This window comes from Pseudomonas sp. BIGb0278 (assembly GCF_024809895.1).
Taxonomy (GTDB): Bacteria; Pseudomonadota; Gammaproteobacteria; order Pseudomonadales; family Pseudomonadaceae; genus Aquipseudomonas; species Aquipseudomonas shirazensis.
Map to the genome: position 1 here is coordinate 227,597 of NZ_JANUEL010000005.1, position 57,671 is coordinate 285,267.

45 protein-coding genes and 1 pseudogene (2 of these 46 running past the window's edge) are annotated in these 57,671 nt (G+C 62.7%); 26 read left to right on the forward strand and 20 right to left on the reverse strand.

Features of this window, described 5'->3' with window-relative positions; genetic code table 11:
* Positions 1-1,285, reverse strand: the 5' portion of a protein-coding gene (locus M2396_RS18160; RefSeq protein WP_101322474.1) for a methyl-accepting chemotaxis protein. The gene continues 341 nt to the left of window position 1, outside the view; only the first 1,285 of its 1,626 coding nucleotides appear in the window; its start codon is at positions 1,283-1,285; its stop codon lies beyond the left edge, outside the window.
* Positions 1,286-1,567: 282 nt separating this feature from the next.
* Here M2396_RS18160 and M2396_RS18165 point away from each other — a divergent pair, with 282 nt between their 5' ends.
* The 4 genes and pseudogenes from M2396_RS18165 (at position 1,568) to M2396_RS24405 (ending at position 4,194) form a co-directional block, all read left to right on the forward strand.
* A complete protein-coding gene (locus tag M2396_RS18165; RefSeq protein ID WP_259076829.1) occupies positions 1,568-1,798 on the forward strand; it encodes a hypothetical protein in 231 nt (76 codons plus the stop codon).
* Positions 1,795-2,097 (forward strand): cell division protein ZapA, encoded by a 303-nt coding sequence (locus tag M2396_RS18170; protein ID WP_101322472.1) that lies wholly within the window; start codon positions 1,795-1,797, stop codon positions 2,095-2,097. The genes M2396_RS18165 and M2396_RS18170 overlap by 4 nt, the downstream gene beginning before the upstream one ends.
* Positions 2,098-2,301: 204 nt before the next feature.
* Positions 2,302-3,330 (forward strand): annotated as a pseudogene (locus M2396_RS24400) (cache domain-containing protein); the annotation flags it as partial.
* Between the two features lie 135 nt (positions 3,331-3,465).
* Entirely contained in the window at positions 3,466-4,194 is a 729-nt protein-coding gene (locus tag M2396_RS24405) for a methyl-accepting chemotaxis protein (protein ID WP_409035109.1), read from the forward strand.
* A 155-nt stretch (positions 4,195-4,349) separates the two neighbouring features.
* On the opposite strand, the gene M2396_RS18180 is transcribed toward M2396_RS24405, so the two are convergent.
* Complete coding sequence (locus tag M2396_RS18180) at positions 4,350-5,399, reverse strand: low specificity L-threonine aldolase (RefSeq protein ID WP_220632686.1); 1,050 nt, start codon at positions 5,397-5,399, stop codon at positions 4,350-4,352.
* 293 nt (positions 5,400-5,692) lie between these two features.
* Here M2396_RS18180 and glyA point away from each other — a divergent pair, with 293 nt between their 5' ends.
* The 7 genes from glyA (at position 5,693) to fdhA (ending at position 14,650) form a co-directional block, all read left to right on the forward strand.
* A complete protein-coding gene (gene glyA / locus M2396_RS18185) occupies positions 5,693-6,946 on the forward strand; it encodes a serine hydroxymethyltransferase (RefSeq protein ID WP_188036804.1) in 1,254 nt (417 codons plus the stop codon).
* 15 nt (positions 6,947-6,961) lie between these two features.
* Positions 6,962-8,212 carry a sarcosine oxidase subunit beta family protein gene (locus tag M2396_RS18190; RefSeq protein ID WP_101322468.1) on the forward strand — a complete coding sequence of 417 codons (1,251 nt, stop codon included), beginning with the start codon at positions 6,962-6,964 and terminating at the stop codon, positions 8,210-8,212.
* Between the two features lie 15 nt (positions 8,213-8,227).
* On the forward strand, positions 8,228-8,563 hold the full coding sequence (locus M2396_RS18195; protein WP_101322467.1) for a sarcosine oxidase subunit delta: 336 nt from the start codon (positions 8,228-8,230) through the stop codon (positions 8,561-8,563).
* Positions 8,560-11,574, forward strand: coding sequence for a sarcosine oxidase subunit alpha (locus tag M2396_RS18200; RefSeq protein ID WP_220632685.1), 3,015 nt, complete (start codon positions 8,560-8,562; stop codon positions 11,572-11,574). The genes M2396_RS18195 and M2396_RS18200 overlap by 4 nt, the downstream gene beginning before the upstream one ends.
* 81 nt (positions 11,575-11,655) lie before the next feature.
* The gene (locus M2396_RS18205; RefSeq protein WP_220632684.1) at positions 11,656-12,288 is read left to right on the forward strand and encodes a sarcosine oxidase subunit gamma; all 633 of its coding nucleotides are present in this window, start codon (positions 11,656-11,658) and stop codon (positions 12,286-12,288) included.
* A gap of 10 nt (positions 12,289-12,298) precedes the next feature.
* A complete protein-coding gene (gene purU / locus M2396_RS18210) occupies positions 12,299-13,156 on the forward strand; it encodes a formyltetrahydrofolate deformylase (RefSeq protein WP_101322464.1) in 858 nt (285 codons plus the stop codon).
* Between the two features lie 294 nt (positions 13,157-13,450).
* Positions 13,451-14,650, forward strand: a complete 1,200-nt coding sequence (gene fdhA, locus M2396_RS18215; RefSeq protein WP_119137581.1) for a formaldehyde dehydrogenase, glutathione-independent — start codon at positions 13,451-13,453, stop codon at positions 14,648-14,650.
* 99 nt (positions 14,651-14,749) lie between these two features.
* Here the strand turns inward: fdhA and M2396_RS18220 are convergent, their stop codons facing one another.
* The gene (locus M2396_RS18220) at positions 14,750-14,938 is read right to left on the reverse strand and encodes a hypothetical protein (RefSeq protein ID WP_259076839.1); all 189 of its coding nucleotides are present in this window, start codon (positions 14,936-14,938) and stop codon (positions 14,750-14,752) included.
* A 67-nt stretch (positions 14,939-15,005) separates the two neighbouring features.
* Positions 15,006-15,923 carry an RHS repeat-associated core domain-containing protein gene (locus M2396_RS18225; protein ID WP_259076841.1) on the reverse strand — a complete coding sequence of 306 codons (918 nt, stop codon included), beginning with the start codon at positions 15,921-15,923 and terminating at the stop codon, positions 15,006-15,008.
* A 634-nt stretch (positions 15,924-16,557) separates the two neighbouring features.
* On the opposite strand from M2396_RS18225, the gene M2396_RS18230 reads away from it, so the two are divergent.
* Entirely contained in the window at positions 16,558-17,133 is a 576-nt protein-coding gene (locus M2396_RS18230) for a DUF2780 domain-containing protein (RefSeq protein ID WP_101322460.1), read from the forward strand.
* Here M2396_RS18230 and M2396_RS18235 read toward each other — a convergent pair whose 3' ends face one another.
* Together M2396_RS18235 and M2396_RS18240 are read right to left on the reverse strand one after the other, a co-directional pair.
* Complete coding sequence (locus tag M2396_RS18235; RefSeq protein WP_259076842.1) at positions 17,134-18,072, reverse strand: RHS repeat-associated core domain-containing protein; 939 nt, start codon at positions 18,070-18,072, stop codon at positions 17,134-17,136.
* Positions 18,073-18,272: 200 nt separating this feature from the next.
* A complete protein-coding gene (locus tag M2396_RS18240; protein ID WP_101322458.1) occupies positions 18,273-19,160 on the reverse strand; it encodes an acyltransferase in 888 nt (295 codons plus the stop codon).
* Between the two features lie 181 nt (positions 19,161-19,341).
* Between M2396_RS18240 and M2396_RS18245 the strand changes: the two genes are divergently transcribed.
* The 4 genes from M2396_RS18245 (at position 19,342) to creD (ending at position 23,654) form a co-directional block, all read left to right on the forward strand.
* The gene (locus M2396_RS18245) at positions 19,342-19,848 is read left to right on the forward strand and encodes an ATP-dependent zinc protease (RefSeq protein ID WP_220632682.1); all 507 of its coding nucleotides are present in this window, start codon (positions 19,342-19,344) and stop codon (positions 19,846-19,848) included.
* A gap of 109 nt (positions 19,849-19,957) precedes the next feature.
* Entirely contained in the window at positions 19,958-20,638 is a 681-nt protein-coding gene (gene creB / locus M2396_RS18250; RefSeq protein WP_259076845.1) for a two-component system response regulator CreB, read from the forward strand.
* The gene (gene creC / locus M2396_RS18255) at positions 20,638-22,071 is read left to right on the forward strand and encodes a two-component system sensor histidine kinase CreC (protein ID WP_181089461.1); all 1,434 of its coding nucleotides are present in this window, start codon (positions 20,638-20,640) and stop codon (positions 22,069-22,071) included. Before creB ends, creC begins: the two co-directional genes overlap by 1 nt.
* Positions 22,072-22,325: 254 nt before the next feature.
* Positions 22,326-23,654, forward strand: a complete 1,329-nt coding sequence (gene creD, locus M2396_RS18260) for a cell envelope integrity protein CreD (RefSeq protein ID WP_150572830.1) — start codon at positions 22,326-22,328, stop codon at positions 23,652-23,654.
* Positions 23,655-23,759: 105 nt separating this feature from the next.
* Here creD and M2396_RS18265 read toward each other — a convergent pair whose 3' ends face one another.
* From M2396_RS18265 to aceE, 5 genes are all read right to left on the reverse strand, one after another.
* On the reverse strand, positions 23,760-24,383 hold the full coding sequence (locus M2396_RS18265; RefSeq protein ID WP_259076850.1) for a glutathione S-transferase: 624 nt from the start codon (positions 24,381-24,383) through the stop codon (positions 23,760-23,762).
* A 9-nt stretch (positions 24,384-24,392) separates the two neighbouring features.
* Entirely contained in the window at positions 24,393-25,058 is a 666-nt protein-coding gene (gene msrA / locus M2396_RS18270; RefSeq protein ID WP_259076853.1) for a peptide-methionine (S)-S-oxide reductase MsrA, read from the reverse strand.
* 97 nt (positions 25,059-25,155) lie between these two features.
* Positions 25,156-27,849, reverse strand: a complete 2,694-nt coding sequence (locus tag M2396_RS18275) for a bifunctional diguanylate cyclase/phosphodiesterase (RefSeq protein ID WP_220632679.1) — start codon at positions 27,847-27,849, stop codon at positions 25,156-25,158.
* A gap of 252 nt (positions 27,850-28,101) precedes the next feature.
* Positions 28,102-29,742 carry a dihydrolipoyllysine-residue acetyltransferase gene (aceF, locus tag M2396_RS18280; protein WP_101322450.1) on the reverse strand — a complete coding sequence of 547 codons (1,641 nt, stop codon included), beginning with the start codon at positions 29,740-29,742 and terminating at the stop codon, positions 28,102-28,104.
* Positions 29,743-29,755: 13 nt separating this feature from the next.
* Positions 29,756-32,401: a pyruvate dehydrogenase (acetyl-transferring), homodimeric type gene (gene aceE / locus M2396_RS18285; RefSeq protein WP_101322449.1), complete on the reverse strand. Its 2,646-nt coding sequence runs from the start codon at positions 32,399-32,401 to the stop codon at positions 29,756-29,758.
* Between the two features lie 383 nt (positions 32,402-32,784).
* Between aceE and glnE the strand changes: the two genes are divergently transcribed.
* The 8 genes from glnE to M2396_RS18325 all read left to right on the forward strand — a co-directional run bounded on the left by glnE (position 32,785) and on the right by M2396_RS18325 (position 43,006).
* Complete coding sequence (gene glnE, locus M2396_RS18290) at positions 32,785-35,718, forward strand: bifunctional [glutamate--ammonia ligase]-adenylyl-L-tyrosine phosphorylase/[glutamate--ammonia-ligase] adenylyltransferase (RefSeq protein WP_259076859.1); 2,934 nt, start codon at positions 32,785-32,787, stop codon at positions 35,716-35,718.
* A gap of 327 nt (positions 35,719-36,045) precedes the next feature.
* Entirely contained in the window at positions 36,046-37,095 is a 1,050-nt protein-coding gene (gene waaF, locus M2396_RS18295) for a lipopolysaccharide heptosyltransferase II (RefSeq protein ID WP_188036797.1), read from the forward strand.
* Entirely contained in the window at positions 37,096-38,154 is a 1,059-nt protein-coding gene (gene waaC / locus M2396_RS18300; protein WP_150573398.1) for a lipopolysaccharide heptosyltransferase I, read from the forward strand.
* Positions 38,154-39,278 carry a glycosyltransferase family 4 protein gene (locus M2396_RS18305; RefSeq protein ID WP_150571140.1) on the forward strand — a complete coding sequence of 375 codons (1,125 nt, stop codon included), beginning with the start codon at positions 38,154-38,156 and terminating at the stop codon, positions 39,276-39,278. Before waaC ends, M2396_RS18305 begins: the two co-directional genes overlap by 1 nt.
* Positions 39,275-40,081: a lipopolysaccharide core heptose(I) kinase RfaP gene (gene rfaP, locus M2396_RS18310; protein WP_101322444.1), complete on the forward strand. Its 807-nt coding sequence runs from the start codon at positions 39,275-39,277 to the stop codon at positions 40,079-40,081. Before M2396_RS18305 ends, rfaP begins: the two co-directional genes overlap by 4 nt.
* Entirely contained in the window at positions 40,081-40,815 is a 735-nt protein-coding gene (locus M2396_RS18315; protein ID WP_259076862.1) for a lipopolysaccharide kinase InaA family protein, read from the forward strand. The genes rfaP and M2396_RS18315 overlap by 1 nt, the downstream gene beginning before the upstream one ends.
* Positions 40,812-41,564 carry a lipopolysaccharide kinase InaA family protein gene (locus M2396_RS18320; protein ID WP_181089452.1) on the forward strand — a complete coding sequence of 251 codons (753 nt, stop codon included), beginning with the start codon at positions 40,812-40,814 and terminating at the stop codon, positions 41,562-41,564. The genes M2396_RS18315 and M2396_RS18320 overlap by 4 nt, the downstream gene beginning before the upstream one ends.
* Positions 41,564-43,006: a lipopolysaccharide kinase InaA family protein gene (locus M2396_RS18325; RefSeq protein WP_188036795.1), complete on the forward strand. Its 1,443-nt coding sequence runs from the start codon at positions 41,564-41,566 to the stop codon at positions 43,004-43,006. The genes M2396_RS18320 and M2396_RS18325 overlap by 1 nt, the downstream gene beginning before the upstream one ends.
* Here the strand turns inward: M2396_RS18325 and M2396_RS18330 are convergent.
* From M2396_RS18330 to M2396_RS18365, 8 genes are all read right to left on the reverse strand, one after another.
* On the reverse strand, positions 42,979-45,789 hold the full coding sequence (locus M2396_RS18330) for a dermonecrotic toxin domain-containing protein (protein WP_259076866.1): 2,811 nt from the start codon (positions 45,787-45,789) through the stop codon (positions 42,979-42,981). The two genes, M2396_RS18325 and M2396_RS18330, sit on opposite strands and share 28 nt — an antisense overlap.
* A 71-nt stretch (positions 45,790-45,860) precedes the next feature.
* Positions 45,861-46,040 (reverse strand): hypothetical protein, encoded by a 180-nt coding sequence (locus tag M2396_RS18335; RefSeq protein ID WP_259076868.1) that lies wholly within the window; start codon positions 46,038-46,040, stop codon positions 45,861-45,863.
* On the reverse strand, positions 46,037-47,149 hold the full coding sequence (locus M2396_RS18340; RefSeq protein ID WP_188036794.1) for a PepSY domain-containing protein: 1,113 nt from the start codon (positions 47,147-47,149) through the stop codon (positions 46,037-46,039). Before M2396_RS18340 ends, M2396_RS18335 begins: the two co-directional genes overlap by 4 nt.
* Positions 47,150-47,264: 115 nt before the next feature.
* Positions 47,265-49,670, reverse strand: a complete 2,406-nt coding sequence (locus M2396_RS18345) for a TonB-dependent siderophore receptor (RefSeq protein ID WP_259076872.1) — start codon at positions 49,668-49,670, stop codon at positions 47,265-47,267.
* A 106-nt stretch (positions 49,671-49,776) separates the two neighbouring features.
* Positions 49,777-50,733: a FecR family protein gene (locus M2396_RS18350; protein WP_259076875.1), complete on the reverse strand. Its 957-nt coding sequence runs from the start codon at positions 50,731-50,733 to the stop codon at positions 49,777-49,779.
* Positions 50,730-51,248 carry an RNA polymerase sigma factor gene (locus M2396_RS18355; RefSeq protein ID WP_150571148.1) on the reverse strand — a complete coding sequence of 173 codons (519 nt, stop codon included), beginning with the start codon at positions 51,246-51,248 and terminating at the stop codon, positions 50,730-50,732. Before M2396_RS18355 ends, M2396_RS18350 begins: the two co-directional genes overlap by 4 nt.
* A 97-nt stretch (positions 51,249-51,345) precedes the next feature.
* Positions 51,346-52,059 carry a PolC-type DNA polymerase III gene (locus tag M2396_RS18360; protein WP_181108027.1) on the reverse strand — a complete coding sequence of 238 codons (714 nt, stop codon included), beginning with the start codon at positions 52,057-52,059 and terminating at the stop codon, positions 51,346-51,348.
* A complete protein-coding gene (locus M2396_RS18365) occupies positions 52,056-53,993 on the reverse strand; it encodes a putative nucleotidyltransferase substrate binding domain-containing protein (RefSeq protein WP_181089444.1) in 1,938 nt (645 codons plus the stop codon). Before M2396_RS18365 ends, M2396_RS18360 begins: the two co-directional genes overlap by 4 nt.
* 226 nt (positions 53,994-54,219) lie before the next feature.
* Here M2396_RS18365 and M2396_RS18370 point away from each other — a divergent pair, with 226 nt between their 5' ends.
* On the forward strand, positions 54,220-54,663 hold the full coding sequence (locus tag M2396_RS18370) for a response regulator (RefSeq protein ID WP_101322432.1): 444 nt from the start codon (positions 54,220-54,222) through the stop codon (positions 54,661-54,663).
* Positions 54,664-54,698: 35 nt separating this feature from the next.
* Here M2396_RS18370 and M2396_RS18375 read toward each other — a convergent pair whose 3' ends face one another.
* On the reverse strand, positions 54,699-56,876 hold the full coding sequence (locus tag M2396_RS18375; RefSeq protein WP_259076884.1) for a malate synthase G: 2,178 nt from the start codon (positions 56,874-56,876) through the stop codon (positions 54,699-54,701).
* Between the two features lie 448 nt (positions 56,877-57,324).
* Between M2396_RS18375 and M2396_RS18380 the strand changes: the two genes are divergently transcribed.
* Positions 57,325-57,671 carry the 5' portion of a glycine cleavage system protein R gene (locus tag M2396_RS18380; protein ID WP_101322430.1) on the forward strand. Its footprint extends 172 nt past the window's final position, so 347 of the gene's 519 nt are visible here — the first part of the coding sequence; its start codon is at positions 57,325-57,327; its stop codon lies off the right edge, out of view.

Below are 57,671 nucleotides of genomic sequence, written 5' to 3' on the forward strand. Positions count from 1 at the left end.
GCTCGATCTCGCTGGTCGACTGCTGGGTGCGATGCGCCAGTGCACGCACTTCGTCAGCCACCACGGCAAAACCACGCCCGGCCTCACCGGCCCGCGCTGCCTCGATGGCGGCGTTGAGGGCGAGCAGGTTGGTCTGGTCGGCCAGGCCGCGAATCACGTCGAGTACCTTGCCGATATCACGCGACTGTTCGGCCAGGTGAGTGATCAGCTTGGCAGTACCCTGCACGTCACCGCTCATGCGCTCGATGGCGCTGACGGTTTCCAGTACCAGGTCACGGCCATCGCTGGTCGAACGGCTGGCTTCAGCCGAAGCCTCCGAGGTGCTGACGGCATTGCGCGCCACTTCTTCGACCGCGCTGGTCATCTCGGTAACGGCAGTGGCGGCCTGTTCGATTTCGGCGTTCTGCTGCTGCAGGCCGCGCGCGCTCTCGTCGGTCACGCTGTTGAGCTCTTCGGCCGCCGAGGCCAGCTGGGTAGAGGAGCCGGCGATCAGGTGCAGGGTGTCGCGCAGCTTTTCCTGCATGCGGGCCATGGCTCGCTGCAGGCGCGCTGCTTCGTCGCTGCCTTCGGCGCGAATGGTGTGGGTGAGGTCGCCGTCGGCGACCTGTTCAGCTGCCTGCAAGGCTTCTTCGATCGGCTTGACGATGCTGCGGGTCAACAGCAATGCACAGATCAGGGTCAGCACGGTGGCGGCGATGAGCAGACCGATCACCAGGGTGAACGCCGTGCTGTACTGATTGGCGGCGGTGGCGTTGGCGTTGCGCGCCTGCTCGGTGTTCATTTCCAGCAGGGTGTTCATGACCTTGTTGATCTGCTCGGAGTTGGTCAGCAGGTCGCGGTTGAGCAGGTCGGCCAGTTCCTCGATGCGGTTGGCCTGACTCAGGTTGCGCATGCGGGTTTCCAGCTGGCGGTACTGGGTCAGCAACTGGCCGTACTGATCGAACGCGGCTTGTTCTTCGACGTCGACGATAAACGTCTGGTAACGGCTCTGGGCCTTGTCGATTTGCGCGTTGCGCTCGTCCAGCAGGCGCAGGGTGTCTTGCTGAGCGGCCGGGTCACGATTGACCAGCAGACGATAGGACAGCGTACGCAAGCGCAGGCTCAACGCGGTCAGTTCATCGAGGGTTTTGATGCTCGGCACGTTGATGCTTTCGATGGCGACACCCGCCTGGCGAATCTTGCCCATCTGGACCAGCGAAAATACGCCAAGGCCAAGCATCAATGCGCCGATCAAGGCAAACCCGAGCAAGGCGCGCGGGGCGATATTCATATTGCGTAGGGACATGATTTGGACAATCCGGGCAAGGTAAGGTGGCGCGCAATCCTTGCGTCGAGATAAGACCTGTATGGCTATCGGTCATGACCGGCCAGTCTTGAGTTCGATGAGCAAAAGCCCGAGTTGGCCGCGACAAATCCTGACCGGCGGTTGACCCAGGCCGGAACAAGGTGGCCGATCCCCTGTCAATCTGGCCTGGCTGAAGCCTTTTGACCCGATATTTAATGGCGGGGGCGCGTGCTTTTCTTTATCGTGTGCGCCCTCTGCAACAACCCGAGATAGACATACCCCATGTTGGAAACTTCCCTGAATCAACTCGAGCAGCTGGTCAACGACCTGATGCAGAAAAACACCCAGCTGAGCGAGCAGAACGCTGCCATCGCCCAGGAACTGGCCCAGGCCAAGGAAGACAACGACAGCCTGCAGCTGTCGCTGATGGAACAGGAAGAGAAACACGGCGCCACTGCTGCGCGTATCCAGGCGCTGGTTGAGCGCGCCAGCGCAGGTGTCGTCAACGCATGAAACTGCAAGCGCAGCCGATCAATGTCGTGTCGATTCTGGGTATCGACTATTCGATCAAGGCCCCTGAAGGCCAGGAAGAGACCCTCTCGCAGGCTGTGCGGATGCTCAACACCGCCCTCAACGAAACCAAGCGCCAGTACCCGACCCTGATCGGTGACAAGCTGCTGGTGCTGGCGGCGCTGAATCTGTGCTCGCGGCAGATCGAACTGCAAAAAGAGCATCAAGTGACGCTCGCCCGCACCCAGGCGCAGATCGATGCCACGGTAGATGCCATCGCACGCACCATCGGCGAGCAGTAAAGCACCAGCCAACAGGCAAAATTCGAGCGGGGGGCAGCCATGCGGTGACGCGTGGCTGTTCCCCGTTTTGCGTTCAGCATTTGTCGATGATTGCTGGATTGAATGGATACGTAAGTGTATACAATCTCCCAAAACAAGAATCCTGGGGGAGGAAAACGTATGCGTATCTGGCGGCGAAGTATCCAGTTGCAGTTGATCGCAGGCATGGGCACGGCCCTGTTGGTGAGCATCCTGGTGGTGGTTGCGATCTATACCGTGGCGGTCAATCGCCTGACCGAGCGCTATTTGCTCGACACCGCTCTGCCGGCCAGCGTCGAGGCCATTCGCAACGATATCGAGCGCATGCTTAGCCAGCCGCTGGTGGCGGCCGCCGATATTGCTGGCAATACCCTGCTGCGTGACTGGCTCGCTGCCGGTGAGAATCCCGCCGAGGCGGCGCGCTTCATCGAATACCTGGACGCTGCCAAGCAGCGCAACCATGCGTTTACCGCCTTGTTCGCCGCCACTGCGAGCGGCCACTACTACAACGAGAAAGGCCTGGATCGCACCCTTAGCCGGCAGAACCCCAAGGACCAGTGGTTCTATGGCTACATCGACAGTGGTGCCGAGCGGCTGATCAATATCGACGTGGATGGCGCCACCGGCGAGGTGGCGCTGTTCATCGACTATCGCATCGAAAAGGCCGGGCAGCTGGTCGGCATCGCCGGCATGGGCTTGCGCCTGACCGAGTTGTCCAAGCTGATCCACGACTTCAGCTTTGGCGAGCAGGGCAGGGTCATGCTGGTGCGCAACGACGGCCTCATCCAGGTCCACCCGGACAACCAATACAGCGCCAAACGCACGCTCGCCGAACAGGTCGGTGGCGACGCCGCCAAGCGTTTACTGGGGCAGGGCGCAGGCTTGCAGCGTAGCCAGTTCGAACGTGACGGCGAGCAGTATCTGGCCCTGAGCCTGCCGCTGCGTGATCTCAACTGGACGCTGGTGGCCGAAGTGCCACAGGCGCAGATCTACGCGCAGATGCGCCAGGCGGTATGGTTGACCAGCTTGATTGGTGGGGCAGTAGCCTTGCTCTCATTGCTGCTGGTGGTGCTGCTGGCGCGCGGGTTGGTGCGCCCGATCCGTCAGGTGACCACGGCGCTGGTGCAGATTGGTGGCGGCGCCGGCGACCTGAGCCATCGCCTGGATGATTCCCGCGAGGATGAACTGGGTGACCTGGCTCGCGGCTTCAACCGCTTTCTCGACAGCCAGAGGGCGCTGATCGCCGAGGTGCTGAGCACTACCGAGCGCCTGCACCGTTCGGTCGAACAGGTGACGCAGGTAGTCGGCAACACCGCCGACCGCTCGGAACGTCAGCAACAGATGACCGAGATGGTCGCCACCGCCGTGCACCAGATGGGCCTGACTGTGCAGGACGTTGCGCAAAACGCAGGACATGCGGCGTACGCCTCGCAGTCGGCGCGTGACGAAGCGGTGCAGGCGCGCCAGCAGGTGCAGCAGTCGGTACAGGGTATCCATGGCATGTCCGGTGAAATCAGCCGGGCCGCCGAGGCGGTGGGCCAGTTGGCGCAGGAAGTGGCCTCGATCGATGAGGTGCTGGCGGTGATTCGCAGCGTTTCCGAGCAGACCAACCTGCTCGCCCTCAATGCGGCCATCGAGGCGGCCCGCGCCGGTGAAATGGGCCGCGGCTTTGCCGTGGTCGCCGATGAAGTGCGCACCCTGGCCCGGCGCACGCAGCTGTCTACCGATCAGGTGCAGCAGATGATTCAGCGCCTCAAGCAGGGCGCCGGCGTGGCTGTGACGTCAATGCAGGCAGGCCAGCTGGCCACCGGTAGCGGGGTTGAAGCAAGCCAGCGCACCGGCGCCTCGCTGGGGGCGATCACCGATCAGGTCGAGCGCATCAGTGACATGAACCAGCAGGTGGCCACCGCGACCGAGCAGCAGTCAGCGGTGACTGAAGAGATCAATCGCAACGTGCAGGGGATTTCCGACCTGGCCCGGCAGACCGCCGCCGAGGTGCTTGGTTGTCGCGAGGAATGCCAGGCACTGCGCCGCTTGGCCGATGACCTGGCGCGGCAGATGGGTGGTTTCAGGCTGTAAAGGGCAGTCGCCGGCGGTTGCCGCGAGCCTGTAGGAGCGGCATTGTGTCGCGAAAGGCCAGCGAAGCTGGCCCGGCGATAGTGGCGGCGAAGCTGAGAATCTGGGGCCGCTGCGCGACCCTTTCGCGACATAAGGCCGCTCCTACAGGGATGGCTCTACAGAGGGGTGGCCGCCACAACTGCGCGGATATCCGCCGCCAGCTCACGCACGCGCGTGAGTTCCGTGTCCCACGAGCACATGAAGCGTGCGCCGCCGCTGCCAATGAAGGTGTAGAAGCGCCAGCCCTTGTTGCGCAGCGCCTCGAGCGCCGGCTCCGGCATTTGCAGAAACACCCCGTTGGCTTCCACCGGGAACATCAGCTTCACCTGAGGCAGGTCGCTGACCAGCGAGGCCAGCAACTGCGCGCAGTGGTTGGCGTGGTTGCCGTGGCGTAGCCAGGCGCCGTCTTCCAGCAGCCCCACCCAAGGCGCGGAGAGGAAGCGCATCTTCGATGCCAGCTGGCCGGCCTGCTTGCAGCGGTAGTCGAAGTCTTCGGCCAGCTCGCGGTTGAAGAACAGGATCGCCTCGCCCACGGCCATGCCGTTCTTGGTGCCGCCAAAGCACAGCACATCGACGCCGGCCTTCCAGGTCAGCTCGGCCGGCGAGCAGCCGAGGAACGAGCAGGCATTGGTGAAGCGCGCGCCATCCATATGCAGGTTGAGGCCCAGCTCCTTGCAGGTGGCGCTGATCGCCTTGAGCTCGTCGGGGCGGTACACGGTGCCGACTTCGGTGGCCTGGGTGAGGGTCACCACGCGTGGTTTCGGATAGTGGATGTCCTGGCGTTTGAGCGCCACTTCGCGGATCGACTCCGGCGTCAGCTTGCCGTTGACGCTGGCCGCGGTGAGCAGCTTGGAGCCGTTCGAGAAAAACTCCGGAGCGCCGCATTCGTCGGTCTCGACGTGGGCGGTCTCCGAGCAGATCACGCTGTGGTAGCTCTGGCACAAGGAGGCCAGGGCCAACGAGTTGGCTGCGGTGCCGTTGAAGGCGAAGAACACTTCGCAGTCGGTTTCGAAGATCTTGCGAAAGTACGCCGCCGCACGCTCGGTCCACTGATCATCGCCGTAGGCGCGCTCGTGGCCCTGATTGGCCTTGGCCATCGCCGCCCAGGCTTCGGGGCAGATGCCGGAATAGTTGTCGCTGGCGAATTGCTGGCTGTTATCTGTCATGACACGGTCCTGTGAACGACGCAGAGATGCACTCTAAACGATCATTTACCCGGTTGCCTATACAACCGTGCACGGCGCAATTGCCCGGCCCGCCGGCGGCTCAGGCACGCGGGCGCAGGCCGATGGCTGATTTTGGCAAGCATGCCCGCGCGCGACAGCCCACCGGCGAATGTCGTAAACGCGCCATTGCAAGGCGTGCGCAGGCATCTGACCCACCCGCCGCAGTCATACCATCGGCACAAAGGGGCACTGAACCCTACTGACAAAAAATGATCGCTGCCGGGAGACACATGATGTTCAGCAAGCAAGACCAGATCCAGGGTTACGACGACGCGCTGCTGGCGGCGATGAATGCCGAAGAACAACGTCAGGAAGATCATATCGAGCTGATCGCTTCGGAAAACTACACCAGCAAGCGCGTGATGCAGGCCCAGGGCAGCGGCCTCACCAACAAATACGCCGAAGGCTATCCGGGCAAGCGCTACTACGGTGGCTGCGAACACGTCGACAAGGTCGAGGCGCTGGCTATCGAGCGCGCCAAGCAGCTGTTCGGTGCCGATTACGCCAACGTCCAGCCGCACTCCGGTTCGTCGGCCAACAGCGCTGTATACCTGGCCTTGCTGCAAGCCGGTGACACCATTCTGGGCATGAGCCTGGCCCATGGTGGCCACCTGACCCACGGCGCCAAGGTCTCGTCCTCGGGCAAGCTGTACAACGCGGTGCAATACGGCATCGACACCGACACCGGCCTGATCGACTACGACGAAGTCGAGCGCCTGGCGGTCGAGCATCAGCCGAAGATGATCGTTGCTGGTTTCTCCGCGTACTCCAAGACCCTCGACTTCCCGCGCTTCCGCGCTATTGCCGACAAGGTGGGTGCGCTGCTGTTCGTCGACATGGCCCACGTTGCTGGCCTGGTTGCCGCTGGCCTGTACCCGAACCCGCTGCCGTATGCCGACGTGGTCACCACCACTACTCACAAGACCCTGCGCGGTCCACGTGGCGGCCTGATCCTGGCCAAGGCCAACCCGGACATCGAGAAAAAGCTCAACGCGGCGGTATTCCCCGGCGCCCAGGGCGGCCCGCTGATGCACGTCATCGCCGGCAAGGCAGTGTGCTTCAAGGAAGCGCAGGAGCCTGGCTTCAAGCAGTACCAGCAGCAGGTCATCGACAACGCCCAGGCCATGGCCGAAGTGTTCATCAAGCGCGGTTATGACGTGGTGTCCGGCGGTACCGACAACCACCTGTTCCTGGTCAGCCTGATCCGTCAGGGCCTGACCGGCAAGGACGCTGACGCAGCCCTGGGCCGCGCGCACATCACTGTCAACAAGAACGCCGTACCCAACGACCCGCAGTCGCCGTTCGTTACCTCGGGCCTGCGCATCGGCACCCCGGCGGTCACAACCCGCGGTTTCAAGGTGGCTCAGTGCGTGGCACTGGCCGGCTGGATCTGCGATGTCCTCGACAACCTGGGCGACGCCGACGTCGAAGCCGACGTTGCCAAGCAGGTCGCCGCACTGTGCGCCGACTTCCCGGTTTACCGCTGAGTGGAGTAACAGACAATGGAACGCTATTCGGGCTTCGGCCTTTTCAAACACTCCCTCAGCCACCACGAAAACTGGCAGCGCATGTGGCGCACGCCGACCCCGAAAAAGGTCTATGACGTGGTGATTGTAGGCGGCGGCGGGCATGGCCTGGCGACGGCTTACTACCTGGCCAAGGTGCACGGCATCACCAACGTTGCCGTGGTCGAAAAAGGCTGGCTGGGCGGCGGCAACACCGCGCGCAACACCACCATCGTGCGCTCCAACTACCTGTGGGACGAGTCGGCCAAGCTCTACGAGCACGCCATGAAACTGTGGGAAGGCCTGTCGCAGGACATCAACTACAACGTGATGTTCTCCCAGCGCGGCGTCTACAACCTCTGCCACACCCTGCAGGACATCCGTGATTCGGAGCGTCGAGTCAGCGCCAACCGCCTCAACGGCGTCGACGGCGAGCTGCTCAATACCGACCAGGTCGCGGCCGAGATCCCGTACCTGGACTGCTCGAAGAACACCCGCTACCCGATCCTCGGTGCAACCGTTCAGCGCCGTGGTGGTGTGGCCCGTCACGATGCCGTGGCGTGGGGCTTTGCCCGCGCTGCCGACGCCCTCGGCGTCGACCTGATTCAACAGACCGAAGTGACCGGTTTCCGCAAGGAAAACGGCGCGGTGATCGGTGTCGAGACCAACAAGGGCTTCATCGGCGCCAAGCGCGTCGGCGTGGTCACTGCCGGTAACTCCGGGCACATGGCGCGCCTGGCTGGCTTCCGTCTGCCGCTCGAGTCGCACCCGCTGCAGGCGCTGGTTTCCGAGCCGATCAAGCCAATCATCGACAGCGTGATCATGTCCAACGCGGTACACGGCTACATCAGCCAGTCGGACAAAGGCGACCTGGTCATCGGCGCCGGTATCGACAGCTGGGTTGGCTACGGCCAGCGCGGTTCGTACCCGGTGATCGAGCACACCCTGCAGGCGATCGTCGAGATGTTCCCGATCCTCTCGCGGGTACGCATGAACCGCCAATGGGGCGGCATCGTCGACACCTGCCCGGACGCCTGCCCGATCATCTCCAAGACCCCGGTGAAGAACCTGTTCTTCAACTGCGGTTGGGGCACCGGCGGCTTCAAGGCCACCCCAGGCTCAGGCAACGTGTTTGCCGCAAGCCTGGCCAAAGGCGAAATGCACCCACTGGCTGCGCCATTCTCCATCGACCGCTTCTACAACGGTGCGCTGATCGATGAACACGGCGCTGCGGCCGTCGCCCACTAATCGGAGACAATCGTCATGTTGCATATTTTCTGTCCCCACTGCGGCGAGCTGCGCTCCGAAGAAGAGTTTCACGCCTCAGGCCAGGCCCATATTGCCCGCCCGCTCGATCCGGCGGCCTGCTCCGACGAGGAGTGGGGTACCTACATGTTCTTCCGCGACAACCCGCGTGGCATTCACCACGAACTGTGGGATCACGTCGCCGGTTGCCGCCAGTATTTCAACGTCACCCGCGACACCGTGACCTACGAAATTCTGGAAACCTACAAGATCGGCGAAAAGCCGCAGATCACTGCCGCCAGCAAGGCTAGCGCCGCGCCGTCGACCGTCAAAGGCCTGGGGGAAAAAGTATGAGCCAGAGTTATCGCCTTGCCAGCGGCGGCCGTGTCAACCGCGGCAAAGTCCTCAATTTCAGCTTCAACGGCAAGACCTATCAGGGTTACGAAGGTGACAGCCTGGCTGCCGCGTTGCTCGCCAACGGCGTCGATGTGGTCGGCCGCAGCTTCAAGTATTCGCGGCCTCGCGGGATCATTGCAGCCGGCACCGAAGAGCCGAATGCGATCCTGCAGATCGGTTCCAGCGAAGCCACCCAGATCCCCAACGTGCGCGCCACTCAGCAGCCGCTGTATGCCGGCCTGGTCGCGACCAGCACCAACGGCTGGCCGAACGTCAACAACGACGTGATGGGCATCCTTGGCAAGGTCGGTGGCAGCATGATGCCGCCGGGCTTCTACTACAAAACCTTCATGTACCCGAAATCGTTCTGGATGACTTACGAGAAGTACATCCGCAAAGCCGCCGGCCTCGGTCGTGCGCCGCTGCAGAACGATCCGGACAGCTACGACTACATGAACCACCACTGCGACGTGCTGATCGTCGGTGCTGGCCCTGCCGGCCTGGCCGCAGCGCTGGCCGCTGGCCGCAGCGGTGCGCGGGTGATCATCGCCGATGAGCAGGAAGAGTTCGGCGGCAGCCTGCTCGACAGTCGTGAGACTCTCGATGGCAAGCCTGCCACCGACTGGGTCGCGGCTACCGTGGCCGAGCTGCAAGGCATGGCCGAAGTGCTGGTACTGCCACGCGCTACCGTCAACGGCTACCACGACCATAACTTCCTGACCATCCACGAGCGCCTGACCGACCACCTAGGTGACCGCGCGCCGATTGGCCAGGTGCGTCATCGCGTCCACCGCGTGCGTGCCAAGCAAGTTGTGCTGGCGGCTGGCGCCCACGAGCGTCCGCTGGTGTACGGCAACAACGATGTGCCGGGCAACATGCTCGCCGGCGCTGTATCGACCTACGTGCGTCGCTACGGCGTGGCGCCTGGGCGCAAGCTGGTGCTGTCGACCAACAACGACCACGCCTATCGCGTTGCGCTGGACTGGCACGATGCCGGCCTGCAAGTGGTCGCGATCGCCGATGCACGCCACAACCCACGCGGTTCGCTGGTGGAAGAAGCACGCGCCAAGGGCATTCGCATCCTCACCTCCAGCGCTGTGGTTGAAGCGACTGGCAGCAAGCATGTGACCGGTGCGCGGGTTGCCGCCATTGACGCCCAGGCGTTCACCGTGACCAGCCCTGGCGAAACCCTGGCCTGCGACCTGATTGCGACCTCCGGCGGCTACAGCCCGATCGTCCACCTGGCCTCGCACCTTGGCGGGCGTCCGGTATGGCGTGAAGACATCCTCGGTTTCGTCCCGGGTGATGCGCCGCAAAAGCGCGTCTGTGTTGGCGGCATGAATGGCGTCTACCCGCTTGGTGATGTCCTGGCCGATGGTTTTGAAGGTGGCGTGCGCGCCGCTACCGAAGCCGGCTTCAAGGCCGTGGTCGGTACCCTGCCCAAAGCCGTCCAGCGCACCGAGGAGCCTACCCTGGCCTTGTTCCAGGTGCCGCATGACAAAGGCACTCGTGGGCCGAAGCAGTTCGTTGACCAGCAGAACGACGTCACCGCTGCCGGCATCGAGCTGGCGACCCGTGAAGGCTTTGAGTCGGTCGAACACGTCAAGCGCTACACCGCGCTGGGCTTTGGTACCGACCAGGGCAAGCTGGGCAACATCAACGGCCTGGCCATCGCCGCCCGTTCGCTGGGTATCAGCATTGCGCAGATGGGCACCACCATGTTCCGCCCCAACTACACGCCGGTTACCTTCGGTGCGGTAGCGGGTCGTCACTGTGGTCACCTGTTCGAGCCGGTACGCTTCACCGCACTGCATTCCTGGCACGTTAAAAACGGCGCCGAGTTCGAGGATGTCGGCCAGTGGAAACGTCCGTGGTATTTCCCAAAACCCGGTGAAGACATCCATGCCGCCGTTGAGCGTGAGTGCAAGGCCGTGCGCGACAGCGTCGGCCTGCTGGACGCCTCGACCCTGGGCAAGATCGACATTCAAGGCCCGGATGCGCGTGAGTTCCTCAACCGTATCTACACCAACGCCTGGACCAAGCTCGATGTGGGCAAGGCCCGTTATGGCCTGATGTGCAAGGAAGACGGCATGGTCTTCGACGACGGCGTGACCGCCTGCGTCGGCGACAACCACTTCATCATGACCACCACGACCGGCGGCGCAGCGCGCGTGCTGGGCTGGATGGAGCTGTACCTGCAGACCGAATGGCCGGAACTGAAGGTGTACTTCACCTCGGTCACCGACCACTGGGCAACCATGACCTTGTCTGGCCCCAACAGCCGCAAGCTGCTGGCCGAGATCAGCGACATCGACCTGGACAAGGACGCCTTCCCGTTCATGACCTGGAAGGAAGGCACCGTTGGCGGCGTGCCGGCGCGGGTGTTCCGCATCTCGTTCACCGGTGAGCTGTCGTACGAAGTCAACGTCCAGGCCAACTACGCCATGGGTGTGCTGGAGAAGATCGTTGCGGCTGGCAAACAGTACAACCTGACCCCGTATGGCACCGAGACCATGCACGTGCTGCGTGCCGAGAAGGGCTTCATCATCGTTGGCCAGGATACCGATGGCTCGATGAACGCCGACGACCTCAACATGAGCTGGTGTGTCGGACGCAACAAGCCGTACTCGTGGATCGGCCTGCGTGGCATGAACCGCGAGGACTGCCTGCGCGAAGACCGCAAGCAACTGGTCGGGCTCAAGCCGATCAACCCTAAACAGTGGCTGCCGGAAGGCGCTCAGCTGGTGTTCGATCCGAAGCAGCCGATCCCGATGGACATGGTCGGTCACGTCACCTCCAGCTATGCCTCCAACTCCCTCGGCTATTCGTTCGCCATGGGTGTGGTCAAGGGTGGTCTCAAGCGCATGGGTGAGCGGGTGTATTCGCCGCAGGCCGATGGCAGCGTGATCGAAGCAGAGATTGTGTCTTCGGTGTTCTTCGATCCGAAGGGTGAGCGGCAGAACGTCTGACGCCAGACCGATGCTCAACTCTCGTGGCCGCGGCCGAGCGCCGCTGCCACGCCTGAACACAAGAATTCAAGGCAGGTAACAATGAGCGCTATCAACGTCTTCCAGCAAAACCCCGGCGCCGAGGCCAAGGCCCAGACGCCGCTGCATCATGCAGACCTCGCCAGCCTGGTGGGCAAGGGCCGCAACAACGCAGGCGTGACCCTGCGCGAGAAAAAACTGCTTGGTCATCTGACCTTGCGTGGCGACGGCCATGATCCGGCCTTTGCCAGCGGTGTACACAAGGCCCTCGGCCTGGAGCTGCCGGTAGCCCTGACCGTGGTCGCGAAGGGCGAGACCTCGCTGCAGTGGGTTGGCCCGGATGAGTGGCTGCTGATCGTCCCGGGCGGGCAGGAGTTTGTGGTCGAGCAGCAACTGCGCGACGCCCTCGCGGGCTTGCACATTCAGGTGGTCAATGTCAGCGGCGGGCAGACCCTGCTCGAGTTGCAGGGCGCCAACGTGCGCGACGTGCTGATGAAATCCACCAGCTATGATGTACATCCAAACAACTTCCCGGTGGGCAAAGCGGTCGGCACGGTGTTCGCCAAGTCGCAGCTGGTGATCCGCCGCACCGGTGAAGATACCTGGGAACTGGTGATTCGCCGCAGCTTCGCCGATTACTGGTGGATGTGGCTGCAGGACGCCTCGGCTGAATACGGCCTGAGCATCGAAGCCTAAGGAGAGACACATGAGTCGGGCACCGGATACCTGGATTCTCACCGCCGACTGCCCGAGCATGCTCGGCACGGTCGATGTGGTGACGCGGTTTCTCTACGAGCAGCGTTGCTATGTCACCGAGCACCACTCCTTCGATGATCGGCTGTCGGGGCGCTTCTTCATTCGCGTCGAGTTCCGCCAGCCAGATGATTTCGATGAGGCGGGTTTTCGTGATGGCCTGGCCGAGCGCAGCGATGCGTTTGGCATGACCTTCGAGCTGACCGCGCCCAATCACCGCCCCAAGGTGGTGATCATGGTGTCCAAGGCCGATCACTGCCTGAACGACCTGTTGTACCGTCAGCGCATTGGTCAGCTAGCGATGGACGTGGTCGCGGTGATCTCTAATCACCCCGATCTCGAGCCATTGGCTCATTGGCACAAGATCCCGTATTACCACTTCGCCCTCGACCCCAAGGACAAGCCTGCGCAAGAGCGCAAGGTGCTGCAGGTGATCGAGGAGAGTGGTGCCGAGCTGGTGATTCTTGCGCGCTACATGCAGGTGCTGTCGCCTGAACTGTGCCGTCGCCTGGATGGCTGGGCGATCAACATTCATCACTCGTTGCTGCCTGGGTTCAAGGGTGCCAAGCCGTATCACCAGGCTTACAACAAGGGTGTGAAGATGGTCGGTGCCACGGCGCACTACATCAACAACGACCTGGATGAAGGGCCGATCATTGCCCAGGGGGTCGAAGTGGTCGATCACAGTCACTATCCCGAAGACCTGATTGCCAAGGGGCGTGATATCGAAGGCCTGACCTTGGCGCGGGCGGTGGGGTATCACATTGAACGGCGGGTGTTTCTCAACGCCAATCGGACGGTGGTGCTCTGAGATCGTCGGGGCCGCCTTGCGGCCCTCTCGCGACACTAGGCCGCTCCTACAAAGACCGCGTAGTTTGGGCCGACGCGGTCCTTGTAGGAGCGGCCTTGTGTCGCGAAAGGGGCGCAAAGCGCCCCCGGCTATCTCCAGACCCACCTGACGCCTGCGGGCAAGCCACTGTCGTTTCCAGTCACGGCATTTCCCCGCCACAAGCCCACAATTCCCCCATTCCAGTAACACATGCCGCCCATGGATGGCGGCGCTTCAACCAACGCTGCATAAGTACAAATCAAGCGAGGTAAGAGCATGTCTGGTAACCGTGGAGTGGTGTATCTCGGCGGCGGTAAAGTCGAGGTGCGGAACATCGACTACCCCAAAATGCAGGACCCACGCGGCAAGAAGATCGAGCACGGTGTGATCCTCAAGGTGGTCTCCACCAATATCTGCGGCTCCGACCAGCACATGGTTCGTGGCCGTACCACCGCCCAGGTCGGGCTGGTGCTGGGCCACGAGATCACCGGTGAAATCATCGAGATGGGCCGTGACGTCGAGCGGATGAAAATCGGCGACCTGGTCTCGGTACCGTTCAACGTTGCCTGCGGCCGCTGCCGCTCGTGCAAAGAGATGCACACCGGCGTCTGCCTCACCGTCAACCCGGCCCGCGCCGGTGGCGCCTACGGCTATGTCGACATGGGTGACTGGACCGGCGGCCAGGCCGAATACGTGCTGGTGCCCTACGCCGACTTCAACCTGCTGAAACTGCCGGATCGCGACAAGGCCATGGAGAAGATCCGTGACCTGACGTGCCTGTCCGATATTCTGCCTACCGGCTACCACGGCGCCGTGACCGCCGGCGTTGGCCCTGGCAGTACCGTGTATGTCGCCGGTGCCGGCCCGGTCGGGCTGGCTGCCGCCGCGTCGGCCCGGTTGCTGGGCGCCGCCTGCGTGATCGTCGGCGACCTCAACCCGGCCCGCCTGGCGCACGCCAAGTCGCAAGGCTTCGAGGTGGTCGACCTGTCCAAGGACACCCCGCTGCACGAGCAGATCGTCGACATCCTCGGCGAGCCGGAAGTGGATTGCGCCGTTGACGCGGTCGGCTTCGAGGCGCGCGGCCATGGCCACGAGGGCGCCAAGCATGAAGCGCCGGCCACCGTGCTGAACTCGCTGATGCAGGTCACCCGCGTTGCCGGCAACATCGGTATCCCCGGGCTGTACGTGACCGAAGACCCGGGCGCGGTGGATGCCGCGGCCAAGATCGGCGCGCTGAGCATCCGCTTTGGCCTGGGCTGGGCGAAATCGCACAGCTTCCACACCGGCCAGACCCCGACCATGAAGTACAACCGCCAGCTGATGCAGGCGATCATGTGGGACCGGATCAATATTGCTGAAGTGGTGGGCGTGCAGGTGATCAGCCTGGATCAGGCGCCGGAAGGCTATGGCGAGTTTGATGCTGGGGTGCCGAAGAAGTTTGTGATTGATCCGCATAAGACGTTTAGTGCGGCGTGATGTGACATCGAGAAAAAAGCCCCTTTTCAGGGGCTTTTTTTAGGGGAGGTCGGGATGATTGGCAGGGTGAATGTCAGGATTTGTTCTGATGCTCGATCCCTAGACCGCAGGTGACCTGTCGGCTAGCGCGTTGGCTGCTAAAAGCTCCGTACCTTGTGTGGCCTCTGAATGCCGCTCGGCAAGCGGCATATCAGCGCCGCGCAGGATTGTGCGGGTTTGGGTGCCTTGTTTGACGGAGGCGAGGGTGCCGCCTTGATAATAGTATAAGTTGCTGTTTTTGATCTTCATCGTTTGTCCTCGCAAACCCCAGTATTCATCCGCTGATAGATGCTGTGCAGCCGTAATGATAATAGGATTAAGTCTGTCTTAGCTCTGCAATGGCCGCAATTATCTTATCCCTATCGGCAGTAAAGTCTCTTGATTTCACGTTGTAATAGGCTTCCTTGTCGTAGGCCAAATTTGCCTTGCTTGTATAGAAGCGCCACATGTCAGAGCCGTTGACGTATTGGTTGGCACTGGCTTGGTAAATTGTGTATTCACTGTTGGCTTTATCAGCTTTTACGTGCTGGCGTTCAATGTAGCTGTCGTACTTCTTGACGCGAGCTTCTAATTTACTTAAAAGGGGTGCGGTCGCTGTGATTCTTATCTCTCTCTGTTTGGGGTAATCTCTGAGAGTCTCATCGTAACTGGGTAGCGTCTCGCCGGGCACGGCATATTTCTTTTTTTTCGCCTTTGAGTAGCTGGGTAATCCTCCCGTAGCCGCGTTTTTTACATGTTTGGGTAGTTTGGGTGCGAACAAGCGACCGAACAGTCGGAAGTGTCCAGACGGGTCGGTGAAGTTTACAGGGTCTGCACCGCAGTAAGCGTAGCTGTTGAGGCCCCCCTTGCCAAACGGACTGAGGCTGTCTGGCGATAAGAAGCGCATGAGGCGAGGATTATGTGAACGATAACCATTGCCTAGGATATAAAGCTCTGCCGGATCAATGCGCTCACCATTGAATCCCAGGAGTGACAGGGTTGAGGGCTGTGATGCGGAGTGCCCATAGGCGGTGTAAGGGAGGCTCTCCAGTTGCTGGTCAGTTTTTACCTGGAGCACTGATCCATTGCCATCGGTAGTCAGGAACCTCACGGGTTCGCTGTCACAGTTTAATTGCTCTGCCAAGGCTGTATCGAGGCTACGGAATACGCTGTGATTTTGCGTGCCTTGTTTTACGGTGGCGAGTTTGTCGTCCTGATGAAAGTACAGGCGGTCGCCCGCATTGGTTTTGGTCATTAGTGCATGCTCATGTGAGTTGCCTGCGATCTTGGTGCAGGGGGAGTTTGCTCCAGTGTCGGGCGAGTGAATGAGCGGGCACAACTGGCAAAAGTACTAGTTCTGTTTGGCGTGCTTTCTGAATTCCCGCTTTAGAATGCAAAGCTTCCTGCGCACGGTTGGTAGTCATACATGGCCTGAGGAAATGCCCTGTGGGAACTCGGTTAATTAGATGGCTGTTTATGGCAGTGGTACGCAGGAGTCAGTGCGGCCTGCCAGGGTTGCCTTGTGACTTGGTTTTCCGCCCAGCGTGCAGCTGCCACCCCGATGTGGACGGGTCGGCTGCCCTGAGCAAGTGGGGTTCAGCGAATCGGATTGTGTCCCTCAGATTGCTGGGGCCGCCGCGCGGCCCTTTCGCGACACAAGGCCGCTCCTACAAGTACGGCGCTGCCTTGAGCCTTGCGCTGTATCTGTAGGAGCGGCCTTGTGTCGCGAAAGGGCTGCGCAGCAGCCCCGGCAATCTGCCGTCAAGCTGGAAGCCCGAAAACCACCCCCGCTGGATGAAAACGGCCCGATACCCGGCCCGGAACAAACCTCCAAACCCCCAGTCGAATGCCTCGTTTCCCAGGCCATTCCGGCCGACGAGGTCCCCCCGATGAAAGCGTTCACCCTGGCAACCCTGATGACCCTGGCCGCAACGCCAGCGTTCGCCTTCAACTTCAGCGACGCCGCCAATGCCGTGTCCGCCGCGCAAAGCCAGCAGTCACAAGGCAAAGTGCAGGCACCCGCCGAATCGGCCAATCTGCTCAACACCCTGGGCAGCGAATTGAACATCACCCCCGAACAGGCCGTGGGCGGCGCCGGGGCAATGCTCGGCCTGGCGCGCAACAACCTCAGCAGCGACGACTACGGCCAGTTGACCAAGGCCGTGCCCGGCCTGGACCTGCTCTCCGGCGCCAACGCCCTCGGTGGCCTCAGTGGCCTGGGCGAATTGCTCGGCAAGAACAGCGACAAACAATCGGCCCTGAGCAACGCGCTGGGCAACAACGTCGAAGACCGCAGCGATCTGGACAGCGCCTTCAAGGCCCTGGGCATGGATACCGGCATGATCGGCCAGTTCGCCCCGCTGATTCTCCAGTACCTCGGTCAACAAGGCATCGCCGGTTCGCTACTGCAGAACCTGGGTAGCCTGTGGACCACTCCGGCGCCTGCAACAACCCCTTCGGTTTGATCAGGTTCTAAGGCGTTCGGCGGCGTCGCGAAGCTCGAATAGCCGTTGGCGCCTGTTGCCGATTTGCTCGCCGATGCTTCTCAGTTTTGCTGATATCAGTTTGCCTGGCGGGCGTCTGGCTTGGGGCGAACTCCCGGAGTAATTCAAAGCCCCTACATAGTGGTGCTCCAGTTTTTCAAGCTCAGCGTAGATATTCCCTGACGCTCTCGAGAGCGCCATCCTTTGTTTGAAGATGGACTGGGCCGTTGGTGCTGCCACCAAGGCGGTCGGGGTATCCGTTTTCACATCACTGCGACCCGGCGTGTCAGCGATGCGTACTGACTTTTTCGGTCGGTCAGCGCGCTTCTCTTTTATCAATATGGAGCGCAGGGGTTCTATCGATGCGTCTTTGCCGGGCAGTTTCTTGACCGGTTGCGGGGTGGAACGTTTTGCGGAAGCCAAGCCCATTTCTTTTATCCGGGCTTGCAGAAGCTCTGCTAACGACCCTTGCTGATGCCCTGTCGGGTCTGAATAGTTGACGGGGTCGCCCGCACAGTAGCCATAAGCATTGATGCCACCTTCCTCGAACGGACTCAGACTGTCAGGTGCGAGGAAGCGCATCAGTACCGGGCTATAAGCGCGATACCCCTGGCCCAGCAGGTAGTTGCCGGTCAGTGGCTCGGGAGGTTCACCCGCGAACCCAAGTCGCGGCGCCGCAGGCTGTGACCGAGCGTCATGGCCATAGGCGGTATAGATGCAAGTGGCTGCGCCAAGGCCGCCGTGCGTCTTCAACACGGACTTCTGGCTGTCCGTTATCAACAGCTGAATGTCCATGCCCGAGTGGCTGTCGCGCCGCTCAGCCAGCGGCTGACCGGCCCCCTGCAGTAGCTTCCAGTTCTGGTTGCCGGTGATCTCGAGATTGATCTGTCCGCTTTGGTAGAAGTTAAGGCGTTTGTTCACGGGGCTGGCCTCGCAGGCGCTGAGTCTTTGATCAGCTCAGTTTCCCGGCCTGCGAGATGTTGCATAACTGGCAGAAGTGTTAGGGCGCTTCCTACGTTCCTGTCCGTCTACGGCTGATGGACATTGATCCCCTCCCACAAGCGCACATCCTGTGGGAGCGGGCTTGCCCCGCGAAGAGGCCGGCTCAGCCGCTGCAAGCCTCAGCGCATCTCGGCGCGCAACTGCTCGATGCGCTGGTCCTTCTCGACCCACAGCTGGTTCACCCAGGCCTGCACGGTCTCGCGAAACACCGGGTCGTTCTCGTAATCGCCCGCCCACAACGCCGGGTCCAGCTCATGCACGCGAATGTCGATAATCACCCGGCTGATGCTGCCATTGAGCAGGGCCCAGAAGCCCGGCGCCTGGTCGCCCGGGTAGACGATGGTCACATCCAGCAGAGCGTCGAGCTGTTCGCCCAGCGCCGCCAGCACGAACGCCACGCCACCGGCCTTGGGCTTGAGCAAGTGCTTGTACGGCGACTGCTGTTCAAGGCGCTTGGCCTCGCTGAAGCGCGTGCCCTCAAGGTAGTTGACCACGGTCACCGGCTGGCGCTTGAACAGCTCGCAGGCGGCCTTGGTGATTTCCAGGTCCTTGCCCTTGAGCTCCGGGTGCTTGGCCAGAAACGCCTTGCTGTAGCGCTTCATGAACGGGTAGTCCAGGCCCCACCAGGCCAGGCCCAGCAGCGGCACCCAGATCAGTTCCTTCTTGAGGAAGAACTTGAAGAACGGCACCCGGCGGTTGAGGCTTTCGATCAGCGCCGGGATATCGACCCAGCTCTGGTGGTTGCTCACGCACAGGTAGGAGGTGTCCTGGCGCAGCTTGTCGACGCCGCGGATATCCCACTGGGTAGGGATGCACAGGGCGAAAATGACCTTGTCGATCTCCGACCAGGTCTCGGCCATCCACATCACGCCTGCAGACGCATAGTCACGGCCTCGGCCCGGCAGCACCAGCTTGAGCAGGGCGAAGACCATCAACGGGCAGATCATCACCACGGTGTTGAGCAATAGCAGAATGGTTGTGAGGATGCCGGTCAGCAGGCGACGCATAAGGAGACTCTTGTTGTGTGAAATAAGCGGTCGACAATGATAAGTGTGGTTATCGCCTACGCCAAACCTCCAATGGCCTACGACCGGGACAAATGTTTCACATTATGTTGGATAAGCTCTTGCGACGAACCTATCGCGCTTGTGCAGTCTAAGCACTGTCCCGTCTCAAGGAAGTTAGCCCGTGAAACCACTGCTTGCCCTGTTATCGCTGCTCGCCCTGCCGGTCATGGCCGCCGAGCCGACCCTGTATGGTCGCTACGAGTACATCAGCCTGCCGGAGATCGGCGGTGAAACGCTCAAGGCCAAGATGGACACCGGTGCGCTGACAGCCTCGTTGTCGGCCAAGGATATCGAGCGCTTTACCCGTGATGGCGAGGACTGGGTGCGCTTCAAGCTGGCAACCAAGGATGCCGATGGCAAGGTCTACGAGCACAAGGTTGCGCGCATCAGCAAGATCAAGAGCCGCGCCGACGAGGATGATGAGGAAGGCGACAGCGCAGAGGCGGCACGCCGGCCGGTGGTCGACCTGGAACTGTGCCTGGGCGGCGAGAAGCGCACCGTCGAGGTCAACCTGACCGACCGCAGCAGCTTCAACTACCCCTTGCTGATTGGCGCCAAGGCGTTGCGCGAGTTCAAGGCGGCGGTAAACCCCGCGCGCAGGTTTACCGCTGGCAAGCCTGAGTGCTGACGGAGCAGCTTCAAGCTGCGAGCCACAAGCTGCAAGAAACAGCGGATCGGTGTAAGTTCACGCGATCCGCTTCTAGTTGAAGCTTGCAGCTTGAGGCTTGTCGCCAAGAATGCCCCATATCCTCATCGTCGAAGATGAATCCTCCATCGCCGACACCCTGATCTACGCCCTGCAAGCCGACGGCCACAGCACCGAGTGGGTGACCCTGGGTAGCGCCGCCGTCGAGCGCCAGCGCCTGCAGCCGGCCGACCTGGTCATTCTCGACATCGGCCTGCCCGACATCAGTGGCTTTGAAACCTGCCGCCAGCTGCGCCGCTTCAGCGAAGTGCCGGTGATGTTTCTCAGCGCCCGCGACGCCGAGATCGATCGGGTGCTGGGCCTGGAGATCGGTGCCGACGATTACGTGGTCAAACCGTTCAGCCCCCGCGAAGTGGCCGCGCGGGTGCGGGCGATACTCAAGCGCATGGCGCCGCGCAGCGAAACGCCCGCTGTGGCGACGCTGTTTCAGGTCGACACGCTGCGCATGCAGATCGTTTACCGCAGTGTCAGCCTGGCCCTGACCCGTCACGAGTTTCGCCTGCTGCAGTGCTTGCTTGAGCAGCCGCAGCGGGTGTTCAGCCGCGAGCAGTTGCTCGACGCGCTGGGGGTAGCGGCGGACGCTGGCTACGAGCGCACCATCGACAGCCATATCAAGAGCCTGCGCGCCAAGCTGCGCCAGGTCGCCGCTGACGCCGAGCCGATCCAGACCCATCGCGGCCTGGGCTACAGCTACAGCCCGGAACACGCCTGATGCGCCTGGGTATTCGGATCTTTCTGGTGTACTTCCTGTTTGTCGGGCTGGCTGGCTATTTTTTGCTCAATACCGTGCGTGAGCAGATTCGCCCGGTGGTGCGCCAGGCTTCCGAAGAAACCCTGGTCGACACCGCCAACCTGCTGGCGGAGATCCTCCACGACGACGTCAAGGCCGGGACCCTTGGCCAGAGCCGCTTGCCGCAGTTGCTTGAATCGTACGGTCAGCGCCGCCCCGGCGCGCAGATCTGGGGGCTGGCGAAGAATCAGGTCAGCCACCGCATCTACGTGACCGACGCCAATGGCATCGTCCTGCTCGACTCGGCCGGGGTCGATCTGGGCAAGGATTACTCACGCTGGAACGACGTCTACCTGACCCTGCACGGGCAATACGGTGCGCGCTCTTCACGCAGCGATCCGGATGACGAAAGCACCTCGGTGATGCACGTCGCGGCGCCGATCATGGATGCCGGCAAGATCATCGGCGTGGTCACCGTGGCCAAGCCCAACAGCTCGCTGCAGCCGTACATCGACCGCGCCGAGCGGCGCCTGCTCAATCTTGGGCTGGGCTTGATCATCCTCGGCCTGCTGGTCGGTGCGCTGTTGTCGTGGTGGCTGGCGCGCTCGCTGCGCAGGCTCACCCACTACGCCCAGGCGGTCAGCGAGGGTCAGCGCGCGGCGTTGCCGCATTACAAGGGCGGCGAGCTCGAGCAACTCGCCACCGCAGTCGAGCGGATGCGTACCGAGCTTGCCGGCAAGGCCTATGTCGAGCGCTATGTGCATACCCTGACCCACGAGCTGAAAAGCCCGCTGGCGGCGATTCGTGGCGCCTCCGAGCTGCTGCAGGGCGACATGCCCGCCGAGCAGCGGCTGCGTTTTGCCAGCAATATCGAACGTGAGAGCGGGCGCTTGCAGCAGATGATCGAACGCTTGCTGAATCTCGCCCAGGTCGAGCAGATGCAGGCTCTGGAGGATGAGCAGGAGGTGGCGCTGGCGGTGCTGGTCGACGAGTTGCTGCTGGCCCACGCAGCGCGTATCGACAGCGCTGGCTTGCAAGTGCGCCAGCGCGTGCCAGCGGCGGTGCGGTTGCGTTGTGATCCGTACCTGATGCGCCAGGCGTTGGCCAACCTGCTCGAGAATGCACTGGACTTCACCCCGGCGGGTGGGACTTTGCTGTTCGAGCTGGAGCAGGGCGGCGAGCGGGTCGCGTTGAGCCTGTTCAACCAGGGTGAGGCAATTCCGCAATACGCGATAGGGCGCGTCAGCGAGCGCTTCTATTCGCTGCCGCGACCAGGCAGTGGGCGCAAGAGCAGCGGTCTGGGGCTGAATTTTGTCGCCGAGGTGATGCAGCTGCATGGTGGCGAGTTGGCGGTGGATAACGTCGAAGGCGGCGTGCGGGTGAGGTTGTGGCTGCCGCTGCGGCGCGTCTGTTGAATTGCTGGGGCCGCTTCGCGACCCTCTCGCGACACAAGGCCGCTCCTACAGGATCCGCGTGAACCTGACATGACGCGGCCCCTGTAGGAGCGGCCTTGTGTCGCGAAAGGCCAGCGTAGCTGGCCCGGCGGTGTCGGCGGTGAAGCTGGTAACTGCAACTCACCACAGTATCTCCACGCAATCTCCACATTGGCTCCCTGCTGGCTCCACAGGTGCGGCACAGACTGTGCCCATCGCCAACGGAGCCTCCACCCATGAACAAGACCCTGAGTTTCAAGCTCGGCATGATCGCCTTGCTGATGTTGCTGCTGTTGATACCGCTGCTGATGATCGGTGGCCTGATCGAGGACCGGCAGAACCTGCGCGACAATGTGCTGGCCGACATCGCCCAGAGCTCAAGCTTCGATCAGCTGATCTCCGGCCCACTGCTGGTGGTGCCGTACCGCAAGTACGAGCGGCGCTGGATCGACAAGGACGGCCAGAGCGTACAGGAGACGGTCACCGTTAACGGCCAGTTGTACTTCCTGCCGGAGACGTTCGACGCTGACATCAACATCGATACCGAACTGCGCGCCCGCGGCATCTATCAGGCGCGGCTGTTCCACGCCAAGAGTCAGATAGCCGGGCGGTTCAAGCTGCCCGAGCGTTGGGGCATCGACAAGGACTATGAGGATTACCGTTTCGACAAGCCGTTCCTGGTGGTTGGCATCAGCGACATCCGCGGCATCGAGAGCAACCTGGAACTGCAGCTGGACGATCAACGCCTGCCTTTCGCTGCAGGTACTGGCCTGGACTGGATGCGTGGCGGTGTGCACGTGCCGTTGCCGCAGTTCGATGGCCACCAGGCGCGCGAGTTCACCTATGGCTTCGAGCTTGCCCTGCAAGGCACCGGGCAGCTGTACGTGCTGCCGATCGGGCGCAGCAGCAGTGTCGACATGCAGGCCAACTGGCCGCACCCAAGCTTTGTCGGCAGTTACTTGCCAAGCCGGCGCGAGATCAGCGGTGAGGGCTTCAAGGCCCATTGGCAGACCTCGTTCTTTGCCACCAACCTGGAAGATGCCCTGCGCCAGTGTGCGACGGTCGCCGACTGTAGTGAGTACAAGCAGCGCACCTTTGGCGTGAGCTTTGTCGACCCGGTCGACCAGTACCTCAAGAGCGAGCGGGCGATCAAATATGCGCTGCTGTTCATTGCTCTGACCTTTGCCGGATTCTTCCTCTTCGAGGTGCTGAAAAACCTCAGCGTGCACCCGGTGCAGTACGTGCTGGTTGGCGTGGCGTTGGCGTTCTTCTACCTGCTTTTGCTGTCACTGTCCGAGCACCTGGGCTTTGGCGCTGCCTATGGTTTGTCGGCGTCGGCTTGTGTGCTGCTGATCGGCTTCTACCTCAGCCACGTGCTGCGCAGTGTCTGGCGCGGGTTGGGCTTCGCTGGCGGGTTGGCGGTGCTCTACGCGATGTTGTTCGGGTTGCTCAGCGCCGAGGACTACGCGCTGTTGATGGGCTCGCTGCTGTGCTTTGGCTTGCTCGGCGTATTCATGGTCCTGACCCGGCGCCTGGACTGGTCGCGGGTGGGGAGGTCGGCATGAGGGAGGAACGTGAGCTGGGGCGCCGGCTGGCGCTGCAGATCGGCCTGCTGTTTGCGCCAGGCCAGCGCTGAAAGAGGGGCCGCATTGCGGCCCCTTTTGCCGTCGTCAGGCAGCTGGCGCAGTGGCGCGCAGCGAAGGCCGCTGCGACACTTCGGCGTACCAGGCCGCCAGGCCGGGCTGGCGCTCACGCCAGCCGAACTCAGGCTGGCGCAGGTCCAGATAACCCAGCGCGCAGGCGACGCCGATGGCGACCATGTCGAACCCGGAGATCAGCTCGGCCAGGTGCTCCTGCTCCAGGTTGGCCAGGCTGCGGCGGATCTTCTCGCTCTGCGCTTCGAGCCAGCCATCCCAGCGCCTGTCCTGCGGGCGCAGGAAGCTCTCGTAGCGGCTCGATACCGCCGCATCCATGATCGCATCGGCCTGCGCCGCCAGGGTCAGCCGGCGCCAGCGGGCCGAGCCCTCACGCGGGATCAGCGGGGTGCCGACGTGCTGGCTGTCGAGGTACTCGCAGATCACCCGGCTGTCATGCAGCACAGTGCCGTCTTCCAGGCGCAAGGCCGGGATCTTGCCGATCGGGTTGTCCTGATTGAGTTGCGCGTCGCCAGCCACCGGGCTGATATTCACTGCCTGCAACTGTACCCGCGGCAGTTGCCCGGTTTCGTGCAGCACCACCATGACCTTGCGCACGAACGGCGACAGCGGCGAGTGGAACAGGGTCATCGTGCTCATGGCCGGGCCTCAGTTGCCTTGCAGGCTGGGCGGCAGGCACACGCCGGTGCCAGCGATGCCGCAGTAGCCGTTGGGGTTCTTGGCCAGATATTGCTGGTGGTAGGCCTCGGCGAAGTACACCGTTGGCGCCTGCTCGATCTCGGTGGTGATCGGGCCAAAGCCGGCCTTGTCCAGCTCAGCCTGGTAGGCCGCTTTGCTCGCGTTGGCTTGCTCGAGCTGCTCGGGGCTGGTGCAGAAGATCGCCGAACGGTACTGGGTGCCGACGTCGTTGCCCTGGCGCATGCCCTGGGTCGGGTTGTGCAGCTCCCAGAACATCGCCAGCAGCTCCTGATAGCTGACCTTGTCCTTGTCGAACACGACCAGCACCACTTCGGTGTGGCCGGTCAGGCCCGAGCAGACTTCTTCGTAGGTTGGGTTCAGAGTGAAGCCGCCGGCATAGCCGACCACCGTGCTGACCACGCCTTCGCGCTGCCAGAAGCGGCGCTCGGCGCCCCAGAAGCAACCGAGGCCAAAGATGGCGAAATCGACGTTCTGGAAGAACGGCCCAAGCAGCGGCGTCTCGTTGAAGACGTAATGCATCTCGGGCAGGCTCATCGGCGTCTCGCGGCCAGGCAGGGCCTGTTCCGCAGTAGGCAGGACGTTTTTGTTCACCAGGATTTCCGAACGCAGGACCATGGCCGCTCCTCTGTATATTCAGTAGATGTAGGCAGGGGCCGTCAGCGCGCTGCTGCGGCCCGAATGACTTGTATAGTGCCCGAGACTGAGCGCGCTGTCAGGCCACTGGTCCGCGCGGGTAGCGCTTGAGGCGCTCAACCAGTTCGCGGCCGGGGATTGGCCGATCGAACAGGTAGCCCTGGCCGACGTCACAGCGATGGCGGCGCAGGAAGGCCAGCTGCGCAGGGGTCTCGATGCCCTCGGCGACTACCTTGAGCTTGAGGTTGTGGGCCATGGCCACCACCGCCGAGGTGATTTCCATGTCGTCCTGGTTGTCCGGGATTTCGTTGATGAAGCTGCGGTCGATCTTGATGATATCGATCGGGAATTTCTTCAGGTAGCTCAGCGACGAGTAGCCGGTACCAAAGTCGTCCATCGCCAGTGTCAGCCCCAATGTCTTCAGTTCGATCAGCTGGCGGTGGGTGTCTTCGGTTGCCTCAAGCAGCAAGCCTTCGGTCAGCTCCAGTTCCAGCAAGTGCGAAGGCAGGCCTTCTTCCTTGATGATCGAGCCGATCGAGCTGACCAGCTCCGGATCGGAAAACTGCTTGGGTGAAAGGTTGATGGCGACGTGCAGGTCACCCAGGCCAGCGGCGCTCAGTTCAAGGCTCATGCGGCACGACTGGCGCACCACCCACTTGCCGATGGGGATGATCAGGCCGGTTTCTTCGGCCACGCTGATGAACTGATCCGGGCGGATCATGCCGCGCTCCGGGTGGTTCCAGCGCAGCAACGCTTCCAGCCCGAGGAGGCGCCCGCTGCGCAGGCACAGCTTGGGCTGGTAGAACACCTCCAGCTCGTTCTGGGTCAGGGCGCGGCGCAGGTTGTTCTCGACGAACAGCTTGTAGCTGGCTTCGGCGTTGAGCACTTCGGTGAACACCTGCACCTGATGCTTGCCGTTGGCCTTGGCCTTGTGCAGGGCGAGGCCGGCGTTTTTCATCAGGGTCTGCGGGTCGCTGCCGTGCAGCGGCGCGCAGGCCAGGCCGACCGAGGCGGTGACGTTGATCAGCTGATTGTCGACGAACATCGGCTTGTCGAGGGTGCGCAGCAGTTGCAGGGCAATGCTCTGGCCGCCCTCCAGGCTGGTGTGGTCGAGCAGCACGGCAAATTCGTTACTGGCAAAGCGCGCAAGGATGCCGCCGACGGTCAGACTGTTGCGCAGGCGTCGGGCCAGGCTCACGAGCAGCTTGTCGCCGGTCTGGTGACCAAGGCTGTCGTTGATCCGCTTGAAGTTGTCGATGTCGACCAGCAGCAGGCACAGCGAACTGGCGCTGTCGCGGCTGAAGCGCTCATCGAGGTTGCGAATGAACGCCGGGCGGTTGCCCAGGTTGGTCAGGTTGTCGGTGTAGGCCAGGCGCTCGATGCGCTGCTGAGCCAGCTTGCTCTGGGTAACGTCTTCGTAGATGCCGATGTAGTGGGTCAACTCGCGGTTGTCGCCGTACACCTTGGAAATCGACAGCTGACCCCAGTAAGGTTCGAGGTTCTTGCGCCGGCTCTTGAATTCGCCCTGCCAGCTGTTGCCCATATCCAGGCTCGACGGCGAATCGAACAGCAGTTCGCTGAGGTTTTCCAGGGCCGGCAGCTCGGACAGGCGATGGCCCTGGACCTCATCGGTGCTGTACTGGGTGATCGCGGTGAAACTTGGGTTGACGTACTCGACCACGCCGTCGCGGTTGACCAGCAAAAAGGCGCTGGCGCTCTGCTCGACCGCGCGCTGGAACAGGTGCAACGCGCTGGCAGCGGTACGCCGGTTGTGGTTGGTGATGACCTGGGCGAACTGGTCGGCGAGCTCGCCTGCAAAAGCGATTTCATCCGACTGCCAGGCCCGCGGCATGCCGGTTTGCTCCAGGCACAGCACGCCGACTACCTGGCCGTCGACGCGGATACTGGCGTCGAGCATGGCGTTGTCGGAGGCCGGGAACAGGCTCTGCGCCATGTCGCGGGTGCGCGGGTCGTGGCTGGCGTTGTGCGCGTCGATGGCGCGGCTGGCATGCAGCGCTTCGATGTAGTCGGGGAACTGGCTGGCGTCGATCGGGGCCGGTAGGCGGTGCTCCTGGTCAAGCCGGTACCAAGCGGTAATCGGCTCCAGCTGCTGGTCATGCAGGTACCAGATGCTCGAGCAGTCGACGTTGTAGATTTCACAGGCGCTGCGGGTGATCAGCTCGGCGGCTTCGAGCAGCGAGTTGTCGGCGCTGTAGCGCTGCCGCGCCAGGCGCAGAATCAAGTCTTGCTGGGCTCGTACCCGCTCCAGATGCTCTAGCTGTTCCTGCTGCGCGCGCTGGTTCAGCTGCAGAGCGATCTGCAGGCGGTTGTTGCGGGTTTCCAGGTCGCTGGCGGTCATGTTGATGCTGTCTTCGGCGTGATCATCGAGCACTGTCAGGTACCCGCGCAGCAGCTGCCGGCCATGCTGCTTGTAGACTTCGCCGCACTCCAGCAAACGCAATGGCGCCGGGCCAACGTGCAGGGTGTAGCGCACCCGGTAATGACCACGGCGCGACAGCTGCAGCTGGATCTCGTCATGCAGGCGATAGCGTGCTTCGGGCTCCATCAGGCTGGCATACGGCGAGCTGACCAACGCGCACAGCTCAGCGGCAGGCAAGCCGAATTGGCGGTCGCAGTTGGGGTCCAGGTAGAGCATCGCCCAGTTGGCTTCGTTGAGCCTTTCGAAACGCAGCATGCCCAGCCGCGAGGGCACGGGTAGCTGGGTCACGACCTCGGCCGCCACTCGGGTCGCGGCATCGGGTTGGCTTTTCATCGAAGACTCGCTTGAAGAGGGTGACAGGGCCTGGCAGGCAGCGCATCTGGCAAGGTTGCATCATGTCCCGAAGGCTGGCAAGCGGCCATGTCGGGCTATTGGCAGTTTATCGGCAGGGGTGTGAGTTTCTGCAGCCGGTTGCAGTTTTGCGGGCAAAAAAAAGCCCCGCCAGAGGCGGGGTTGAGGTACGAGCGTGGCAGCTCGAAAGTAGTGACTGCTGCCCCGGCATGTGCCGGGGCAGCAGTTGCAGCATTACAGCAGGATGGTGCGGATATCACCCAGCAAGTCGCTCAGGCGCTTGGTGAAGCGCGCAGCAGCGGCGCCGTTGATCACACGGTGATCGTACGACAGCGACAGCGGCAGCATCAGCTTGGGCTGGAAGGCCTTGCCATCCCAGACTGGCTGGATGGTTGCCTTGGATACACCCAAGATCGCCACTTCCGGCGCGTTGACGATCGGCGTGAAGCCAGTGCCGCCAATGTGACCGAGGCTGGAGATGGTGAAGCAGGCGCCCTGCATCTCGTCGGCCGAAAGCTTTTTGGTACGGGCTTTTTCAGCCAGTGCCGCAGCTTCGCCAGCCAGTTGCAGCAGGCTCTTCTGGTCGACGTTCTTGATGACCGGGACCAGCAGACCATCCGGGGTGTCGACGGCGAAACCGACGTTGACGTACTTCTTGCGGATGATTGCCTTGCCGCTTGGTGCCAGCGAACTGTTGAAGTCCGGCAGCTCCTTGAGCAGGTGGGCGCAGGCCTTGAGCAGCAGCGGCAGTACGGTCAGCTTGACGCCGGCCTTTTCCGCTACGGCTTTTTGCGCGACACGGAAGGCTTCCAGCTCGGTGATGTCAGCCGAATCGAACTGAGTCACGTGCGGCACGTTGAGCCAGCTGCGGTGCAGGTTGGCAGCGCCGACTTGCATCAGGCGGGTCATGGCCACTTCTTCGACTTCACCGAACTTGCTGAAGTCGACCACCGGGATCGGCGGGATACCAGCACCACCGGTTGCACCGGCGGCGGCCGGCGCTTCCTTGGCCTTCTGCATCATCGCCTTGACGTAGACCTGCACGTCTTCCTTGAGGATGCGACCGTGCGGGCCAGTAGCCGAAACAGCGCCCAGCTCGACACCGAATTCACGGGCCAGCTGACGTACCGCAGGGCCGGCATGGACCTTGGCGTTGCTGGCAGCAGCCGGGGCAGCAGCCTGGGCCGGTGCAGCAGCTGGAGCCGGTGCGGCGGCAGGTGCGGCAGCCGGAGCAGCCTCAGCCTTGGCCGGTGCGGCAGCCGCCTGGGCAGGGGCCGCAGCAGGTGCGGCGCCAGCGATCTTCAACTTGAGGATCAGGTCACCGGTGCCGACTTCGTCGTCCAGCTTGGCGATCACTTCTTCAACCACGCCAGCGGCAGGCGAAGGGATCTCCATGGAGGCCTTGTCGGACTCCAGGGTGATCAGCGACTGGTCAGCTTCGACGGTGTCGCCGGCCTTGACCAGTACTTCGATGATCTTGGCCTTGCCCGACGAGCCGATGTCCGGCACGTGGATGTCCTGCACGGTGGCAGCAGCAGGAGCTGCGGCCGGCGCAGGAGCAGCCTCGGCGGCTGGCGCAGGCGCGGCAGCCGGTTGTTCGGCGGCAGGCGCAGCAGCGGCCGGAGCCTCGGACGCCGCAGCGCCCTCGGCTTCCAGAACCAGCAGTTCGTCGCCTTCTTTCAGGCGATCGCCCAGCTTGACCTTGAGCTCTTTGACGATGCCGGCTTTAGGCGCCGGAATCTCCATGGAGGCCTTGTCGGACTCCAGGGTCAGCAGGCTCTGGTCAGCCTCGATGCGGTCGCCAACCTTGACGAACAGCTCGATGATTTCACCTTCACCGCTGCCGATGTCAGGTACGCGAATGAGTTCGCTCACTTAAAAATACTCCTCAGCAGTCCAGTGGGTTGCGCTTGTCCGGGTCGATGCCGAACTTGACGATGGCATCAGCTACCACCTTCGGTTCGATCTCGCCACGGTCAGCCAAGGCTTCCAGGGCAGCCAGCACCACGAAGTGACGGTCAACTTCGAAGAAGTGACGCAGCTTCTTGCGGCTGTCGCTGCGACCGAAACCATCGGTACCCAGGACTTTGAACTCTTTGCTCGGCACCCACTGACGGATCTGCTCGGCAAAGATCTTCATGTAGTCGGTCGATGCGATAACCGGGCCTTTGCGACCGGTCAGGCACTGCTCGACGTAAGTCTGCTGTGGCTTCTGGCCAGGCTTGAGGCGGTTGGCGCGTTCTACGGCGAGGCCGTCGCGACGCAGTTCGTTGAAGCTGGTAACGCTCCACACGTCGGCACCGACGTTGAACTCTTCGCGCAGGATCTTCGCTGCTTCACGGACTTCACGCAGGATGGTGCCGGAACCCATCAGCTGAACGTGGTGTGCCGCGTCGCGGGTGTCTTCTTCGAGCAGGTACATGCCCTTGACGATACCTTCCTCGACACCGGCCGGAATTGCCGGCTGCTGGTAGGATTCGTTCATCACGGTGATGTAGTAGAAGATGTCCTGTTGCTCTTCGGTCATCTTCTTCATGCCGTCCTGAATGATCACCGCCAGCTCATAGCCGTAGGTTGGATCGTAGGTGCGGCAGTTCGGGATGGTCCCGGCCAGCAGGTGGCTATGACCGTCTTCGTGCTGCAGGCCTTCACCGTTGAGGGTGGTACGGCCGGCGGTACCGCCGATCAGGAAGCCACGGGTGCGGCTGTCGCCAGCGGCCCAGGCCAGGTCACCGATACGCTGGAAGCCGAACATCGAGTAGAAGATGTAGAACGGCAGCATCGGCTGGTTGTGGTTCGAGTACGAAGTACCGGCAGCGATGAACGACGACATGGCGCCGGCTTCGTTGATGCCTTCTTCGAGAATCTGACCTTTCTTGTCTTCGCGGTAGAACATCACCTGGTCTTTGTCGACTGGCTCGTAGAGCTGGCCGACCGACGAGTAGATGCCCAGCTGGCGGAACATGCCTTCCATACCGAAGGTACGGGCTTCGTCCGGGATGATCGGAACGATGCGCTGGCCAATCTCTTTGTCCTTGACCAGCTGCGCGAGGATCCGCACGAAGGCCATGGTGGTGGAGATTTCACGGTCGCCCGAGCCGTCCAGGATAGCCTTGAGGGTTTCCAGGGGCGGGGTCGGGATGCTCATGCTCTTGGCGCGGCGCTGTGGTACGAAGCCACCCAGGGCGGAGCGACGCTCAGCCAGGTAACGGGCCTCGGCGCTGCCTTCTTCTGGTTTGAAGAACGGCAGGTTCTCCAGCTCGTCGTCCTTGACCGGGATGTCGAAACGATCACGGAAGTGACGCAGGCTGTCGACGTCGACCTTCTTGGTGTTGTGCGCGGTGTTCTTGGCTTCGCCAGCACCGGTACCGTAACCCTTGATGGTCTTGGCCAGGATGACGGTCGGCTGTTCCTTGTGGTTCACAGCCTGGTGGTACGCCGCGTAGACCTTGTACGGGTCGTGGCCGCCACGGTTGAGCTTCCAGATCTCGTCATCGGACAGGTCTTCGACCATGGCCTTGAGCTCTGGGGTGTTGAAGAAGTGCTGACGGACGTACGCGCCGTCCTTGGCCTTGTAGTTCTGGTACTCGCCGTCGATGACTTCGTCCATGCGACGTTGCAGGATACCGTCGACGTCCTTGGCCAGCAGTGGGTCCCAGAAACGGCCCCAGACCACTTTGTTGACGTTCCAGCCACCGCCACGGAACACGCCTTCGAGTTCCTGGATGATCTTGCCGTTACCGCGCACTGGGCCGTCGAGGCGCTGCAGGTTGCAGTTGATGACGAAGATCAGGTTGTCCAGCTTCTCGCGGCCAGCCAGGGAGATCGCGCCCAGGGATTCCGGCTCGTCGCACTCGCCGTCGCCCATGAAGCACCAGACCTTTTGCTTGCCGGCCGGGATGTAGCCGCGGGCTTCGAGGTACTTCATGAAGCGCGCCTGGTAGATCGCCTGGATCGGGCCCAGACCCATCGAAACGGTCGGGAACTGCCAGAAGTCAGGCATCAGCCATGGGTGCGGGTAGGACGACAGGCCTTTGCCATCGACTTCCTGACGGAAGTTGTTCATCTGCTCTTCGCTGATCCGGCCTTCCATGAAGGCACGGGCGTAGACGCCAGGCGAGGCGTGGCCCTGGAAGAAGATCAGGTCGCCGCCGTGTTCGTCGGTCGGGGCCTGGAAGAAGTAGTTGAAGCCGATGTCATACAGGGTGGCACTGGAGGCAAAGCTCGAGATGTGTCCGCCCAGGTCCGAATCCTTCAGGTTGGTGCGCATGACCATGGCCAGTGCGTTCCAACGCACCAACGAGCGAATGCGGCGTTCCATGAACAGGTCGCCAGGCATGCGTGCTTCGTGGGTGACAGGGATGGTGTTGCGGTATGGCGTGGTGATGGCATACGGCAGCTGGGAACCACTGCGGGTGGCCAGCTCGCCCATACGGGTCATCAGGTAATGAGCGCGGTCTTCGCCTTCTTTGTCGAGGACCGACTCCAGGGCATCCAGCCATTCCTGGGTTTCGATTGGATCGAGGTCTTGCATGGCTTGCTCCAGGGCGGAAAGGCAACCAGAATCGGCTGCCTGAGTTTGCGACTGGCCTTATGGGCAGACGTCGTGAATTCTTGGATTACCGGAGTGTGACCCGGCGCCGTGTAGTTTTACTACAAAAGCTTTCGCATTTCATGCTTTTACACGGTTGGGGTAGTAGTAATACTACAGAAATGCGACGTTTGGTCGCACCCTGGCTTGTGGGGAAAAACGTTCATGTTGGTTGGCGATGTAGCTGAGGCGGGTGGATCTTGATATTTAATGCCAATGATTCGTTGATTTCAGCTATTTACAACTTTTGTATGACACTTCAACCGCGGTCCCGCTTCCCCGTAGCCAATTACACCCCTCTCTTTGTTGCCGATCAAGGATAGCCCATGCGTCTGCCTTTGCCTCTCGATCTGCCCGCTGGCTTGCAACCACTGGTCGTCCGTAACCAACAGCTGCTGAACGAGGCGCTGAGCAGTCAGGACGACCCTGGCCTGTCTACGTTGAGCGCCGAGCATCGGCAGCAGTTCGAGCAGGTGGCTGCCGCCAGCGAGTTCATCTTCGATCAGGCTCAGCGCGAGCCGGGTATGTTGCTCGAGCTGCTGGCCAGCGGTGATCTGGAGCAGGCCTATGCGCCGGGCGAGATGACCGCGCGGATTGCCGCAGTGGCCCAGGCGGCGCAGAGCGAAGAAGAGCTGGCGCGCAACCTGCGCCGGGCCCGCAACCGTCAGCAGATGCGCATCATCTGGCGCGACATTACCCGCCAGGCGGCGCTGGGGGAAACCTGCCGCGACCTGTCAGATATGGCCGACGCCTGCATCGATCAGGCTTACCAATGGCTGTACCCGCGGCATTGCCAGCAGTTCGGCACGCCTATCGGCAACCGCAGTGGCGAGGCGCAGCACATGGTCGTACTGGGCATGGGCAAGCTGGGTGCGGTGGAGCTGAACCTGTCTTCGGACATCGACCTGATCTTCGCCTTTGCCGAGGGCGGCGAGACCGAGGGGGTCAAGCGCTCGCTGGACAACCAGGAGTTTTTCACCCGCCTCGGCCAGCGCCTGATCAAGGCACTCGATCCGGTCACCGTCGATGGCTTTGTGTTTCGCGTCGATATGCGCCTGCGTCCCTACGGCTCGGCCGGCGCGCTGGTGCTGTCGTTCAATGCACTGGAGCAGTACTACCAGGACCAGGGCCGCGACTGGGAACGCTACGCCATGATCAAGGCGCGTGTTGTGGCCGGTGATCAGGCTGCCGGCGCCCAGTTGCAGGAGATGCTGCGGCCGTTCGTGTACCGGCGCTACCTGGACTTCTCGGCAATCGAAGCGCTGCGCACCATGAAGCAGCTGATTCAGCAGGAAGTGCGGCGCAAGGGCATGGCCGACAACATCAAGCTGGGCGCGGGTGGCATTCGCGAGGTCGAGTTCATCGCCCAGGCTTTCCAGCTGATCCATGGTGGGCGCGACCTGAGCCTGCAGCAGCGGCCACTGCTGAAGGTGCTGGCCACCCTTGAAGGGCAGGGCTATTTGCCGCCTGCAGTGATTACCGAGCTGCGCGAAGGCTATGAATTCCTGCGTTATACCGAACACGCCATCCAGGCCATTGCCGACCGGCAGACGCAGATGTTGCCCGACAGCGACATCGATCGGGCGCGGGTTGCGTTCATCCTCGGCTTTGCCGACTGGGACAGCTTCCATGCCCAGTTGATGTACTGGCGCGGACGCATCGACTGGCACTTCCGCCAGGTCATCGCTGACCCGGATGAAGACGAGGCCGAGGGCGAACTGGTGGTGGGTGGCGAATGGTCGCCGCTGTGGGAGCAGGCCCAGGATGAAGAGGCCGCCTGCCGCCAGCTTGAAGAAGCCGGCTTCGGCCAGCCAGCCGATGCCTTGCGCCGCTTGACCGGGCTGCGCGCCAGCCCGCAGCTGCGTTCGATGCAGCGCCTGGGCCGCGAACGCCTGGATGCATTTATCCCGCGCCTGCTGGCTCAGGCCGTTGAACACGACAATCCCGACTTGGTATTGGAGCGGGTACTGCCGCTGGTCGAGGCGGTGGCGCGGCGCTCGGCGTACCTGGTGTTGCTGACCGAGAACCCAAGTGCCCTGCGCCGTCTGCTGACGCTGTGCGCAGCCAGCCCGTGGATCGCCGAACAGATTGCCCGCTATCCGCTGCTGCTCGATGAGCTGCTCAACGAGGGCCGTCTGTTCAGCCCACCGCTGGCGCCGGAATTGGCCAGCGAGCTACGCGAGCGGCTGACCCGCATCCCCGAAGACGACCTCGAGCAGCAGATGGAAGCCCTGCGCCACTTCAAGCTGGCGCACAGCCTGCGCGTGGCTGCCTCGGAAATCAGCGGCAACCTGCCATTGATGAAGGTCAGTGACTACCTGACCTGGCTGGCCGAGGCGATTCTTGACCAGGTGCTGGCCCTGGCCTGGCGCCAGACCGTGGCCCGTCACGGTCAGCCCAAACGCAGCGATGGCAGCCTGTGTGATCCAGGTTTCATCATCGTCGGTTACGGCAAGGTCGGCGGCATCGAGCTGGGCCACGGCTCTGATCTCGACCTGGTGTTTATCCATGACGGCGATCCGCAGGCTGAAACCGACGGCGCCAAGCCGATCGACAGCGCGCAGTTCTACACCCGTCTGGGCCAGCGCATCATTCACCTGCTGACCACCCAGACCAACTCCGGCCAGCTGTATGACGTCGACATGCGCCTGCGTCCCTCGGGCGCTGCCGGCTTGCTGGTCAGCTCGCTCGGTGCGTTCGAGCGTTACCAGCAAGGGGAAGCCTGGACCTGGGAGCATCAGGCGCTGGTACGGGCGCGGGTGCTGGTTGGCTGCAAGGACGTGGCGAGCGCGTTTGAAGCGGTGCGGGCGAGGGTGCTCGGCCAGCCACGTGATCTGGACAAACTGCGCGCCGAGGTCAGCGAGATGCGCGCCAAGATGCGCGGCAGCCTGGGCACCAAGCAGACTGCGGCAGGCACTGCGAGCAATGCCTTCGAGGCTGGCGTGCCGTTCGATATCAAACAAGATGCCGGCGGCATCGTCGATATCGAGTTCATGGTCCAGTACGCGGCGCTGGCCTGGTCGCACGCGCACCCGGCGCTGCTGCGCTGGACCGACAACATCCGCATCCTCGAAGAACTCGAACAGGCCGGGCTGGTGCCGGCCAGCGATGCAATATTGCTGCGAGAAGTGTACAAGGCGTTTCGCTCGGCCTCGCACCGCCAGGCCCTGCAAAAGCAGGCCGGGGTGATCGACGCCGCGCAGTTCGCCACTGAACGCGCCGAAGTGCGCCGGATCTGGGGTGAGTTGGGTTTGAGCTGAAATCGCTGGGGCCGCAGGGCGGCCCTTCGCGGCAGTCCGGCGTCCCGGTAAACCCACAGGGTTAGGCTGCGCCGCAAAAACTTGTGGGAGCGGGTTTACCCGCGAACGAAGGCAAAGCCTTCGCCGTACAAATAGGGGGTGCGACCGGCCTCTTCGCGGGTAAACCCGCTCCCACAGGGTTATGAGCGGCGTGCTGAGCTCGTGTTCTTTTGCGTTACAGGCGCTAAAAGCCTTGCTCCACCACCAGTGGTACACTGCACGCCACCTAGCCTGAATATAAAGAGGGGAGACCGTGCTGCACTTTCCCCCAGCGTTCCTGGACAAAGCATGAGAATACTGATCATTGGCCCCAGCTGGGTCGGCGACATGGTAATGGCGCAGACCTTGTTCCAGTGCCTGAAGCAGCAGCACCCTGAGTGTGAGATCGACGTGCTGGCGCCCGAATGGAGCCGGCCGCTGCTCGAACGCATGCCCGAAGTGCGCCAGGCCTTGAGCTTCCCGCTCGGCCACGGCGCGCTGGAGCTGGCCACGCGCCGGCGGATCGGCAAGTCGCTGGCGGGCCAGTACGACCAGGCGATCCTGTTGCCCAATTCGTTGAAGTCGGCGCTGGTGCCGTACTTTGCCAGCATCCCCAAACGCACCGGTTGGCGCGGCGAGATGCGCTACCTGTTGCTCAACGACGTGCGCAAGCTGGACAAGGCGCGTTACCCGCTGATGATCGAGCGCTTCATGGCCCTGGCCTATGCGCCCGGCGCCGAGCTGCCGCAGCCGTATCCGCGGCCAAGCCTGCAGATCGAGGCGCCGAGCCGCGACGCCGCGCTGGCCAAGTTCGGCCTGGCGCTGGACCGGCCGGTCCTGGCCTTGTGCCCGGGCGCCGAGTTTGGCGAGTCCAAGCGCTGGCCGGCCGAGCACTACGCCGAAGTCGCCGACGCCATGATCCGCCAGGGCTGGCAGGTCTGGCTGTTTGGCTCGAAGAAAGACCACCCGGTTGGCGAAGCCATCCGCGAGCGGTTGATCCCCGGCCTGCGCGAAGAGTCTTACAACCTTTCCGGCGAAACCTCGCTGGCCGAGGCCATCGACCTGATGTCCTGCGCCGATGCGGTGGTTTCCAACGACTCAGGGCTGATGCACGTCGCCGCGGCGCTTAACCGCCCGCTGGTGGCGGTGTACGGCTCGACCTCGCCGGGCTTCACCCCGCCCTTGGCCGAACAAGTCGAAGTGGTCCGCCTGGGCCTGGAATGCAGCCCGTGCTTCGACCGCACCTGCCGCTTTGGTCATTACAACTGCCTGCGTCTGCTTGAGCCGGGCAAGGTCATTGCCGCGCTGCATAATCTGGCTGGGCCGAACCGTATCGATGTTCTGGCTGAGGTCGACTGAGTGCGGGTTCTGATCATCAAGACGTCTTCGTTGGGAGACGTGATTCATACCTTGCCGGCGCTGACCGATGCCGCCCACGCCATCCCCGGCATCCGTTTCGACTGGGTGGTGGAAGAGGGTTTTGCCGAGATCCCGAGCTGGCACCCAGCGGTAGACCGGGTGATTCCGGTAGCGATACGGCGCTGGCGCAAGAACATCTGGCAGACCCTCAAGAGCGGTGAATGGAAAGCCTTCAAGCAGCGCCTGCGCGAGCGCCAGTATGACCTGGTGATCGACGCCCAGGGCCTGGTCAAATCGGCCTGGCTGACCCGTTATGTCAAGGCGCCGGTGGCTGGGCTAGATCGCTTCTCGGCGCGTGAAGGCCTGTCCAGCCGCTTCTATGACCGGCCGTTGTCGGTTGCGGTCGGCCAGCATGCGGTGGAGCGCCTGCGCCAGCTGTTTGCCCTGGCGCTGGCTTACGACCTGCCCGAAGGCATCGGCAACTACGGCCTGGACCTCGACCGTCTGCAATTGCCACCCACGGCGCCGTTCGTGGTGTTCCTGCATGGCACGACCTGGGCAACCAAGCATTGGCCAGAGGCCTACTGGCGCGAGTTGGCCGAACGCATGGGCCGGCGCAACCTGCAGGTCTGCCTGCCGTGGGGCAATCAGGCCGAAAAAGACCGTGCCGAGCGCATCGCCCAGGGCTTGAGTAATTGCCAGGTACTGCCCAAATTGAATCTGGTAGGGGTGGCTCGCGTGTTGGCCGCAGCCAAGGCCTGCGTGGCGGTGGATACCGGCCTGGGTCATCTGGCTGCAGCACTGGATGTACCGACCATTTCCCTGTTTGGACCCACCAACCCTGGTTTGACCGGCGCCTACGGACGTGTCCAGGTCCACCAGGCCAGCGACTTCCCTTGCGCGCCCTGCCTGCAAAAGAAGTGCACCTATAAACCGAGCGCCGAGGATCTGCGCCGGTTCGATATCAAACGCGAGTGGCCGCTGTGCTTCACTCGCCTGAATCCCGAGCATGTGGCGAGCCGCTTGAGCGCGTTGCTGCTGGCTGAGGATGTTCGTTAATGCAACTGGCTTTCGTACTGTACAAATACTTCCCGTTTGGCGGGCTGCAGCGTGACTTCATGCGCATTGCCCTGGAGTGCCAGCAGCGTGGTCATCAGATCCGCGTCTATACGCTGATCTGGGAGGGTGAGGTTCCGCCTGGCTTCGAAGTGCTGGTGGCGCCGGTCAAGGCGATCTTCAACCATCGCCGCAACGAGAAGCTCAGCGCCTGGATGGCCGCTGACCTGGCCAAGCGCCCGGTCGACCGCCTGATCGGCTTCAACAAGATGCCCGGACTGGACGTCTACTACGCTGCCGACGGCTGCTTCGAAGACAAGGCGCAGACCCTGCGCGGCAGCCTGTACCGGCGCTGGGGCCGTTACCGCCACTTCGCCGAATACGAGCGTGCGGTGTTCGCCAAGGATGCCCGCACCGAGATCCTGATGATCTCCGAAGTGCAGCAGCCGCTGTTCATCAAACACTACGGTACACCGGTGGAGCGTTTTCATCTGCTGCCACCAGGGATTTCCCAGGACCGTCGGGCACCAGCCAACGCCGCTGAAATCCGTGCGCAGTTCCGTCAGGAGTTCAAACTCACTGACGACGACCTGCTGCTGGTGCAGATCGGCTCCGGCTTCAAGACCAAGGGCGTCGACCGCAGCCTCAAGGCGCTGGCTGCGCTGCCGGCGGCGTTGCGCAAGCGCACCCGGCTGATGGTCATCGGCCAGGACGACCCCAAAGTGTTCCAGCTGCAAAGTGCCGGGCTGGGCCTGGGCGAGCAGGTGCAATTTCTCAAGGGGCGCAGCGATATCCCGCGCTTCCTGTTGGGTGCTGACCTGCTGATCCACCCGGCCTACAACGAAAACACCGGCACCGTGCTGCTCGAAGCGCTGGTCGCCGGCTTGCCGGTGCTGGTCTCGAAAGTCTGCGGTTATGCCCATTACATCGCCGAGGCCGACAGCGGCCTGGTGCTTGATGAGCCGTTCGCGCAGGAGCAGCTCGACCGCTACCTGCAACGCATGCTCGAAGACGGCGAGGCCCGTGCGGCCTGGTCGCGCAATGGCCTGGCGTTTGCCGACAGCGCCGACCTCTACAGCATGCCGCAGCATGCCGCCGATGTGATCCTCAACCAGGAGCGCGCATGAAGCTGATATTGGCGCAGCCGTTCCAACGGCTGTGGGCCGGGCGCGATGCCTTCGAGGCCGCCGAGCAACTGCAGGGCGAAGTGTTCCGCGAACTGGAAGGCCGGCGCACGCTGCGCACCGAGGTCGAGGGCGCAGGTTACTTCGTCAAGATTCACCGTGGCATCGGCTGGGGCGAGATCTTCAAGAACCTGTTCAGCGCCAAGCTGCCGGTACTCGGTGCCGGCCAGGAATGGCGCGCCATCCAGCGCCTGCATGAAGTCGGCGTGCCGACCATGACCGCAGTCGCCTACGGCGAGCGCGGCAGCAATCCGGCGCAGCAGCACTCGTTCATCATCACCGAAGAGCTGGCGCCGACCATCAGCCTGGAAGACTTCAGCATCGACTGGGTCAAGCAGCCGCCGCTGCCGCGCCTCAAACACGCGCTGATCGCCGAAGTGGCGAAGATGACCGGCGGCATGCACCGCGCCGGGGTCAACCACCGCGACTGCTACATCTGCCATTTCCTTCTGCATACTGATCGCCCGGTGAGTGCCGACGACTTCAAACTGTCGGTAATCGACCTGCACCGCGCCCAGACCCGCAGCAGCATCAGCCGCCGCTGGCGCGACAAGGACCTGGCCGCGCTGTACTTCTCGGCGCTGGATATCGGCCTGACCCGGCGCGACAAGCTGCGCTTCCTGCGCGGTTACTTCCAGCAGCCGCTGCGTCAGATCCTCACCGAGGAGGCGCGCCTGCTGGCCTGGCTCGAAGGCAAGGCGCAGAAACTGTACGCGCGCAAACAACGCTACGGGGATGCACTCTGATGGCGGGCTGGACGCTGCTGCCGGAGTATCAACACCTGGCAGCAGATTTCGGCAGCCTCGAGGCAGTGTTCGCCATCGACGGCGAGCGCCTGACCCGCGACCCGCTCAGCGAAGTGGTGCGGATCCAGCGCGACGGCGTGTACTACTACGTCAAACGCTATACCGGCGCCGGCAAGCACTTGCGCCGCTACCTGGGCCGGCCGCGGATCAAGGCCGAGTGGCAGAACCTCAAGCAGTTCGCCAAGTGGGGCATTCCCACCGCCGAAGTGATCGGCTGGGGCCTGGAGCGCAATGGCCTGGCCTTTGGCCGTGGGGCGATGGTCACCCGCGAGCTGCCGCGTACCGAAGACCTGTCCGAACTGGCCAAGCGCAATGATCCGCGCCTGGCCGACCGCGCTTGGGTCGACCACGTCAGCCGTCAGTTGGCCCGGCATACGCGGGTCATGCACGACAACCACTTCACCCATAACGATCTGAAGTGGCGCAACCTGCTGGTGGACGATCAGGGCACGCTATTCTTCATCGATTGCCCGACCGGCGATTTCTGGCGCGGCTTCATGCTCCGCCATCGAGTGATCAAGGACCTGGCCTGCCTGGACAAGGTCGCCAAGTATCACCTGTCGGCGACTCAGCGCCTGCGCTTCTACCTGCAGTACCGTGGGCACCAGCGGTTGAACGCGAGCGATAAACGGCGGGTACGCGAAGTGGTGCGCTTTTTCGAGGGAAGGGAATGACCGACTATCTGGCCAGCAGCGAGCTTGCCCTGCTGCAACGCCACGGCTTGAACGATTTCGAAGCGCTGTGGGCGCTGCAACTCGATGCGGTGGACGAACCCAATACCGGCCGTGGCGGCTGGAGCAGCGTGTTTCGCCTGGAGTTGGAGGGCAAGGGCTACTACCTCAAACGCCAGCTCAACTACTTCACTCGCACCCTGCATCGGCCCTTCGGTGAGCCGACATTTGCCCGCGAGTTTCGCAATATCACGCGCTACCAGAAGCTGAAGATCCCGGCCTTGCAGGCGGTGTTCTACGGTGAGCGCAAGGGTAACGGCGAGCACCGCGCGATGCTCATGACTCGCGCCCTGGATGAGTGGAACGACCTCGACAGCCTGCTGGCGCAGTGGCCGCAACTGGCCGCCGAAAAACGCCTGGGCATCCTCCAGGCCTGCGGCCAACTGGGGCGTACCTTGCACGCCGCCGGCCAGGTGCACGGTTGCTTCTATCCCAAGCACATCTTCCTGCGCGAGCGCCGCGAAGGCTGGCAGGCGCAACTGATCGACCTGGAAAAGACCCGGCCGCTGCTGCTTGGCATGCGCGACCGGCTGAAAGATCTGGAACCTTTGCTGCGCCGTGCCCGCGCCTGGAGCGAAGGCGATGTGCGCAGTCTGCTGGCGGCCTATCTGCAGCAACCGGCCGACAGCCCGCTGGTGACTACCTGGCTGCAGCGGCTGGTGCGCCGCCAGCATGAAAAAGAGGCCCGTTGATGCGTTTGTCTGAACTCAAGGCGGCTGGGCGCACGCCGAGCCTGCCGCTGAACATTACCTTGGCCGATGCTGCTGGCAGCGCTGAGCTGCAGTTGCTCAGCCTGCTGCGGGTGCTGCCTGGGCAACGCTACGTCGGTGCTGGTATTTGGCGCGGCAAGCCGGTGCTGGCCAAGCTGCTGGTCGGCAGCAATGCTGCACGGCATTTTCAGCGCGAGCTGGATGGCGTCAAGCTGATTGCCGCGCAAGGCTTGACCACTCCGCAACTGCTGGCTGACGGTCTGCAAGAGGGCGAGGGCGGCTGGCTGTTGTTCGAGTACCTGGAAAACGCCCAGAGCCTGGGCGCTGCCTGGGCTGAGGTCGAGGCGCTGGCGCCGCTGGCCGATGAGCAGCAACAGGTACTGGGAGAGGCGCTTGGGGCGGTTGCGCAGATGCACGCCAAGGGCTTGTGGCAGGCTGATCTGCATCTGGATAACCTGCTCCGCCACGGTGGCCAGCTGTACCTGATCGATGGTGCCGGGATCAAGGCCGAGACGCCGGGGCAAAACCTGTCGCGCCCGCGCGTGCTGGAAAACCTCGGCGTATTCTTCGCCCAGTTGCCCAAGCGCCTCGAGCCGTTCACCGAAGAGCTGCTGGTGCATTACCTGCTGGCCAACGGTGAGCACGCGCTGCCGCTGGAAGCCCTGCAAAAGCAGGTCGACAAGGTTCGCGCCTGGCGCCTCAAGGACTTCCTGGACAAGGCCGGTCGCGAGTGCACCCTGTTCAGCGTCGAACGCAGCCTGTCTGGCCTGCGTGCTATCGATCGTAGCGAAGTGGCAGCCATGCAGCCGGTGCTGGAGCAGGCCGATGCGCTGATCGACCAAGGCCACCTGTACAAGACCGGTGGCGCCGCAAGCGTTGCCCGGGTCGACGTTGGCGGCCGGCCGCTGGTGCTCAAGCGCTACAACATCAAGAACACCGTGCACTGGTTGAAGCGTTTCTGGCGCCCGAGCCGGGCCTGGCATTCGTGGATCGAAGGGCAGCGTCTGCGCTTTCTCGACATCGCCACGCCAAAGCCGCTGGCGGTGCTTGAACAACGGGTCATGGGCCTGCGCAGCCGTGCCTATCTGGTCACCGAATACGCCGATGGACCGGATCTGCTCGAGTGTTTTGCGCCCTTCGTCGCCAGTGGCGATGCGCCCGACGAGCAGTTGCAGGCCTTGCTGAGGTTGATGCAGCAGTTGATCCGCGAGCGCATCAGCCATGGCGATATGAAAGGCCATAATTTGTTCTGGCAGCACGGCCAATGGTCGTTGATCGACCTCGACGCCATGTGCCAGCACGCCACTCAACTCAGCTTCGCGGCTGCCTATGCCCGTGACCGGGCGCGCATGCTGCGAAACTGGCCGAGTGACAGCGCCTTGCACAAGCGGATTGATCAGCTGTTGCCGCGGCTCGCCGAATAGGCTTCGGGCAGCGCCAGCCAGTCGCTGCTGCGGCCCGACTGGCGCACCCGGATGCGCCATTCGTCCGCCTGCCAGCGCAGCACCGCCCAAGGCTTGACGCCTGTCTGCTCAGCCAGGGGAATCAGCAGGTGGTACTGGTCTGCCAGCAAATGCCTGCGCAAGCCCAGTTGCCCGCTGCGGGTCTGCAGGTACAGCTGCTGGCCATCAGCGTGCAAGCCCGCTGCGCTGCTCAAAGGGGTGCCGGCGCGGGCTGGCGTGAGCAGGCAGTCATGACACAACGCTGCCAGATCTGGCAGGCCGTCATACCAGAGCACAGGTGAATCGATCACCCACTCGCCGCTGCGCAGGCGTTTGATCGGCTGCTGTAGATAGGCATCCGGTTGCTCAGGGTCGATAACCCGCCAGCGTTCGCCATCGAAGCTGACTTTGTAATGACTGCCGTGGTTGTCCCTGACGAAGTACAACGACAAGCCCCCAAACGCTGAAACCTGCTCGTAGACACCGATGTCATGCACACCATCGATGCGATAGCGCAACGAGCTGGTGTCGACATTGACTTGGTAGCGGGCCGGCAATGGCAGTGGCGGTTGCTTGGGCAAGCCGCGCAGCGCTCGGCGCAGGACGCTGGTAGCGAAGAAGCTGCCGCCCGCATCCGTGGCATGGCTGATGGTGTTGTAGAGATGGCGCAACACGCCTTCCATATCGCCTCGCTGGTGTGCCTGGATGCCATCGCAGATGTCCAGGATCATTCGCCCGATCGATAACGCCATGAGGGGCTTGGCAGGCAGTACCAGGCTTATCAGGTCCAGCAACCGCCAGGACAGGTCGATGACTGACTGAACATTGACCTCGCGGGTCGTCCGGCTGCTGGTGTCGACTGCTGCAAGTTGGGCGCGGACCTCTGCCATATACAATGCGAAGAACAGATCGTCGTGAATGGCTGGCAGGCGTAGAGAACTGCCCAGGCCCCCTTTGAGCAACAGCCGTTGCAGCTCGCTCTCCTCGACCTGTGGTAGCCGAGCGGCCAGGTACTGGCGCAGCGCCGGTTTGTCGCGCAGGGTGCGCAGCAATTGCCGGGTGCTGGAAAACTCGCGCCAGTTGCGTCGGTCTGGCGCGTCTGGGGTGTACATGAGAAACGACGGCACACTGCCTTGTGCAGTGTTTATCAGTAGCACCCCCTGCACCGTATGGCCCTGGATCAGTAGCTGCCGCACCACGACCGTATGGCCATCTACCGGCGGGCGGAGCGCGTTGTGGGGTTGGTCCAGTACCGCCGTTGCCCAGCGGTAACCACGCTCGGCGCGATGTTCGGCGAAGTGCCCGGCATACCGGGCCTTGACCGCTTCGGCACGCATTCGGGCGCGGTTGATTCGAGTATGGGCCAGCAGGCGCCAGCGGCCCGTGCGCGAGTCGACCAGTTGGGTGTAGAGAAAATCTGCATAGCGCCCGCCGGCATTGAGGCTGCGCACCAGTGTCTTCACGTAGGCCGGCGTCAGCTCCGGGGGCAGCGTGCGTGCCTCGGTATGGCTGACACGGGCGGTCAACCAGTAGTCGTAATTGAACCAGGCGAGGTTGACCAAGGCCAGATCGTCCAGTGGCAAGCGCTCGGTGACCATCTCAATGGTTTCATTGCCGACCTGTTTGAGGCCTTGCCAGGTAATGAACAGGGATGGGTTGAACGGGTAGGGCTGCGGCCCGACCTGGCGGGCGCGCGTGATGCTCACCGTTATGTCCTGTGGTAGCAATTGCAGGCCGAAATCATCGAGCAGGCGCTCTTGCAGGCGGGCTCGCGTCCATGTCCTGAGATCGTTCTGCTGAATAAACTGCGCTTGGGTGGGGATGCCTGGAGCCGCTGCTCTTTCACTGGCCACCACCAGTTCCTGCATGGTCTGCATGATGTGGCTGAGGCTTTGCGTGTCAGCATCGCGCAGCCATGCCGGCATGTGTTTTTCCAGTAACCGTGAATAGCGCGTGTTCAGCGTCGCCTTGCTACCAAGATCATCCTCGAGCCTGAGTGCCGCCATGACCTGCGCGTGTCGCGTGGTGGTCGATGACGGATGGTCGTCGCCCCATAGCGACGGCAGGTTCAGGCGCTGGCGCTGGGTGTCGATCAGTTGCTGTACCTGCGCTTCGATCGGATCATCGGCATACCACTCATAACGCAGACGCTCAGCCAGACGCGCCCGCTCGGCGGATTGCGGGTCGGCGTACAGGTGCAGCAACGTGCTGCTGAGTAGAGGGTCGTCCAGCCGTTCGCACAGTTCGTCATGCAAGGCCTTGAGCGAGGGAAATACCTCGATGCCTTGTGACAGGCAGCACAGCAGTGCCTCGGCGGTTTCGCTGTCGGCGTCGAGCAGCGTGCCCTCAGGGGTGCCCGCGACGATCACCATCACCCCCGGCAGGTAGCTGCGCCAGTTGGGCTGCAGGTTCACCAGCAGGGGCCGGTAGACCTGAGGTCGGTGTGCTGCCGCTATCTGCTGGCGTTGCCAGGCGCGCGGTTGCTCGATGCAAGTGCGCAGCGGTGCGGCCTGATCGGCGCTCAGCGTGTCGTCAGTGATGCGCAGGTCGATTTCGGCCAGCAGGTAAATCTGGCGCAGGGCGATCAGCGACTGCTTGCGGTTCAAGCCTTGAGTATTGAGTTCTGACCAGTAGCTGGCCAGGTCGCTGTGGAGCTTGCGTCGCGTCTGCAGATCATTGTGCAGCGGCTGCTCGATGACCGGCAGGGGTTCGAGCAGCGCCTTGATCTGGCCGGTGAGTGTTTGGATAAGTTCGAGAGGTTGCATGGCCCGCTCCTTGTCATGGGGGACCCTGCATCCTAGGTACGGCAAACCTGCTGTGGTTGTAGCCAGATAACTCAACTGCGCCTGATCAGTGCCCGCACGCCGAGCACGCCAGGAATGCCCAGGCCGACCCAGGCCAGAACATCCCAGCCATCGTCACCCAGCAGCGCGGCGAACAGCCCCCCTGCACCCAGCAGCGCGATCAGCACAGGCCAGGTAAAGATCCGCCAGGTGGGTTGCGAGCGATGGCTCATGGCTTGGCCTTCGCGCCGGTACGGCGCTTGCCCCACCAGAGATAAACGCCACTGGCGAGCACGACGATGGTCAGCACGTCGAGCAGTGCCCAGAGGATCTGCATCGGCCGTCCGCCGTAGTCGCCAAAGTGCAGCGGTTGCGACAGGCCCATCGCGTCCATGTACCAGGGCCGCTCGCCGACTGCTGTGACGGCGAGGGTGGTGGCGTCGATCAGGACTGGGGTGAACAGGTGCGAGGTCAGATGCGTGGCGCCGTTCATGAACACGGCATAGTGGTGCTCACTGGAGAAGCGTGTGCCGGGGAATGCGATGAAGTCGGCACGCATCCCCGGTGCAGCGGCAGTTGCGATCGGCAGCAGCTGGCTGGCCGACGCACGCTCGGCCAGCGGCGGCGCGTCGCGGTAGGGTGCAACCATTGCTGCCAGGCTGTCGTTGCGCCAGGCGGCGATGACCAGGTCAGCACAGGCACTGATCACCCCGGTGACGCCAACCACCAGCGCCCAGGTCAGGGTCACGATGCCGATCAGGTTGTGCAGGTCGAGCCAGCGCAGGCGCGGCGATCTGTCCTGGCGCACGCTGGCGAACGGCAAGCGGCGCATGAACGGCGCATACAGCACTGTGCCGGAGATGATCGCGACGACGAACAACAGGCCCATGAACGCCAGCCATAGTTTGCCGGCAAGCCCTGCGAACATGTCCACGTGCAGGCGCAGGATAGTCATCATCAAGCCGCCGTTGGCAGCCGGCATGGGCACGGCTTCGCCGGTGCGCGCATCGAGCATGAAGGTGTGCGAGTCGTTGGGATCGCTGCCTGCCGTGGCGGCAGTGATGGCGACTACGCCGTTGGGCTCGTCCTCGTCATAGCCGAAGTACTGCATGACTTCGCCAGGACGATACTGTTCTGCCTTGAGCACCAGTTGCTGCAGGTCCAGGTGCGGGGTATCGGCAGGCATCTGGCGCAGTACGGGGGCGTCGCCGAGCAGGTGTTCCAGTTCGTGATGGAAGATCAGCGGCAGGCCGGTGATCGCCAGCAGGAGCAGGAACAGTGTGCAGATCAGGCTGCTCCAGGTATGGACCGTGGACCAGCGGCGCAGGGTTAGGCTTTTCATCGCGTTTCCGGGTTGCCAGGGGGGCGTCGGGAGCGGCGCCAAAGGTGGGGTGTGCGCAATACCTGTAGGAGCGGGCTTGCCCGCGAACGGGCCGCAAAGCGGCCCCGGGCGCGACTCAGAACTTGTAATTGACGCTGGCTACGACGTTGCGTTCGTCGCCGTAATAGCACCAGAAACCGTCGCAGTTCGCCAAGTAGTCCTTGTTGAACAGATTCTTCGCTTCGACCGCTACGCTCAGGCCTTTCATGCTGTTGTCCAGCCGGCCGAGGTCATAGTGCGCCGAGGCGTCATAGACCGTATAGGAACTGACATGCGCCACGCTGGTGTTGGCGGTGTTGCCGTAGGTATCGCCTACATAGCGCACGCCACCACCGACACCGAAACCGTCAAGCAGGCCGTTGTGCCAGGTGTAGTCAGCCCAAAGTGTTGCCTGGTTGCGCGGAATCAATGCCATGCGGTTGCCGACGTCGGTGGCAAGACCCTTGGTGATCTCGGTATCGGTGTAGGTGTAGGAGGCAATAGCCTTGAAGTTGTCGGTCAACTGCGTGGACGCTTCCAGCTCCAGGCCACGAACCTGCAATTCGCCGACCTGGCGGGTGATGCTGCCTTCGGTTACACGCACGTTTTGCTGAGTCAGGTCATACACGGCGGCGGTCAGCAAGGTCTGGCTGCCAACCGGCTGGTATTTCACGCCGACCTCATACTGACGGCCCTCGGTCGGTGCGAACGACTGCGCTGCTCGGGCATCGGCACCCATGGTGGGCTGGAACGACTCGGTATAGGAGATATACGGCGTGACGCCATTATCGAACACATAGCTCAAGCCTACGTTGCCGCTGAAGGCCTTGTCACGCTGGGTGCTGGTGGCATTGTTGACGTTGAATCGAGTCCCGGTGTGCACCCAGTCCTCGCGCCCGCCGAGGGTCAGGCGCCAGTTATCCAGTGACATTTGATCTTGCACGTACACACCCGTCTGCTGAGTCTTCTGGTTGAAATCTTGCAGGGTAATGTAGCTAACCCCGGACATGTCAGCGCCATACACCGGCCGATTGACGTTGATCGGCGGCACACCCAGGCCATACAACCATTGGTAGTTGGTATTGGCGCGTTGGTGGTCGAGGCCCAGCAGAAGCGTGTGGCTGACGGCGCCGGTGTCGAAGTCAGCCTGGAAGTTGTTGTCCACTGCAAACTGGCTGATGTCTTCGTTGATGATGCCTGACTCGCGGTTGACGTTGCCGTCGGCGTCGACGGTGTTAAAGGTACCGACGTTGACGGCCTGGAACGACAGATCGTTTTTGGTGTAGCGCAGATTCTGGTGGAACTGCCAGGTATCGTTCAGTCGATGTTCGAAGGCGTAGCCAAGGGCGTAGTAGGTGCGGTCGTAGAAGTCCCAGTCGGGCTCGCCAAGATTCTTGTGGTGAGAAATCTTGCCTGCCGCAGATGGCAACTTGGTGCCTTGCAGCGGCAGGAACTGCCCGGTAATGCCGGTATCGTCGCGGGTGTACTGGCTGATGAAGGTCAGCTTGGTGTCTTCGTCAACGTTCCAGGTCAAGCTCGGAGCGATGTTGTAGCGTTTGTCCGGGATGTGATCGATGGGTGAATTGCTGTCACGCACCACGCCGCTGATGCGGTACAGAAGGCGGCCTTCGTCGTCGATCTTGCCGGTGCTGTCGAAGTTGATCTGCTTGTGTTCGTTGCTGCCGGCCTGGACTTCGATCTGATGAGCGCTCTCTGCCTGCGGGCGGCGGCTGACCATGTCGAGCATACCGCCCGGCGGGGTCTGGCCATAAACCGATGAGGCAGGGCCACGCAGTACGGTAATGCGCTCAAGGTTCCATGGCTCGACCTTGGGGTTGGCGAACGAGCCTTTGGGCAGCGCCAGGCCATCAAGGAACTGGGTCGGGTCGAAGCCGCGCACACGCAGCCAATCGGCGCGCGAGTCGGAGCCATAGCCGCTGCTCTGCACACCAGCGGTGTAGCGCAGGGCGTCGTTCAGGTTGAGAACCTGGCGGTCGTCCAACTGCTGGCGGGTAATCACCGACAGAGAGCGTGCAGTCTCGACAATCGGCGTGTCGGTCTTGGTGCCCGCAGCGGTGCGCGTAGCGACGTAGCCGGTGCTGGCACCCCATGCGCTCTCATACGCGCCGGCCGCATTGATACTTGTCTCCGGCAACGCCAGGCTGCCTTCCGGCGTGGCCACCAGGCTGTAACTGCCGACACTACTCTGCTGCAGTTGCAGGCCGCTGCCGCGCAGGGCCGCCTGCAGTGCGCCGAGGGCATCGTACTGGCCTTTGACCGGCGCCGCGGTGCGCCCGCTGACCAGGGCTGGGTCGATCGCCAGGGCGATACCCGCCTGGCTAGCGATCTGATTCAGGGTCGTCGCCAGTGGCGCGCTGGGCAAGTCATAGGCGAGTTGCGATTGCTCGGCAGCATGCAGAGCAGGGCTGGCCATCGGGATAGACAGGGCAATCGCCAGAGCCATCAGGCTGGGGCGCAGGATACGATCAACGGCACGGGACATGCAGCGGCTCCTCGACGGATAAGTGCTTTGTGCTTCCTTGCCGAGCGAGAATTGAAAAGTGACAGGGGCCTGTCGAAATAAATTTATCGGCGCTGCCGCTAGCGGCTCATTGCGCGACGACCTTGACCCACCATGGCGTGCGCTGCTCGACCTTGACCGGCAATGCAGGGGTCAGTGAGGCCAGTGCCAGGTCGATATCGGTCAGCGGGAAGCTGCCGGTGACGCGCAGGTCGGCTACCTCGGGCGCGACGCCCAGATGGCCGCTGCGGTAGCGGCCCAGCTCAGCGATAAGATCGGCCAGGCGCACGTTGTCCACCACCAGCATGCCGCGGGTCCAGGCATCGGCGCCGGCCGCAACCGGGCTGATCTGGCTGAGGCCATTGGCCGTCATCATGACCTGCTGGCCTGCTGCCAGAACCTGCTCATCTGCACGGTTGGACGGCATTGCCGCGACCTGCGACTGGAGCACTTCAAGGCGCGTGCCTTGCGCTTCGCGCTTGACCAGGAAGCGTGTGCCTAGTGGGCGCAGGCGACCATCATCGGTACGCACCAGCAGTGGCCGCAGGTCGTCATGGCCGGTTTCAACCGAGATTTCGCCCTGATGCAGAACGATCACGCGCTGGCTGCCTTCGAAGTCGATATCCACGGCGCTATGGGTATTGAGGCTGAGCAACGTGCCGTCTTCCAGGCGCAGGGTGCGCAATTCGCCGGTGGCGGTGCGCTGATCGGCCAGCCAGTAACCCGGCGACAGCGACGGTGCATCGAGTTGCAGGACCAGCGCGGCGACCATTAGCACGCTGGCGAGCCCGCCGCCAAGGGTACCAACCCGCCGGCGCAGGCTGACCCGCGACTGCAGCAGTGCCTTGCGCGCTGGGCCGACTGCGGCGCTGAAACGCTGGTCGAGCATGCCCAGTTGGCGCCAGGCGCGAGCGTGCTCTTCGCTGGCAGCGTGCCAACGTAGAAACTCACTACGCTGCTCTGGCACGCCGGGGCTATCGTCCAGGCACAGCTTCCAGGCGATTGCAGCGTCCAGCACCTTGTTCGAGACCGGGCTGGTGCTCACGTCGGCTCGCCATACAGAGCGATGTAGCACTGGCGCATTCCCTGGGCCAGATACTGACGCACACGGGAGACGGAAACGCCCAGACGCTCGGCGATTTCGGCATGGCCCATGCCATCCAGGCGGTTGTGCAGGAACGCAGCGCGGGCTTTGCTCGACAGTTTGCCAAGCAAGCGGTCGATGGCCTTGAGGTCTTCGAGAATCAGTAGTTGCAGTTCCGGCGAGGGCTGTTCGGCTTCGGGCATCTGCGCCAGTTCCGCCAGGTAAGCCTGCTCCAGCGCAGCCCGGCGGAAATGATCGAACAGCAAACCCTTGGCCACTGCAGCAAGAAACGCCCTTGGCTCACGCGGCACCGGCAACTGGTCACGCCCGAGCAAGCGCACGAAGGTGTCCTGACTCAGGTCTTCGGCGCGTTGCTGGCAGCGCGTGCTGCGTTGCAGCCAGGCCAGCAGCCAGCTGCGGTGGTCGCGATAAAGCGCACCGATCAGATCAGCATGTGGACTGTGCGCAGACGGCAAGAGCGTTCCCCGGAAAGAATGCGTTAACTAACGATAATTATTCGCGATTGTTACAGAGGCGGGTGGCCGCACGCAATCCACGTCTATCGGATAGCTATTACCAACTGTGACTCTGAGCCTTGCGCCGCCGCCATTGCTGCAGGCGCGTGCTCAGTTGCAGGGGGCTGTCGAGCTGCTGCCGGCGGGCCTGGCTGAACAGGATCAGGGCCAACTCGGCGGTGACCTGGGCGTCGGCACTGGCGTGATGGCGCTCATCCACCTGCAGGCCGAAGTGGCCGATCCAGTCGTCCAGGCCGGCCTCGCGCATTACCGTGTCGGGGTTGAGCATCGGCGCGATTTCGGCCACGTCGTAGAAGCTGTGCTGCAAGCGATGGCCAAGACTGTCTTTCAAGGCGCGGCCGAGCATGTGCTGATCGAACGGCGCGTGGAACGCCAGCAGTGGGCTGTCGCCGATGAACTCGAGCAACTCCAGCAGCGCCGTTGCCGGTGCTGAGCCGGCGGCCAGGGCATCCGGGCCGAGGCCGTGGATCAACACGCTGGGGGTGGTCTTCTGCGCCGGGCGGTGCAAGGTGCGTTCGAACTGCTGGCTGAAATCGATGGCGCCGTCTTCAATAGCCACTGCACCGATCGACAGCACCTGATCACGGTTTAGGTTGAGCCCGCTGGTTTCCAGGTCGATGACCACCCAGCGCTGCTCGCGCAGCGAATGCACGCCTGGCGGCGCTGGCTTGGGCAATTGCGCCAGGCGCTGGCGCATGGCCGGGTCGACGGCGGCAGGCAGGGAAGGGCGCAGCCAGGTAAACAGACTCATAGCTGATACCGCAGGGCCAGGCTGCTTTGCAGGCGTTGAGCCTGGCGCAGCGACTCACGCAGGATGCGTCGATCGAGCTGGTTGAGGCTGTCCGGGTCGAGCCGGTTGGAGTAGGCCTGGTTGGCGCGGCTCTGGCGTTGATGCTGCTGCATGCGGGTTTGCTGGATGAAGTGGTATGCCTCTTCGAAGGCGGCGCCGTCCAGGGCATCGATGACTTCTCTGGCGACCAGCTGACGCAGGCGTTCGAGGGTGTTGCAGGCGCCAATGCCGTTGGCCAGGGCGAGCAGACGGGCGCCGTCGACAAACGGCGTCAGGCCCTGCACCTTGAGGTCGAGGGTGGCGGCCTTGTCGTTGCCTTGACGGGTCAGTACGAAGTCGCGCAGGCGCCCCACCGGTGGCCGCTGGCGCAAGGCATTGTCGGCCATCATGCGCTGGAAAATGCGATTGTCGCGGACCTGGGCAAGCATGCCCTGGCGCAATTGTTCGACCGCCTGCTCATCGCCCCAGACCGCGCGCAGGTCAAAGTAGATGGAAGACCCGAGCAGGTTTTCCGGGCTGGCCTCGCGGACGAACCCGGCAAAGCGCCGCGCCCACTCGCTGCGCGACAGGCACAGGTCGGCGTTGCCGGCCATGATATTGCCTTGGCACAAGCTGAAACCACACTGCGCCAGGCACTGGTTGATGTACTGCGCCAGCGGCAGCAGAGCGCGCCGATGGGCGTCGGCCTGGGCAGTATCGTCGGCCTCGAACAGGATGCCGTTGTCCTGATCGGTGAACAGGGTTTGTTCACCGCGGCCTTCACTGCCAAAACACAACCAGCTGAATGCTACGCCGGGATCGCCACGCTCGGCCAGGGCCAGCTCGATCACCCGGCACACGGTGTGGTCGTTGAGCAGGGTGATGATCTGGGTGATCTGCGTCGACGAAGCACCGTGGGCGAGCATGCGCTCGACCAGCTGGCTGATCTCGCCGCGCAGCGACACCAATGTGTCCAGCCGTGGCGCATGGCGGATGGTGCGCGCCAGATGGACCAGGTCGACCCGCTGCAAGGAGAACAGATCGCGCTCGGACACCACCCCGCACAGGCGCCGCTCATGTACCAGGCAGACGTGGGCAATATGTCGTTCGGTCATCGCCATGGCCGCATCGAACGCAGTTGCATCCGGCGCCAGGTAAAACGGCGCGGCGGTCATGTGCAGGGCAATCGGCGCGCTCAGTTCGGCGCTGGCATCGGCCACTACCTGACGCAGGTCGCGCAGGGTGAAGATGCCGATCGGAAAGCGCTGCGGATCGATGATCACGATGCTGCCGACCTGCTGTTCGTGCATCAGGCGCACCGCTTCGCGCAAGGGCATGTCCGGAGTGCACACCACCGGGTGACGCATGGCCAGCTCGCCCAGCGGTGTATTCAGGGAATATTGGCTGCCGAGGTTTTCTACCGCACGGTGGCGCACCTGCTGATTAACCTGATCGAGCAGGCTGCTGACGCCGCGCAGAGCAAAATCACGAAACACATCCGACATCGAGAACAGGCGAATGAACGCAGCTTTGTTCAGCTGCAGGCAGAAGGTGTCCTCGCCGGCAACGTGCTCGGTGCGGGTCGCACGCTCGCCAAGCAAGGCCGCCAGCGGGAAGCATTCGCCGCTGGTGATCTCGAAGGTAGTTTCTACCCCGGCCTGGCTGACGTGCTGGCGCTCACCGACGACGCGCCCTTGCTTGACGACATAGAAGTGCTCGACCGGGCCATCGGCGGGCTTGATGATGCTTTCGCCGCTGGCGTGGAAGCGCAGTTGGCACTGCTCCACCATAAAGGCCAGATGGCTGTGTTCCATCTGCTTGAACGGCGGAAAGCGCTGCAGGAACTGCAATGTGCCCTGGATGTTCTGCAACACCGCGGTTCTGCCGGCTTGGCTGTAGGCGTCCTTTTTACTCATGAGCTGACCGTATCGCTGTGCCGATCTATATATATCTAACTATATATAGTGAAGTCGGCCTTGTTGTTCTCGGTCCCCATGGTCGGCTGGCGGCCGGTTCGTGCCCATTGGACGTAAGTCTATGAGGGCATAACGCCCGTTCGGCGACGTTGGCTGCACGGGCGGATAGCACATTCGGCGAATTTGTGGTCATACGCTGTGCAGACGATATTTCAACGGGAAGACCATGGGTGAGCATGACGACATTCTGAGTGACGCCGAGCGCGAGGCGTTGGCCTTGGTCAGCGCGCCACCGCCGCAACTGCCGCTGGTGCTGGTGGTCGACGACGACATCCTCAGCCGTAGGGCCCTGGCCTGGTATCTGAATCGCAAAGGTATTCGCTGCATCAGTGCGTCGAGCGCATTGGCTGCGTTGCGGGCACTCAGGCGTGAACCGCGTATTGGCATGATGATCACCGATCTGCGCATGGGGCCAGTGGATGGGCTTGAACTGATCAAGCAGATTCGCAGTTCGGTGCGGGCAGATTTGCCCATTGTGGTGGTGTCGGGGGAGTCGCAGGTGCCAGAGGCCGTCAAGGCGATGCACCTTGGGGTGCTGGACTTCATGGTCAAGCCGCCGGATCTGGACAAGCTGTTGCGGCTGGTGAGGAAGGAATTGCGGATTGAATGAAGCTAGGGCCGCAAAGCGGCCCTAGCATTCTCCACTTACAGCCCGTTGCGCGCCTTGAACTCGCGGCGGCGACGGTGCAGCACCGGCTCGGTGTAGCCGTTCGGCTGCTTGGCACCTTCGAGCACCAACTCCAGCGCTGCCTGGAAGGCAACGTTGTCGTCGAAGTTCGGCGCCATTGGCCGGTACGAGCTGTCGGCAGCGTTCTGCTGATCGACCACTGCCGCCATGCGCTTGAGGCTTTCCAGCACCTGCTCTTCGCGCACGATGCCGTGGCGCAGCCAGTTGGCGAGCAATTGTGCGGAGATACGCAGGGTCGCGCGGTCTTCCATCAGGCCGACGTTGTTGATGTCCGGCACCTTCGAACAGCCCACACCGTGGTCAATCCAGCGCACGACATAGCCGAGGATGCCCTGGGCGTTATTGTCCAGCTCGTTGCGAATTTCTTCGTCGGACCAGTTGGTGTCGGCTGCCAGCGGGATGGTCAGAATGTCATCGACCGAGGCCGGCGCGCGCTTGGCCAGTTCCGCCTGACGCGCCTGCACATCAACCTGGTGGTAGTGCAGGGCGTGCAGTACCGCGGCGGTCGGTGACGGCACCCAGGCGGTGTTGGCACCGGCCAATGGGTGAGCGATCTTCTGTTCGAGCATGGCCGCCATCAGGTCAGGCATGGCCCACATGCCCTTGCCGATCTGGGCACGGCCTTGCAGGCCAGTGGCGAGGCCGACATCGACGTTGTTGTTCTCGTAGGCGCCGATCCACTTCTCGTTCTTCATGGCGCCCTTGCGCACAACGGCGCCGGCTTCCATCGAGGTATGGATTTCGTCACCGGTACGGTCAAGGAAGCCGGTGTTGATGAACACCACGCGCTCGGCCGCAGCCTTGATGCACGACTTGAGGTTGACCGTGGTACGGCGCTCCTCGTCCATGATGCCAACCTTCATGGTGTTGCGCGGCATCTGCAGCACGTCTTCGACGCGGCTGAAGATTTCTGCGGCAAACGCCACTTCTTCCGGGCCGTGCATTTTCGGTTTGACGATATAGACGCTGCCGGTGCGGCTGTTCTTGCGGGTGGTGGTGCCCTTGAGGTTGTGCAAGGCGATCAGGCCGGTGAACAGGCCATCCTGGATGCCTTCCGGGATCTCATTGCCCTGCGCGTCGAGGATTGCGGGGTTGGTCATCAGGTGACCAACGTTGCGCACGAACAGCAGCGAGCGACCGTGCAGGCTTACGCTGCCGCCGTTCGGTGCGGTGTACTCGCGGTCCGGGTTCATGGTCCGGGTGAAGGTCTTGCCGCCCTTGCTGACGCTTTCGGACAGGTCGCCTTTCATCAGGCCCAGCCAGTTGCGGTAAACCACCACCTTGTCGTCGGCATCGACTGCAGCAACCGAGTCTTCGCAGTCCATGATGGTGGTCAGGGCCGATTCCATCAGGATGTCTTTGACGGCGGCGGCGTCAGTGCTGCCGACCGGGGTGCTGGCGTCGACCTGGATTTCGAAGTGCAGGCCGTTGTGTTTGAGCAGGACTGCGGTTGGCGCCGCGGCCTCGCCACGGTAGCCGATCAACTGTGCATCGTCGCGCAGGCCGCTGTTGCTGCCGCCCTTGAGCGCAACCACGAGCTTGCCGGCATCGATGCGGTAGCCGGTGGAGTCGACGTGCGAGCCAGCAGCCAGTGGCGCAGCCTGGTCGAGGAAGGCGCGGCCAAAGGCGATGACCTTGTCACCACGGACCTTGTTGTAGCCCTGGCCTTTTTCGGCGCCACCTTCTTCGCTGATGGCGTCGGTGCCATACAGCGCGTCATACAGCGAACCCCAGCGCGCGTTGGCGGCGTTGAGGGCGAAACGCGCGTTCATCACCGGTACTACCAGCTGTGGGCCGGCCATGCTGGCGATTTCTTCGTCGACGTTTTGCGTGGTTGCCTGGAAGTCTTCTGCTGCTGGCAGCAGGTAACCGATTTCCTGGAGGAATGCCTTGTAGGCTGCGGCGTCGTGAGCCTGGCCTTGATGCGCCTGGTGCCAGGCGTCGATCTGGGCTTGCAGCTGGTCGCGTTTGGCGAGCAGGTTTTTATTCTTCGGAGCGAGGTCGTTGATGATCTTTTCCGCACCGAGCCAGAAATCCTTGGCGACGATGCCGGTGCCTGGAATGGCTTCGTTGTTGACGAAGTCGTACAGCACCTTGGCGACCTGAAGGCCACCGACTTGAACGTGTTCAGTCATTGCTTGCCTCACTCTGCTCAGCTATTTCGCTCATCGTATTAAGCCTGTAGCGCTTCTTCAAACACGCACCAGTACATGCCCGCAGGCGGCTGGGTGCGGCCTGCCAGACGCGCTGGCGGGCGGTTTGCGTATTTTCACAGGCGCCATCGGCAGACATCCAGCGACGTTTTGTAGTCCGCGTCGGGGCATACTACATGAAGCAGCAGGCGGGTGAACATCAGACTAAAAGCGTCGCTGTGCGACCATTTGGTCGCATAGGGTCACGCTGGGAAGCCGCATGTTCGCAAAAAACAGGTAGATTGTTCCAGATAAATCTTGAAACAGTACACGATTAGTCATTCGGACTGCCCTGCGGCAGGTTGCCACAGCTTGCCTATACTCACTCGATTGCCAGCCTTTGCGCCATGTTCGGCCTGGCTGAAACCTTGGCAGGGCAGAGGAGTACGCAGTGGACCACCTAGTATTGACCGTGATCGCCCCCGACCAGGCCGGGCAGGTAGAACGCATTGCCCAGTGCATCGCCAGCCACAACGGCAACTGGCTGGAAAGCCGCATGTCGCGCATGGCCGGGCAGTTTGCCGGGATCCTGCGGGTGGCGGTGCCGACTGAGTCCCACGCTGAATTGGTCAAAGCGCTGGAGCAACTGATCAGCCACAACATCCGCGTGCTGATCGCCGAGAGCGGCGCCGAGCCTGCGGCTAACTGGAAGCCAATCAGTATGGAACTGGTGGGCAATGACCGCCCAGGTATCGTTCGCGACATTACCCGATTGCTGGCAGACAAGGGGGTAAATCT

Excerpts from the sequence above, each read along its gene's own strand:
- M2396_RS18165 (WP_259076829.1), top strand. The coding sequence starts at position 1,568 with ATGTTGGAAACTTCCCTGAATCAACTCGAGCAGCTGGTCAACGACCTG.
- M2396_RS18170 (WP_101322472.1), top strand. The coding sequence starts at position 1,795 with ATGAAACTGCAAGCGCAGCCGATCAATGTCGTGTCGATTCTGGGTATC.
- M2396_RS24405 (WP_409035109.1), top strand. The coding sequence starts at position 3,466 with ATGGTCGCCACCGCCGTGCACCAGATGGGCCTGACTGTGCAGGACGTT.
- M2396_RS18180 (WP_220632686.1), bottom strand. The coding sequence starts at position 5,399 with ATGACAGATAACAGCCAGCAATTCGCCAGCGACAACTATTCCGGCATC.
- glyA (WP_188036804.1), top strand. The coding sequence starts at position 5,693 with ATGTTCAGCAAGCAAGACCAGATCCAGGGTTACGACGACGCGCTGCTG.
- M2396_RS18190 (WP_101322468.1), top strand. The coding sequence starts at position 6,962 with ATGGAACGCTATTCGGGCTTCGGCCTTTTCAAACACTCCCTCAGCCAC.
- M2396_RS18195 (WP_101322467.1), top strand. The coding sequence starts at position 8,228 with ATGTTGCATATTTTCTGTCCCCACTGCGGCGAGCTGCGCTCCGAAGAA.
- M2396_RS18200 (WP_220632685.1), top strand. The coding sequence starts at position 8,560 with ATGAGCCAGAGTTATCGCCTTGCCAGCGGCGGCCGTGTCAACCGCGGC.
- M2396_RS18205 (WP_220632684.1), top strand. The coding sequence starts at position 11,656 with ATGAGCGCTATCAACGTCTTCCAGCAAAACCCCGGCGCCGAGGCCAAG.
- purU (WP_101322464.1), top strand. The coding sequence starts at position 12,299 with ATGAGTCGGGCACCGGATACCTGGATTCTCACCGCCGACTGCCCGAGC.
- fdhA (WP_119137581.1), top strand. The coding sequence starts at position 13,451 with ATGTCTGGTAACCGTGGAGTGGTGTATCTCGGCGGCGGTAAAGTCGAG.
- M2396_RS18220 (WP_259076839.1), bottom strand. The coding sequence starts at position 14,938 with ATGAAGATCAAAAACAGCAACTTATACTATTATCAAGGCGGCACCCTC.
- M2396_RS18225 (WP_259076841.1), bottom strand. The coding sequence starts at position 15,923 with ATGACCAAAACCAATGCGGGCGACCGCCTGTACTTTCATCAGGACGAC.
- M2396_RS18230 (WP_101322460.1), top strand. The coding sequence starts at position 16,558 with ATGAAAGCGTTCACCCTGGCAACCCTGATGACCCTGGCCGCAACGCCA.
- M2396_RS18240 (WP_101322458.1), bottom strand. The coding sequence starts at position 19,160 with ATGCGTCGCCTGCTGACCGGCATCCTCACAACCATTCTGCTATTGCTC.
- creB (WP_259076845.1), top strand. The coding sequence starts at position 19,958 with ATGCCCCATATCCTCATCGTCGAAGATGAATCCTCCATCGCCGACACC.
- creC (WP_181089461.1), top strand. The coding sequence starts at position 20,638 with ATGCGCCTGGGTATTCGGATCTTTCTGGTGTACTTCCTGTTTGTCGGG.
- creD (WP_150572830.1), top strand. The coding sequence starts at position 22,326 with ATGAACAAGACCCTGAGTTTCAAGCTCGGCATGATCGCCTTGCTGATG.
- M2396_RS18265 (WP_259076850.1), bottom strand. The coding sequence starts at position 24,383 with ATGAGCACGATGACCCTGTTCCACTCGCCGCTGTCGCCGTTCGTGCGC.
- msrA (WP_259076853.1), bottom strand. The coding sequence starts at position 25,058 with ATGGTCCTGCGTTCGGAAATCCTGGTGAACAAAAACGTCCTGCCTACT.
- M2396_RS18275 (WP_220632679.1), bottom strand. The coding sequence starts at position 27,849 with ATGAAAAGCCAACCCGATGCCGCGACCCGAGTGGCGGCCGAGGTCGTG.
- aceE (WP_101322449.1), bottom strand. The coding sequence starts at position 32,401 with ATGCAAGACCTCGATCCAATCGAAACCCAGGAATGGCTGGATGCCCTG.
- glnE (WP_259076859.1), top strand. The coding sequence starts at position 32,785 with ATGCGTCTGCCTTTGCCTCTCGATCTGCCCGCTGGCTTGCAACCACTG.
- waaF (WP_188036797.1), top strand. The coding sequence starts at position 36,046 with ATGAGAATACTGATCATTGGCCCCAGCTGGGTCGGCGACATGGTAATG.
- M2396_RS18305 (WP_150571140.1), top strand. The coding sequence starts at position 38,154 with ATGCAACTGGCTTTCGTACTGTACAAATACTTCCCGTTTGGCGGGCTG.
- rfaP (WP_101322444.1), top strand. The coding sequence starts at position 39,275 with ATGAAGCTGATATTGGCGCAGCCGTTCCAACGGCTGTGGGCCGGGCGC.
- M2396_RS18315 (WP_259076862.1), top strand. The coding sequence starts at position 40,081 with ATGGCGGGCTGGACGCTGCTGCCGGAGTATCAACACCTGGCAGCAGAT.
- M2396_RS18320 (WP_181089452.1), top strand. The coding sequence starts at position 40,812 with ATGACCGACTATCTGGCCAGCAGCGAGCTTGCCCTGCTGCAACGCCAC.
- M2396_RS18325 (WP_188036795.1), top strand. The coding sequence starts at position 41,564 with ATGCGTTTGTCTGAACTCAAGGCGGCTGGGCGCACGCCGAGCCTGCCG.
- M2396_RS18330 (WP_259076866.1), bottom strand. The coding sequence starts at position 45,789 with ATGCAACCTCTCGAACTTATCCAAACACTCACCGGCCAGATCAAGGCG.
- M2396_RS18335 (WP_259076868.1), bottom strand. The coding sequence starts at position 46,040 with ATGAGCCATCGCTCGCAACCCACCTGGCGGATCTTTACCTGGCCTGTG.
- M2396_RS18340 (WP_188036794.1), bottom strand. The coding sequence starts at position 47,149 with ATGAAAAGCCTAACCCTGCGCCGCTGGTCCACGGTCCATACCTGGAGC.
- M2396_RS18345 (WP_259076872.1), bottom strand. The coding sequence starts at position 49,670 with ATGTCCCGTGCCGTTGATCGTATCCTGCGCCCCAGCCTGATGGCTCTG.
- M2396_RS18360 (WP_181108027.1), bottom strand. The coding sequence starts at position 52,059 with ATGAGTCTGTTTACCTGGCTGCGCCCTTCCCTGCCTGCCGCCGTCGAC.
- M2396_RS18365 (WP_181089444.1), bottom strand. The coding sequence starts at position 53,993 with ATGAGTAAAAAGGACGCCTACAGCCAAGCCGGCAGAACCGCGGTGTTG.
- M2396_RS18370 (WP_101322432.1), top strand. The coding sequence starts at position 54,220 with ATGGGTGAGCATGACGACATTCTGAGTGACGCCGAGCGCGAGGCGTTG.
- M2396_RS18375 (WP_259076884.1), bottom strand. The coding sequence starts at position 56,876 with ATGACTGAACACGTTCAAGTCGGTGGCCTTCAGGTCGCCAAGGTGCTG.